Source organism: Methylobacterium sp. P5_C11 (assembly GCF_054049775.1).
In genome coordinates, this window is the sequence record NZ_JBFULS010000012.1 from 56512 (window position 1) to 110876 (window position 54365).

Here is a 54365-nt window from a genome sequence, read left to right on the forward strand (position 1 = left end):
CGGGCCACGTCCCGGGACCGCGACGAGCGGAAAGCCCTGGCCTCCGAGAAGCGCGAGCATTTCGCCGCCGCGCTCCTCGCAGTCCGGTCCGGTCGGTCGGCGCTGATCGACCTGCACCGGGAGAACCGGATCCACAGCTCGGTCCTGCGGCACTTGGAGGCGGAGATCGACTTGGAGGAACTTCACCTCAAGCGCCTGGCCGGCACCGCGCCGGCCCACGCGTGATCCGGGGCGCCGACCTCAGTGGGCCGCGCAGCCATCCGCCGGCTGGCCGTAGCCGCTGTAGACGACCCGCACCTTGCGCAGGCAGGTCGCCGCAGCCTTGGGCGCGGCCGTCACGGGGGTGACGTCCACCGGCTCGACCCGCAGGGTCGCGGCGACGGGCTGGTCCTCCGGCGTGGCCAGCGCGCGGCTGGCGCTCATCACGAAGGGCGTGGCGGCCAGGGACGAGATGGCGAGCGCGGCGAAGACGGCGATGTTCTTGCGGCCGAAGGTGCTAACGGTGCGAGCATTGCGCATGAGTGGTCGTCCGACGTATTCGTTCGGCAGCGCTGAGGTGCCGAGATCCCCTGTTGCGCTGATAACTTGGCCGTCAGCTCGGCGGTTCCGGGTTATTGCCCAAAAACCGCCACGCTTGGGTGTCCCGCCGCACGCGGAAGCCGGCGCTCAAAGAATCTTGCGGTACTGCACGAAGCCCGATTTCTCGGCGATCCGGTCGTAGAGCTGCATCGCGTCCGTATTGGTCTCGTGCGTCAGCCAGTGGACGCGGGCGCAGCCGGCGGCCGTCGCGGCGTCGCAGACATGCGCGATCAATTGCCGCCCGATCCCGAGGCCCCGGGTCCCGTCCGCCACGAACAGATCCTGCAGGTAGCAGTAATCTCCGATCGTCCAGGCCGAGCGGTGGCGGATGTGGTGGACGAGGCCGACGGCTTCGGCCCCGCGCCAGGCCAGGGCACCGTCGACCGGCTCGGCCGGGTCGTTGAGGCGCTGCCACGTCGTGTCCGTGACGGCCTCCGACAGGTCGACCTTGTAGAAGGCCTGATAGCCCTGCCAGAGCGGCCGCCACGCCTCCCGGTCGCCGGGTCCGATCGGGCGAATCGCGATGCCGGCGGTGCCGCTGTCCATGATGTCCTCCGGTTCTCCGAGGCGATCCGACCATCATCCGGTCCGCCCGCGCAACCCGGGCCGGCCGGGACGCTTGGCCCTTCGCCCGAGACCCCACTTCTTGCACCCCCGGCCGCCCGCACCTAAACCGGCCCGCCGGCGGCCCGATCCGCCGCGCGAGCCCGAGCCACCGAGACCGATGTCCCAGACAAAATCCTTCCAGGGTCTGATCCTGACGCTTCAGGAATTCTGGGCGGCGCAGGGCTGCGTGATCCTCCAGCCCTACGACATGGAGGTCGGCGCCGGCACGTTCCATCCGGCCACGACCCTGCGTGCGCTCGGCCCGAAGCCGTGGAAGGCGGCCTATGTCCAGCCCTCGCGCCGGCCCAAGGACGGCCGCTACGGCGAGAACCCCAACCGGCTCCAGCACTATTACCAGTTCCAGGTGATCCTGAAGCCGAACCCGCCGAACCTGCAGGAGCTCTACCTCGCCTCGCTCGCCGCCATCGGCGTCGACCTGAAGCTCCACGACATCCGCTTCGTCGAGGACGATTGGGAGAGCCCGACGCTCGGCGCCTGGGGCCTCGGCTGGGAGTGCTGGTGCGACGGGATGGAGGTCTCGCAGTTCACCTATTTCCAGCAGGTCGCGGGCTTCGAATGCGCCCCGGTGGCCGGCGAGCTGACCTACGGGCTGGAGCGGCTCGCCATGTACGTCCAGGGCGTCGAGAACGTCTACGACCTCGACTTCAACGGCGCCGAGGGCGCCGACCGGATCACCTACGGCGACGTCTTCCTGCAGGCCGAGCAGGAATATTCCCGCCACAACTTCGAGGCGGCCGATACCGCCATGCTGTTCCGCCAGTTCACCGACGCGGAGGCCGCCTGCCGGTCCTACCTCGCGGCGGGCGCGCCCACCGCCGAGGGCGAGCGCCACCGGATGGCGCAGCCGGCCTACGACCAGTGCATCAAGGCGAGCCACGTCTTCAACCTGCTCGACGCGCGCGGCGTGATCTCGGTGACGGAGCGCCAGAGCTACATCCTGCGGGTGCGGGACTTGGCCAAGGCCTGCGGGGCGGCCTGGCTGAAGACCGCGGCCGGGGGCGCGTGAGCTCCGGGCTTCGGTGGTTCGTCACCTTTGCGGCACAGCCGTAGGTTTCCGAGCGGCAGCCGTCCTTGCGAATGGAGTCACGCGATCCAGGGGGGGCTCCGCGTCTCGGGACGTTGCGTTCTGTCCCTCGGTCGCGTCGCGGCGCCCGCGATGACGGCATGTTGGATTGCGGAGCCCCTTGAGGCTTCGCGCGTTGCAACACCCGCCAATCGGCGCGCTCCGGCGCGTCCGCAGACGCGGGAATTTCCTGATGAAGAAGACGCTCCTCGCCCTTAGCCTCCTCGGTTTCGGCCTCGCCCCCGCGCTGGCGGCCGATCCCGGCCCGGAGGCCGTGGTCAAGAAGCTCTATGCCGAGCCGCACCCGAATCACTCCACCGTCTACACGAAGCGCCTGCAGGGCCTGTTCGACGCCGACGCCAAGCAGGCCAACGGCGCCGCCGGCAACCTCGACTTCGACTTCCGCCTCAATGGCGAGCCCCTGAAGCCCGACACTGTCAAGAACCTGACCTTCAAGGAGGCCACCGAGGGCAAGGACCAAGCGAAGGTCACGGTGGAGCGCAAGGGCGGGGACGGTTCCAAGTCCATCGTGTACGACCTCGTGCGCGAGGATGGCGGGTGGAAGGTGTCCGACGCCCACGCGATCGGCGACCGGAAATGGCAGCTCTCGACCATCCTCAAGGGCGAGGCGCACTGAGCGGGCCAAGCGGCCCGGCCTTCCGACCCTCGACAGGGGTGCGGCGCGGCGATATGGCCGCCCCATGCCCGACCTCCTGCTCGAACTCCGCTCGGAAGAGATCCCCGCCCGCATGCAGCGGCGCGCGGCGGAGGATCTCAAGAAGCTCGTGACCGACGCCCTGGTGGCGCGCGGTTTCCTGTACGAGGGCGCCAAGGCGTTCTCGACGCCGCGCCGGCTGGCGCTGCACGTCGCCGGCCTGCCCCCCCGGGGCGAGGCAGTCCGGGAGGAACGCAGAGGCCCGCGGGTCGGCGCCCCCGAGGCGGCGGTCCAGGGCTTCCTCAAGGGTGCGGGGCTGACGAGCCTGGACCAGGCCAGCACCGTCACCGATCCCAAGAAGGGCGAGTTCTACCTCGCGGTGATCGAGCGGCCCGGCCGCGAGACGCTGGACGTGCTGGCCGAACTCCTGCCCGAGATCATCCGGACCTTCCCCTGGCCGAAATCGATGCGCTGGGGCGCGGCTTCGGCCGAGCCGGGCGCCTTGCGCTGGGTGCGCCCGCTGCAGTCGATCGTCGCGACGTTCGGGCCGGAGACCGAGACCCCGGAGGTCGTGCCGTTCGCGGTCGGCGGGATCGCTGCCGGCACGGTGACCTACGGCCACCGCTTCCTCGCCCCGGAGGCGATCGAGGTCCGCCGGTTCGACGACTATATCCAGGCCCTGGAGCGCGCGAAGGTCATCCTCGACCCCGAGCGGCGCAAGGACGTGATCCTGCACGACGCCCGCGACCTCGCCTTCGCCCGCGGCCTCGACCTCGTGGAGGACGAGGGGCTGCTGGACGAGGTGCCGGGTCTCGTGGAATGGCCGGTGGTGCTGATGGGCTCGTTCGACGAGGCCTTCCTCGACATCCCCGCCGAGGCGATCCGCGCCACCATCCGGGCGAACCAGAAGTGCTTCGTGCTGCGCAAGGGCGGCTCGGAGGCTCTGGCCCCGGCCTTCATCCTGGTCTCGAACCTCGTCGCCAGCGACGGCGGCCAGGCGATCACCGCCGGCAACGAGCGAGTGGTCCGGGCGCGCCTGTCGGACGCGAAGTTCTTCTGGGAGACCGACAAGGCGATCCGCCTGCAGGACCGGCTGCCGAAGCTCGACAGCATCGTCTTCCACGAGAAGCTGGGGACGCAGGGTGAGCGGATCGCGCGCATCGCGGCGCTGGCAAAGGACCTCGCGCCGCGCGTGGGGGCCGATCCGGCACGCGCCGAGCGCGCGGCGCGCCTCGCCAAGGCCGATCTCGTCACCGAGATGGTCGGCGAGTTCCCGGAACTCCAGGGGCTGATGGGACGCAAATACGCGGCGCTCCAGGGCGAGCATGACAGCGTCTGCGCGGCCATCGAGGAGCACTACAAGCCTGTCGGTCCTTCCGATCGGGTGCCCGGCGACCCGGTCTCCATCGCGGTGGCGCTCGCCGACAAGCTCGATACGCTGGTGGGGTTTTGGGCAATCGACGAGAAGCCCACGGGGAGCAAGGATCCGTATGCGCWGCGGCGGGCAGCGCTGGGGGTGATCCGGTTAATCTTAGAAAATCGCATTCGAATCGGTGTGCTTGAAACACTGCATATATCGGGCGAGATGTATCTTGATCGTCGCGCCTTCTCTGACCTCAGAAGGGTCGAAAAGCAGGCGCAAGATTTTGAAATTCAAGGCTTTGGCGCTGCGGACGCGGAACGTAATTTGCGCGCTCTGGAGAAGCAAAACGAAATTGGCGCTGATAGGGCAGGAGATTTCATCGCCAAATTGGTCGCAATGGAAATCGATCTCCTCGCCTTCTTCGCCGACCGCCTCAAAGTCTACCTCCGCGACCAGGGCGCCCGCCACGACCTGATCGACGCCGTCTTCGCCCTGCCCGGCCAGGACGACCTGCTGATGGTGGTCCGCCGGGTCGAAGCCCTCGGGCAATTCCTAGACACCGAGAACGGGAAGAACCTGTTGGCCGGCTACAAGCGGGCGGCCAACATCCTGCGCATCGAGGAGAAGAAGGACGGCCGCGCTTACGATGCCGAGCCCGATGCCGCCCTCGCCGCCGCGGGCGAGCCGGCCGAGCGGGCGCTGGCCGAGGCCCTGACGAAGGCGCGGGAGACCGCCTCGGCGGCCGTGGCGCGTGAGGATTTCGCCGGGGCCATGCAGGCGCTCTCCACGCTCCGCGCGCCGGTGGACGCGTTCTTCCAGGACGTGACCGTCAACGCTCCCGATCCAAAACTCCGCGAGAACCGCCTGCTGCTGCTCAACGCGCTCCGCGCTGCGACGCGCGAGGTGGCGGAGTTCGCGAGGATCGAGGGGTGAGCCGCACGACCCCCTCGCTCCCACCCGCGCCCTCATCCTGAGGCGCCGGAGCGTAGCGGAGGCCTAGAAGGAGGGCATCAGGGATCGGTACGGCTTCTGGAGGGCTCCTTCGAGGCTCGCTGCGCTCGCACCTCAGGATCAGGTGGTTTGATGGGAGAGCGAGCCCACCGCCCTCACCCGTGATCGTGCCCGGCGTGATCCTCCGGCTCCGGCAGGGTCAGGCCGAAATGGCTCACCAGATCGGCCACCTGCCCCGGGCTGAGCTGYCGCGGGTTGAGGTTGCGGAGCAGCAAATACAGCTTGGCGGTCTCCTCCAGCTCCTCGGTGGCGAAGACCGCGCCCTCCAGGCTGTCCCCGGCCACCACCGGGCCGTGATTGGCGAGCAGCACCGAGCTGTACTTCCCCGCCAAGCCCCGGATCGCCTCCGCCACCGCCGGGTCGCCCGGCCGGTAATACGGCACCAGCGCCGTGCCGCCGGTGCGCATCAGGTAGTAGGGCGTCAGCGGCGGCAGCACCTGCCGCGGGTCGATCTCCGGCAGCATCGAGACCGCCACCGCGTGGGTCGAGTGCAGGTGGACGATGGCCTTGGCGCTCCCCCGGCTCTCGTAGAGCGCCGTATGCAGCGGGATCTCCTTGGTCGGCTTGTCGCCCGAGACGAGCCGGCCGGCCTCGTCGAGCCGCGAGATCCGCGCCGGGTCGAGGAAGCCGAGCGACGCGTTGGTCGGCGTCACCAGCCAGCCGCCGTCGGGCAGGCGCAGCGAGATGTTGCCCGACGAGCCCGGCGTCAGGCCGCGCTCGAACAGGGAGCGGCCATAGCGGCAGATCTCCTCGCGCAGCCGGCTCTCGTCGCTCATGCGGTCGCTCCCTCGATCAGCTCGAACCCGAGATCGATTCTTTTGGGACTCTCACCCGTCAGGCAGGCGGCCGCCCGACGGCCGATCTCCAGGCGCGGCGTGCGCACCGTCGACAGGGGCTGGGGCATCGCCGCCGCGAAGTCGAGCCCGTTGAAGCCGAACAGGGCGATCCGCCCCGGAACGGGAAGCCCCGCCGACAGGCAGGCGAAGTAGCCGCCGAGCGCCATGTCGTCGTTGGAGAAGTAGACGGCATCGAGATCCGGGTGGCGCGCCAGCAGCGCCTCCAGCCCGGCCCGGCCCGAGGCCGGCGAGGACGGGCCGGGCCGGATCTCCCGGCCCTGGAGCCCCAGTCCGGCCTCGCCCAGGGCTTCCTCGAACCCGGCCAGCCGCTTGCCCGCCCGCAGGTCGACCGCGAGATCGTGCCCGAGATAGGCGATCCGGCGGTAGCCCCGCGCGACGAGGTGCCGGGCGCTCGCCGCCCCCACGGCCCGGTTGGAGAAGCCGACCACGGTGTCGATCCCGTCGCCATCCATGTCGATCATCTCGACGACGCGCACGCCCGCGGCCTTGGCCAGGGCCGCCGTTCCAGGCGTGTGCTCCAGCCCGGTGAGCAGCAGCGCCGCTGGCCGCCACGAGAGCAGCGCGGCGGCCAGCGCCTCCTCCCGGTCTGGGTCGTAGTCGCTGACGCCGATCACGCAGGGGATGCCCTCGGCATCCAGGGCCGCGGTCAGCCCGCGCAGCAGGTCGGGGAAGACCACGTTGGCGAGCGAGGGGATGACGACGCCCACGAGCCGCGCGCTCGCCCCCTGCCCGGCGAGGCTGCCGGCGAGGCGATTCGGCACGTAGCCGAGCCGGGCCACCGCCTCGGCCACCCGCTCGCCGGCGCGCTTCGAATAGGAGCCGTGGTTACGCAGGACCCGCGAGACCGTGCTCTCGCCCACCCCGGCCGCGCGGGCGACGTCGGTGAGCGTCACGAGCCGCCCCGGCGGCTGAATGTCGTCCATGGCCCCGCTTCTCCCGCCCGGCGCGGCGCCTTCATGCGATGACCGCACGGCGATCCAGACGAGTCCGGATGGCCGCGGGTCCCCTCTCCCGTGCGGGAGAGGGACAGGGTGAGGGATGGACAGCTTCCGGATCAGGCTCGACGTGAACGCGCGGCGATGGCGTGCTCAGTCCTGCTCCTTCTCGACCCTCACCCCAACCCTCTCTCGCACGGGAGAGGGGGCCCGTCGCGCCTGTCATCGTCGTCGCGCTGACCCGACATAGCCGCCTGCATTATGTCGCACAACCTGATTGGCAGCGCTGCCAATTTACGCTATCGCTCCGCGCAGCGCCGCCTTTCGAGCGACGAAGAGCACTATTTGTCCGGACGCGGGATCGTGCGGACCAGGGAGAACGCGATGCCGGTCCAAGCCGCCCCGCTGGGGGGCGCCACCGCCCCCACGGACGAGAAGTCCTTCGCCGACCGCACCTACGGGAAGGTGTTCTGGCGCCTCGTGCCGTTCCTGATGCTCTGCTACGTGGTGGCGTATCTCGACCGGGTGAATGTCGGCTTCGCCAAGCTCCAGATGTCCCAGGAGCTGAAGTTCTCCGAGACGGTCTACGGGCTGGGCGCCGGGATCTTCTTCCTCGGCTACTTCCTGTTCGAGGTGCCCTCGAACGTGATCCTCCACCGGGTCGGCGCCCGGGTCTGGATCGCCCGGATCATGATTACCTGGGGATTGATCTCCGGCGCGTTCCTGTTCGTGAACTCCGAGTGGAGCTTCTACGGGATGCGCTTCCTGCTCGGCCTCGCCGAGGCCGGCTTCTATCCGGGCGTGATCCTCTACACGACCTCCTGGTTCCCGGCCCATCGCCGCGCCAAGGTGATCGCGGTGTTCATGGCGGCGATCCCGATCTCGGGCATCTTCGGCAATCCGCTCTCCGGCTGGATCATGGACGCGCTCAACGGCACCCACGGCCTGTCCGGCTGGCAGTGGATGTTCCTGATCGAGGCGGTGCCCGCGGTGCTGATCGGTGTCGCCGTGTTCCTCTACCTCGACAACCGCCCCGCTGAAGCGAAATGGCTGACCGACGCCGAGAAGCAGCTCCTGGAGCGCGACATCGCCGCCGACAACCACGGCAAGGAATCGAGCCCGCACTCGATCGCCACCGTGTTCCGCAACGGCCGCGTGTGGTTCATGAGCCTGATCTACTTCGCCTTCGTCACCGGCCAGTACGGCCTGACCTTCTGGATGCCGACGATCGTCAAGGCGTCGGGGGTGCAGGGCAACCTCAACATCGGCCTGATCAGCGCGATCCCGTTCCTGTGCGCGGCCGTCGTGATGGTCCTGTGCGGCCTGAGCGCGGACCGGATGCGCGAGCGGCGCTGGCACCTGATCGTCCCGGCCCTGCTCGGCGCCGTCGGCTTCGTGGTCTCGGCGAGCGCGGGCTCGACCATGGTCGCGGTGGCGGCGCTCTCGGTGGCGGCGGCCGGCGTGCTGACCTGCTCGCCCCTGTTCTGGTCCCTGCCCACCGCCTTCCTGAGCGGCGCGGGCGCGGCGGCCGGCATCGCGCTGATCAACTCGGTGGGGAACCTGGCCGGCTTCGTCAGCCCCTACGTGATCGGGGCGCTGCGCGATGCCACCGGCAGCACCGCCGCCGGCATGTACGCCCTGGCCGCGATGCTGGTGGTCGGCGCGGTCTGTGTGTTCGTCACGCCGGCCCGGATGGTCAACCGCTGACCTGCGATCCGGGCGCGACCTGCCCCCTCTCCCGTGCGGGAGAGGGGACCCGCGCCTCACGCGGTGACGAAGAGCCGCCCTCCCCCCTCACGTAGGATCCGCCCCCGATGACCAACGCAACACACCGCGCCGCGGTGATCGGCCTGGGCTCCATGGGCTCCGGCATGGCCGGCTCGCTCCTCCGGGCGGGTTTTTCCGTGGCTGCCTGCGACGTGAACCCGGATGCGGTGGCGCGCTTCGCGGCCGCCGGCGGCCGGGGCGCGGCCAACCCCGCCGAGGCGGCGCGCGACGCCGACGTGGTGGTGAGCGTGGTGGTCAACGCCGCCCAGACCGAGGCGGTGCTGTTCGGCGAGAACGGCGCGGCCGCCGCGATGCCCGAGGGCGCGGTGTTCGTCTCCTCCGCCACGATGGACCCCGCCGTCGCCCGGGCTCTCGCCGCCCGGCTGGAGGCCACCGGCCGCCACTATCTCGACGCTCCGATGAGCGGCGGCGCCGCCCGCGCGGCCGATGGTGGCCTGACCTTCCTGGCCTCGGGCTCGGCGGCGGCCTTCGCCAAGGCGCGCCCGGCCCTCGATGCCATGGCGGGCACGCTCTACGAACTCGGCGATGCGGCCGGCCAGGGCGCGGCCTTCAAGATGATCAACCAGCTGCTCGCGGGCGTCCACATCGCCGCCGCCTGCGAGGCGATGGCCTTCGCCGCCAAGCAGGGTCTCGATCTTCGGCGCGTCTACGAGGTGATCACCAAGTCCGCCGGCAATTCGTGGATGTTCGAGAACCGGGTGCCCCACATCCTCGACGCGGATTACAGCCCGAAGAGCGCAGTCGACATCTTCGTCAAGGATCTCGGCATCGTGCAGGACATGGCCCGGGCGGAGAAGTATCCGGTCCCGGTGGCGGCGGCGGCCCTGCAGATGTTCCTGATGGCGTCGGGCGCCGGCATGGGTCGGGACGACGACGCCTCCGTGGCGCGGCTCTACGCGCAGGTCTCGGGGGCGAAGCTGCCGGGGACGAAGTGATCAGCGCCGATCCCGCCCTCCGCCTCAACCTGAGGTGACCGCGCAGCGGACCTCGACGGAGGGCTCCAGGGATCGCAGGGCTGGCTGGAGGGCTCCTTCGAAGCCTCCGCTCCGCTCCGGCACCTCAGGATGAGGGCACGGGTTAGATGATGGTCCGCTGAGCGGATCGTCGCGTTTCAAGGATCGGGCAGGGAGTCCCAAAAGAATGCCGCGCTTTGCCGCCAACCTGAGCCTGATGTTCAACGAGGTGCCGTTCCTCGACCGGTTCGAGGCCGCGGCCCGGGCCGGCTTCGACGCGGTCGAGTTCCTGTTCCCCTACGAGCACCCGCCGGAGGCCATCGGCGCGCGGCTCCGGGACAACGGCCTGACGCAGGCGCTGTTCAACCTGCCGCCGGGCGATTTTGCGACGGGCGAGCGCGGCATCGCAGCGTTCCCCGAGCGGTTCGACGAGTTGAAGGCGGGGGTCGATACGGCCTTGCGCTACGCCGAGGCGACCGGCGTCGGCCGGCTCCACCTCATGGCGGGCCTCGCACGCTGGGACGATCCCAAGGCGGTCGAAGCCTACCGCCGGGCCGTGACCTGGACGGCCGAGCGCTTGGCGCCGGCCGGCCTCGATCTCGTCCTGGAGCCGATCAACGGCCGGAACATGCCGGGCTACTTCCTCAACGATTTCGGCCGGGCCGCGGACCTGATCCGCGACCTCGCGCTGCCGAACCTCAAGCTGCAGTTCGACCTCTACCATTGCCAGATCCTGCACGGCGACGTGACCATGCGGCTGCGCGCCCTGATGCCGATCATCGGCCACGTCCAGACCGCGAGCGTGCCCGAGCGGCATGAGCCCGGAACCGGCGAGATGAACGACGCCTTCCTGTTCGACGAGCTGGACCGGCTCGGCTACCGCGGCTTCGTCGGCTGCGAGTACATCCCGGCCGCCGACACCGTCGCGGGCCTCGGCTGGCTCGCCGCCTACAAGGAGAGTGCCCGATGAGCCTCGCGCTGGGCTGCGTCGCCGACGACTATACGGGGGCCTCGGACCTCGCCAACACGCTGACCAAGGCGGGCCTGCGCACGATCCAGACCATCGGCGTGCCAGATGAGGGCCGCGCCCTGCCGGAGGCGGATGCGGTGGTGGTGGCGCTCAAGAGCCGCTCGATCCCGGCCGACGAGGCCGTGGCCCGCTCCCGCGAGGCGGAGGCCTGGCTGCGAGCCCGGGGCGCCGCCCACGTGATGTTCAAGGTCTGCTCGACCTTCGATTCGACGGATGCGGGCAATATCGGCCCGGTGATGGACGCCCTCCGGGCCGACGCGGGCGAGACCGTCGCCCTGGTCACGCCGGCGTTCCCGGAGACGGGGCGGAGCGTCTACCAGGGCAACCTGTTCGTGGGCGCCGTGCCGCTGAACGAGAGCCCGCTCAAGGATCACCCGCTCAACCCCATGCGCGACGCCAACCTCGTGCGCGTGCTCGGGCGCCAGAGCGGCAGTCCGGTCGGCCTGATCGACACCGCCACGGTCGCCCGGGGCGCGGAGGCCGTGGCCGCCCGTCTCGACGCCCTCGCCGCCGAGGGCAAGGGCGCGGCCATCGCGGACGCGATCTTCGACAGCGACCTCGAAGTGCTCGGGCGGGCGATCATCGACCGTAAATTCTCGGTCGGCGCTTCCGGGCTTGGGCTCGGGCTCGCCCGAGCGCTGGTCGCCACCGGACGCGGCGCCCGCGACGCCGCGGGTGCCGCCGTGGGCGAGCCGGTCGGCGGAACCTCGGCCTGCCTCGCCGGCAGCTGCTCCCAGGCGACCCTCCAGCAGGTCGCCGCCGCGGAGGCGATCATGCCGGTGCTGCGCATCGATCCGGCGCGGCTGCTCGCGGGCGCCGACGTGGTGGCCGAGGCCCTGGCCTTCGCGGAGGAGCGCCTCGCCGCCGGCCCGGTGCTGATCGCCTCCTCGGCGCCCCCCGACGCCGTGCGCGCCCTCCAGGCCGCGCACGGGGTCGACGCGGCCGGCCACGCCATCGAGGCGGCGCTGGCGGCGATCGCTGAGGGCCTTGTCGCCCGCGGGGTGCGGCGCCTGGTGGTGGCCGGGGGCGAGACCTCGGGCGCGGTGGTCGACCGGCTGGGCCTCACCGCCTTCCTGCTCGGGCCGGAAATCGCGGCGGGCGTGCCCGTCCTGCGAACCGCCGGACGTCCGGAGCCGATGCTGCTCGCCTTGAAATCCGGCAATTTCGGCGGCCCCGACTTCTTCGGCCGCGCCCTCGACATGATGGCCTGAGGCCGCATACTCCGACGAGAGGTTTCCCATGCACGCCCTGATTCTCGGCGCCGCCGGCATGATCGGCCGCCGCCTCGTGGACGCCCTGGTGAAGGACGGACAGGTGGGCGGCCAGACGCTCAGCGCCCTGACCCTGCTCGACGTGGTGCCGCCCGCGGCGCCAGCGGGCTTCTCCGGGCCGGTCCGGGCCGAGGCGTCGGACCTCACGGCCCCCGGCGCCGCCGAGGCCGCCATCGCCGAGCGGCCGGGGGTGATCTTCCACCTCGCCGCGGTGGTCTCCGGCGAGGCCGAAGCGAACCTCGAACTCGGATACCGGGTCAACCTCGACGGCACGCGCCTGCTCCTCGACGCGATCCGGCATGCCAGCGCGGTGGACGGCTACCGGCCGAAGCTGGTCTTCACCTCCTCGCTCGCCGTGTTCGGGCCCCCCTTCCCGAAGGTCATCCCGGACGACCACATCCTGCGCCCGGCCTCCTCGTACGGGGTCCAGAAGGCCATGGGCGAGCTGATGCTTGCCGACTACGCGCGGCGCGGCTTCCTCGACGGGATCGGCCTGCGGCTGCCGACCATCTGCGTGCGGCCGGGCAAGCCCAACAAGGCGGCGTCGGGCTTCTTCTCGGGCATCATCCGCGAGCCGCTGGCCGGCCAGGATGCGATCCTGCCGGTGCCCGACACGGTCCGGCACTGGTTCGCCAGCCCCGCCGCGGCGGTGGGCTTCCTCGTCCACGCGGCCGGGCTCGACCTCGCGGCGATCGGGCCCCGGATCAGCCTGACCATGCCGGGCGTCTCGGCGACCGTCGCCGAGGAGATCGAGGCCCTGCGCCGCGCGGCGGGCGACAAGGCCGTGGCGCTGATCCGGCGCGTCCCCGACGCCACCATCGCGCGGATCGTCGGCTCCTGGCCGGAGGCGTTCGAGCCGGAGGCGGCCCTCGCTCTGGGCTTCCGGGCGGATGCATCCTTCGACGCCATCGTGGCGCAGCACGTGGCCGAGTTCCACGGCGGCTGAGGCCCCGCTCGCCGTCATCGCGAGCGCAGCGAAGTGACCCAGGGCGGCGCGCCATTAAAGGACGCGGCGCTACTGGATTGCTTCGCTTCGCTCGCAGAGACGGCGGTGCCGAGATCTGCGACCCGGCATCACATGCGAACGGGCGGTCAGCCGAGCGCCGAGCGGATGTCGGTCTGCGGAAAGTCGTCGCCGACGTAGAGCAGCGGCAAGCCGTGCACCTGCGCGCAGGCATAGGCGAAGCAGTCGCCGAGGTTCAAGCGTGCGGGGTGGCGGCCCTTTCCGTAGCGGGCGTGGGCCGCGAGAGCCTGAGCGCTCACGGCCTCGGCGATGGGCACGATGCGCAGACCGGCGACGCGGATGAACGCATCGACTTCCGCCTCGGCCTCGGCCACGGACAATGCCTTCTTGCGTGCCACGGCGACCACCGTCTCGAAGATGGCGAGGCCCGAGGTGAGCGGTGTCACCGCGCCGTCGAGGCAGTCCAGCAGGACGGGGCGCTCCGGCTCCGCGGTCAGGATCGCCACGAGGGCCGAGGCGTCGACGAACATCACTCGTCGTTCAGGCTGTCGTAGAACGCCTTGTCAGCCTCGAGGCCCGTGCGCGGTACGGCATCCATCCTGTCGAGGAGGGGCTTCAGCCGTTCCGCGAGCGGCACGCGCCGCTTCAGTTCGTTCTCGAGCGCGATCCGCACCGCCTCGGTCTTGCTCACGCCGGCCCGCGATGCCAGCTTCTCGGCCAGCTGATTCACCTCTTCGCTGCGGATGTTGAGCGGCACGATCGCCTCCGTGTAGACATGCGAGGCTAGTGTCTACACATCCGCGCCGCAAGCCCGGTGCAGACACCCGATCAAGGATGCCGATGACCCGCCTCGACGAGGCCCGCGCCGCGCTGAAAAAAACCTTCGGCTACGAGGATTTCCGACCCGGCCAGGACGAGGTGATCGGCGCGGTGCTGGACGGCGCCGACGTGTTCGCCGTGATGCCCACGGGCTCGGGCAAGTCGATGACCTACCAGCTGCCGGCCCTGGTCGATCCGGGGCTGACCGTCGTGGTCTCGCCGCTCATCGCGCTGATGCACGATCAGGTGCAGCAGATGAAGAGCGTCGGCATCCAGGCCGCGACCCTCAATTCGACGGTGGGCGAGGCGGAATCCCGTGAGACTTGGCGCACCCTGCGCTCGGGCGACCTGCGGCTGCTGTTCGTCTCCCCCGAGCGCCTGCTCATGGACGGCTGCATCGAGGCCCTGCGCGGGGCCGGCGTCCGGCGGCTCGCGGTGGACGAGGCGCACTGCGTCTCGCAATGGGGCCACGATTTCCGGCCCGAATACCGGGAGATCGCCCGCGCCCGGACGGCGCTCGGCAACGTCCAGACCCTGGCGCTCACCGCCACCGCCGATGCCGCCACCCGGGCCGAGATCGCCGAGCGGCTGTTCCCGCAGGACCGGCCGCCGAAGATCTTCGTCCATTCCTTCGACCGGCCGAACATCCGCCTGACCTTCCAGCCGAAGGACAACCCGGCCCGGCAGATCGAGCGCTTCCTGAAGCACCGGAGGGCGGAGAGCGGGATCATCTACTGCTCCTCGCGCAAGCGCACCGAGCAGCTCGCCGAGACCCTCAAGAAGGACGGGTTCGACGCCCTGCCCTACCATGCCGGCCTCGACCAAGCGACGCGGATGCGCAACCAGGACCGGTTCCTGCAGGAGGACGGCGTGGTGATGACCGCCACCATCGCCTTCGGCATGGGCATCAACAAGCCGGACGTGCGCTTCGTCTGCCACGCCGACATGCCCAACAACGTCGAGGGCTACTACCAGGAGATCGGCCGGGCCGGGCGCGACGGGCTGCCCGCCGACACGCTGACCCTCTACGGCCTCGACGACATGGCGCTCCGCCGCCGCCAGATCGACGAGAAGGAGATCTCCGACGAGCGCCGCCGGGTCGAGCGGCGCAAGCTCGAGGCGATGATCACCCTGTGCGAGGGCGCCACCTGCCGGCGCCAGTCGCTGCTCGCCTATTTCGGCGAGGCGAGCGGCGCCTGCGGCCGCTGCGACCTGTGCCGCGGCGGCGTCACCCTGGTGGACGGGACCGTCTCGGCGCAGAAGATCCTCTCGGCGATCGTGCGCACCGGCCAGCGCTTCGGCGCGGCCTATATCTGCGACGTGGTCCACGGGAAGGAGAGCGAGCAGATCCGCCGCAACGGCCACGCGAGCCTCAAGACCTTCGGGGTCGGGGCCGACAAGCCGGTGGCGGCGTGGCGCGCGATCCTGCGCCAGCTCTTCGCGGCCGGGGCCATCGCCGAGAACGCCGACGGCTTCGGCGGCCTCTCCATGACCGAGAAGGGCGAGGCGATCCTGTTCGGCCGGGAGCCGGTCCAGCTCCGCCCGGATCCGGAGCCGAAGGCCGAATCGCGGGATCGCCGCCGCGCAGCCCCGCGCGAGGACGGCGAGATCGCCCTGTCGGAGGTCGACGAGGCGCTGTTCCAGCATCTGCGCGGCCTGCGCGCCACCCTGGCGCGTGCCGAAGGGATCGCGGCCTTCATGGTCTTTCCCGACCGCACGCTGATCGAGATGGCCCGCCAGAAGCCCGTCGACCTCTGGGCTCTGCGCACCGTCCACGGGGTCGGCGAGCGCAAGCGCGAGGCCTACGGCGACAAGTTCGTGGCGGCGATCGCCGATTTCCTGGCCCATCCGCCGGCGGCGTGACCGGCCTCCATACACGGTCGGGACAGCCGGCGTATTGCAACGCGGTGGCGGAACGCACTAATCCGTCGCAGCCGCCGCACGCCGCCCGGTCCGGGTCGCGTATCATGTCGAGGGTCCTGCGGGGCTCCCGGACCGCCTTCGTCGAGACCGCCGCATGTTCCGCAACGACGTTCCGATCACCCCCGAACTCGTGGCCCAGCACGGCCTGACGCCGGATGAGTACGACCGCTTCCGCGGCTTGATCGGGCGCGACCCGACGCTGACCGAACTCGGCATCGTCTCGGCGATGTGGAACGAGCACTGCTCGTACAAGTCCTCGCGCAAGCATCTGCGCGGGCTGCCGACCTCGGGGCCGCACGTGATCCAGGGGCCGGGCGAGAACGCGGGCGTCATCGACATCGGCGACGGTCTCGCCTGCGTCTTCAAGATGGAGAGCCACAACCACCCGAGCTACATCGAGCCCTACCAGGGCGCGGCGACCGGTGTCGGTGGCATCCTGCGGGACGTCTTCACCATGGGCGCGCGGCCGATCGCGGCGCTCAACGCCCTGCGCTTCGGCTCCCCCGACCATCCGCGCACGCGCAGCCTCGTCTCCGGCGTGGTCGCGGGCGTGGGCGGCTACGGCAACTCCTTCGGCGTGCCGACGGTCGGCGGCCTCACCGGCTTCCACCGGCGCTACGACGGCAACATCCTGGTCAACGCCATGGCGGTGGGCCTCGCCCGCACCGACGGCATCTTCTACGCGGCCGCCGCCGGCGTCGGGAACCCGATCGTCTATCTGGGCTCCAAGACCGGCCGCGATGGCATCCATGGCGCCACCATGGCGTCGGCGGAGTTCGACGAGGCGTCCGAGTCGAAGCGCCCGACCGTGCAGGTCGGCGACCCCTTCGCCGAGAAGCTGCTGCTGGAGGCGTGCCTGGAACTGATGGCCTCGGGGGCCGTCATCGCCATCCAGGACATGGGGGCGGCCGGCCTTACCTGCTCGGCGGTGGAGATGGGCGCCAAGGGCGACCTCGGCGTCGAACTCGACATCGACAAGGTCCCGGCCCGGGAAGAGGGCATGACCCCCTACGAGATGATGCTCTCCGAGAGCCAGGAGCGCATGCTCATGGTGCTCAAGCCCGGCATGGAGGCGGAGGCGGAAGCCATCTTCGTGAAGTGGGGTCTCGACTTCGCGGTGATCGGGCGGACCACCGACACGCTGCGCTTCGTGATCAAGTGGCACGGCGAGACCGTGGCCGACCTTCCGATCAAGGAACTCGGCGACGAGGCGCCGCTCTATGACCGGCCGCACCTGGCCAATACCCACCTGCCGGTGATCGCGGCCTCGGAGGTCCCGGCCCCCGCCTCGCTTACCGATGCGCTCAAGCGCCTGGTGGGCTCCCCGGACCTCTCGTCCAAGCGCTGGGTCTTCGAGCAGTACGACCACTTCATCCTGGGCAACACCGTGCAGAAGCCCGGCGGCGACGCCGCCATCGTCCGGGTCGAGGACGGGCCGAAGGGCCTCGCTCTGACCTGCGATGTCACCCCGCGCTACTGCGAGGCCGACCCGGTCGAGGGCGGCCGGCAGGCGGTGGCCGAGGCGTGGCGCAACATCACGGCCGTCGGCGCCAAGCCGCTCGCCATCACCGACAACCTGAACTTCGGCAATCCCGAGAAGCCCGAGGTGATGGGCCAGCTCGTCGGCTGCCTGCAGGGCATCGGCGAGGCCTGCCGGGCGCTGGACTTCCCGGTCGTGTCCGGCAACGTCTCGCTCTACAACGAGACCAATGGCGTCGGCATCCTGCCGACCCCGACCATCGGCGGCGTCGGCGTGCTCGACGACGTGGCCCGCCACGCCACGATCGCCCTCAAGCGCGAGGGCGACGTGCTGGTGCTGATCGGCTCCGGCGAGGGCTGGCTCGGCCAGTCCGCCTACCTGTCGGTGATCGAGGGCCGCGAGGAGGGCGCGCCGCCGCCCGTCGACCTCGCCCTGGAGCGCCGCAACGGCGATTTCGTCCGCACCCTGATCCAGTCCGGGACCGTCGACACGGTCCACGACCTCTCGGATGGCGGCCTCGCGGTGGCGCTCGCCGAGATGGCCATGGCCGGCGGGCTCGGCGCAGCCCTGCCCGAGGTGCCCGTGGCTCTTGCCCCCCACGCCTACCTGTTCGGCGAGGACCAGGGCCGCTACCTGCTGGCGGTCGATCCGGAAGCGGCGAGCGACCTGCTCTACAGCGCCTCGGCGCAGGGCATCGACGCGGCGGTGGTCGGTGTCACCGGCTCCGACCGTTTGACCCTGCCGGGCGGCGAGACCATACCGCTCGCCGAGCTGAGCGCGGCGCACGAGGTCTGGCTGCCCGCCTACATGGCGAGCCAGCCGGCCGCGCCGGCGTCCTGACCCCTACTGCCCAGGAGTGACCCGATGCCGATGGATGCGGGCGAGATCGAGCGCATGATCCGCGAGGCCCTGCCGGACGCGCAGGTGGAGATCCGCGACCTCGCCGGCGACGGCGACCATTACGCGGCCACCGTCCTGTCGGCGGCCTTCAAAGGGAAGACCCGGGTGGCGCAGCACCAGATGGTCTACGGCGCCCTCCAGGGCCGGATGGGCGGCGTGCTCCATGCCCTTGCGCTGACCACGGGCGTCCCGCAGGATTGAGCCCTCTCGCGGGCGTTCTCCCGATGGACCGACCGAGTCTCTACGACGACGACATCGTGACCTGGGCCGAGGAGCAGGCGGCGGCCCTGCGCGCGCTCGCCGCCCGCAGCGATCTCTCGAACGCCGTCGATTGGGAGAACGTGATCGAGGAGATCGAGACCTTGGGCCGGTCTGAGATCCGCGGCGTCGAGAGCCTCCTGCTGCAACTCCTCGTGCACGCGCTCAAGTACATGTCCGCGCCTGCGGCGCAATCCACCCGGTCATGGCGCGCCGAGGTGGTGGCGTTCCAGAGCGCGGCGCGACGGAACTACACGCCGGCGATGCGGCAGCGGATCGACTGGCAGGCACTCTGGCGCGACGCGCAGGCGAATGCCGACGTGCAGCTGAGGGTCCACGGCGACACGCTCGTCGGCGGATTGCCGCAGACGTTGCCCTTCGTGCCGGAAGAGCTGCTGGCTCCGGACTTCGACATGGACGTCGCGCTGGAACGCTTGGCTGCAGTGTTGAAATCCCCCACCGACCATCACTAGATCACGGACCAGGAACAAGGATCGACCCGATGACCGACGCCAACACGACCATCCAGAACGAGATCGCCTCCCAGGACGTAGTGGTGTTCATGAAGGGCACGCCGCAGATGCCGCAATGCGGCTTCTCGGGTCAGGTGGTGCAGATCCTCAACTACCTCGGCGTGCCGTTCAAGGGCGTGAACGTCCTGGCCGACCAGGGCATCCGCGAGGGCATCAAGGCCTTCTCCAACTGGCCGACGATCCCGCAGATCTACGTGAAGGGCGAGTTCGTCGGCGGCTGCGACATCACCCGCGAGATGTTCCAGTCCGGCGAGCTGCAGACCTTCCTGGCCGAGAAGGGCGTGCCGGTGAAGACCGCTGCCGCCTGATTCTTTTGGGACTTGCCTAGACACGTCAGGGCGCCCGCGGGCGCCCTTTTTCGTGTCCGTCTTTGCGAGCGCAGCGAAGCAACTCAGGGCAGCGCGATTTCGACGGGCGTAGCCCCGCTGGATCGCTTCGCTCCGCTCGCAAGGCCGCTGGCCGGATCAGCGCGGCTCCCGCGCGACGAACAGCGCGACGCAGCCGACGACCGTGATCTCCACCGACCGGAAGCGCCGGTCCAGCGCCGCGCGCAGCTCCGGCAGGGTGTCGGCCGCGTTCGAGAACACCCCCTTGCGATTGTAGACGCGCATCAGCGCCCGCGCCGCACCCGTGGTGGGGACGCCGCCCGACAGGATCGTGGCGCCGAACACCACGCCGCCGTCGGACAGGCACGGCCGCACCGTGTCGAAGGCCTTGGCCTTCGCGGCGATGTCCCCGGGCAGGCAGTGCAGCAGGTATGTCATCCCGATCGAGTCGAACGGCGCGAGGCCGGTGGCCGGGGCGCCGAGCACGTCGACGCGGTAGGTCTCGGGCCGGTAGCGCGCGATTCGGCGCGCCGCGAAGGCGAGGCTGTCGGCGTTGAGGTCCATCAGGCCGATGCGCGGCGCCGGCGCGGGAAAGCGGCACCGGTCGAGATACCAGCCGGTCCCGACGCCGACATCGAGATGCGCCGGGCCCGCGTGGCGGTCGTAGAGGTCCAGGATCCGCGCCGTCGGGCAGCGCCAGATCAGCGGATTCGATAGGCGCAGCACGACGAGATCGTAGAGCTGCAGCGTCCGCGGATTGTAGATCGCCTGCCCGGCTCGGGTGTCGGTCGCCATGGCTCTTCGTCAGGTCCCCTGTGGGCGGCGCGCATTCGCATTCGTCGCCGCGATCGCCTATATCAGACCCTTTCCCATCGTATGGATCGTTTGAACGCCATGGCGACGCCGTCGCTCGACAGCGCCCGCGCGGCCGATGCCGCGATCGAGAAGGCGCCCGATTTCCTTCCCGAGGCGTTGCCCGGCCGCCGCCCGTCGCTGGTCGGCCTGACCCGCGACGCCCTCAAGGCGCAGCTCGTCGGCATGGGGGTGCCCGAGCGCGAGAGCCGGATGCGTTCCGGCCAGATCTGGCACTGGGTCAATTTCCGCGGGGTGGCCGACTTCGCCGAGATGACCAATGTCGGCAAGGCCCTGAAGGCGCAGCTCGCCGAGCACTTCACCCTGGAGCGGCCCGAGGTGGCGAGCCGGCAGGTGTCCCGCGACGGCACCCGCAAGTGGCTGCTGCGTATGGCCCCGACCAACCGGCAGGAGCACAATCGCGGCGCCGAGATCGAGTGCGTCTACATCCCCGGTCCCGATCGCGGCACGCTGTGCGTGTCGAGCCAGGTCGGCTGCACCCTCACCTGCTCGTTCTGCCACACCGGCACGCAGCGCCTCGTGCGCAACCTATCAGGCCCTGAGATCGTGCAGCAGCTCGTCACCGCCCGGGACGAACTCGGCGACTGGCCCGGCCAGATGCCGAGCCGGGACGCGGGCGGGGCCGGAGAGGTCGGCCGGCTCGTGACCAACATCGTGTTCATGGGCATGGGCGAGCCCCTCTACAATCTCGACGCGGTGGTCGACGCAGTCGGCGTCATGTCGGACCAGGAGGGTCTCGGCCTGTCCCGTCGCCGGATCACGGTCTCGACCTCGGGGGTCGTGCCGCAGATTTCCCGACTCGGCGAGCAGGCCAACGCCATGCTGGCGATCTCGCTCCACGCCGTGCGCGACGACCTGCGCAACGAGCTGGTGCCGCTCAACCGGAAATACCCGATCGCCGAGCTGCTTGCCGCCTGCCGATCCTATCCAGGCCTGAGCAACGCCCGCCGGATCACCTTCGAATACGTGATGCTGAAGGGCGTCAACGATTCGGACGCCGATGCCCGGGAATTGGTGCGCCTGCTCAAGGGCATTCCGGCCAAGATCAACCTGATCCCGTTCAATCCCTGGCCGGGCAGCCGCTACGAATGCTCCGACTGGGACCGGATCGAGCGCTTCTCCGAGATCGTTTTCAACGCCGGCTACGCTTCGCCTGTGCGCACGCCCCGCGGCCGGGATATCCTGGCGGCCTGCGGCCAGCTCAAGAGCGAGACCGAGAAGCTGCGCGCCCGCGCCCGGATGATGCAGGAAGAGGGCATCGGCGTGGAGGGATTCTACGCCGGCCTCGACGATTGAGCGACGGTCCAACGGAAGGCGTCCAACTCTCACCCCTCATCCTGAGGTGCGGGGAAGCCGCCTCGAATGAGCCCTCCAGAGAGACTTGCGGTTGCTGGAGGCCTCTTTCGAGGCCTTCGCTGCGCTCCGGCACCTCAGGATGAGGGGTGAGAGTTGGAGTTCTGTAAGATCTGGGTGGCGTGTCGCCGTCTTTGCGAGCGCAGCGACGCAATCCAGCAGCGCCACGACGGCCGGTGTCCCGCTGCCCTGGGCCGCTTCGCCGCGCGCGATGACGGCGAGCTGACGTCGACCGACGCCCCCGAACGGCGCCCTACTTCGCCGCCTCGACCGTCACGCTGCCCGAGGCGGTCCGTCCGAACCGCGCCGGCCGGTACATGTCCTCCACGGTGGCGCCGGGATGCACGTAGGTTCCGGGCGCGACCGCCCGGACCGTGTAGGCCACGGTGAAGAAGGCCGACTGGCTCGGCTCCCGCTCGTAGGCCGCCACGAACCGGTCGTCGCGGAACTCGGTGTGGACCGGCTGCACGTCGGACTTGGCGAAGGCGAGCCCCTGGAGCGCGTCGGCGTCTAGCAGCTTCGGGTTGTCGATCTCCAAACCCGCCGGCAGGGGATCGACCAGCAGGAGCCGCGCGGCCTCCGCCTTGGCCTCGGTGACCTTGAGCACCACCACCAGCCGGTCGTTCTGGCGCAGGCCGCTCGCGGGGTCGACGACGCTGCCGTCGAGGCGCCGGAAGCTCCGTTCGATCGTGTAGCCCTGCTGCGCCGCCGGCTCCGGCGCCAGGGGGCTGCCGTTGACGGTCACGGCCACCTGCACCGGCGCGCGACCGGTATTGACCAGCTGCACGCCCTGCTCGGCTAGGGCCGCCTCCCGGTAGACCCGGGCGAGCATCCCGGTCTGCGGCGCGCCGTCCAGGGTGAACGACAGGGCGCCCGCCTCGTTGGACAGGCTCTCGGCGGCGAGCACCAACCAGGCATTCTCCTGCGTGCTCGTCGCCCGCTCGGACTGCTGCTCCTCGCCGAGGGCCGCCGCGACCGGACCGAGGGCGCTCTGCGTCAGCCCGCTCTCAGCCGCCAGGGTGATCAACCCGGCCCCGTCGCGCAGGCGGGAGCCGTAATCGGCCCGGTACAGGCCCTTGTCGCGGTCGGTGCGGAGCACGGTGAGCGCCGACTCCATCGCCTTGGCGGCCCGGCCGCGGTCACCCAGCAGCGCCAGGGCGGCGGCGAGCTGCGCGCGCCCGAAGGCGGAGGAGAAGTCGCCGATCTTGGTGTCGGCGAGGTAGCGCAGGTCGCCCATCACAGGCCGGCCGTTCCGGGCGAGCACGTAGGCCGCGTAGGCAAGGTCGGCGCCGCCGTTGCGCACCTCGGTGGCGTTGGCCACCGCGTTGCGCAGGTAGTCGAGGGCTTGGGCGAAGGCCTTCTGCGGCACCGCGAAGTTGCGCTCCCGGGCGCGGGTGAGGAAGTCGGTCACGTAGGCGTCGAGCCACAGGTCGCTCGACCCCTGCGCCGACCACAGGCCGAAATCGCCGCTCGAATCCTGGCGGGCGAGCAGCCGCTCGATCGATTCGCGCACCCTGTCGTCGGCGCCCGCATCGAGGGCGAGCTTTTCCAGGGTCGCGAGCTTGTTGACGTAGAGCAGTGGCATCGCCCGGCTCACCACCTGCTCGGAACATCCGTAGGGGTAGCGGTCGAGCGCCCGGAGCAGGGCCGCCACGTCGACCCCCGGCAGGGGCGTGGCCGAGAGCGAGACGCTGCCGGTGCCCGGCTGCAGGTCGGCGAGGAGATCCGAGGTCAGCGTCACGTTCGCCCCAGGGGCGAGGCTGCGCACCGAGCGGCGCAGCAGCGCCCCGGTCCCCGGCGAGATCCCGAGGGCGAAGCTCTGGTTCAGGGCGGCCGGGAGGCCGGGCCCCGACAGAGCGAGGTCGAGGCGGGCCGTGCCCGGTCCGGCGGCGGTGAGCGGGATCGCGAACTGGCCCTTGGCGCCCGCCTCCAGCCGCAGCGTCTGGCGCAGCGCGCTGGCGCCGACCACGACCGGGCCGGTCGGACTCAGGTCGACCGTGTACGCGCCCGCCTGCCCCTCGACGTTGTCGAGGGCCACGAACAGGCGCGAGCGGTCGCCGGTGTCGAGGAAGCGCGGCAGCGTGGCGCTGAGCACGACCGGATCGCGGATGATCACGTCGGCCTGCGCCTGCCCCACCCGGTCGCCGTTCCAGGCGGTGACCATGACGCGGCCGGTGCCGTTGAAGGCCGGGATCGGGAAGGTGACGCTGGCCGCGCCGTCCGGTCCCACGGTGACGATTCCGGAGTAGAGCGCCAGCGGCGCCTGGGTCGGCGGGGAATCGGCGAGCTCGCCGCCGCCCGCGTCGCCGCCGGAGCGGATCGCCCCGGCCGATCCCTGCATGCCGTCGATCAGGTAGCCGTAGAGGTCGCGGACCTCCGGCCCGAGCGCCCGCTGGCCGAGGAAGTACTGGGTCGGGTCCGGCGCCGCGTAGCGGGTCAGGTTGAGGATGCCGACATCGACGAGGGCCACGGTGATCCGCGCCGGCGCGCCGGATTTCAGCCCCGTGAGCTGGACCGGCAGGGTCAGGTCTTGGCGCGGGCGCGCCCGCTCCGGTGCCTTCACGGCAACGCCGAGGCTGCGCCGCTCCCGGTCCACCGAGAACCACGCCAGTCCCAGCGCCCGGCCGGGCAGGCGCTTGGCCGCCTGATCGAGAGGCCGGTAGGCGGTGGCCACCAGGTAGGCGCCGGCACCCCATTCGGCCTTCACCGGCAGGCTCACCGTGGTGCCGCCCTCCGGTACGCTGACCTCCAGGGTCTCGTGCACGCGGTCGCTGACCACCATCAGGCTGGCCTGACCCTTGAACTTCGGGCTGAGTTTGGCCCGCAGGGTGTCGCCGGCCGCGTAGGCGGCCTTATCGAGGGTCAGATCGAGGAGGTCGGGCGCCTCCGCGGTCTCGGAGCCGCCCCAGCCCACCTCGAAGCCGAGACTCGCGGTCGCCTCGGGCGCGCCCGGGGTCGAGACCTCCAGCCGGTAGCGGCCGAGTCCCACCGGCGCCTCGATCCGGCTCGGGCCGGCGACCTTGAGGTCGACGGTGCCGCTGGCGACGCGCCGGGCAGTCTTGACCGCTTCGAAGGACCAGCGCCCGTCCGCCCGGTACCATTGGTAGGCGGAATCGATCCGCGACAGCGTCCAGGTCACCCCCGGTCGGCCCAGGAGCACGCCGTCCGGCTGGGTGAAGACCACGTCGAAGGCCGCATTCCCGCCGTCCTTGAGCTCCGCGAAGCCCTTGCGCAGAGCGAGGACCGGGCCGGCCGGGAGGATCGGCAGGGTCAGGCTGCGCGACAGAGCCCGGCCGCCGGGCTCGCCGACCGCCAGGGTGATCTTCGCCTCCAGCGCGCGGGGGGCGGCGACCTGCGGCACCGGCACCGTCACGACGGCGTTGCCCTGCGGGTTCGTGGTCGCGTGATCCTGAAGTTCCTGCGTGACCGGCTCCACGGCCTCGTCGTCGAGGCCGATGGCATAGCCCTCCAGGCCCTTGATGCCGCTCGACGCGGCGGCCTGCACCACGACGCTGCCCGACACGTCGAGGTCAGACCCCGGGGCGCCGTAGAGGTAGCGGGCGGCGACGTCGACCCGCGCGGCCTCGCCCCGGTTCAGGGCCGGCTGCCGGGCCTTGAGGGTCACCTCCAGCCGCTCGGGGACGTAATCCTCCACGAGGAAGCTGGTCTCGCCGAGCGCGGGCGCCTTCGGGTCGGTGTAGGCGGAGACCCGCCACGTGCCGTGCATCGCCCCCGACAGGAGCGGCAGCGGCAGCGCCCGGCCGCCGAGCCCCTGGTCGGGCACCGAGACCCGCCGGTACTCGACGCCGTCCGGACGCTTGACCACCAAGGTCAGCGGCAGGTCCGGCACGGCGGCGCCGCGGGGATCGCGCAGGAGAGCGGTGAGCTGGACGGTCTCGCCCGTGCGGTAGACCCCCCGCTCCGGGAACAGGTAGGCGTCGAGGCCGCCGGTCTCGGGCCTTCCCTTCACGCCGCGGTCGGTGAGGTCGAAGGCGCCGAGGTTGAGGTCGAGGAAGCCGTAATCGCCACCCGCCTGGGCGACCACGAGGCTCGGCGCCGTGCCGCCCTCCCCGCGGGCGAGCCCCGGATCGAAGGCGGCGTGACCTTGCGAATCCGTGGTGCGGGTGCCCAGCACCTCGTTGTTGCGGGCGATCAGCCGGATCTCGGCGCCCGCCATCACCTGCGCGGAGGCGAGCGAGCGCAGGACCACGGTGACCCCGTCCCGGCCCTTGGTGGCGGTGAGCCCCAGATCCGAGACCACGAACCACTGGGTCGCCTGGGTGTCGTACTCCTCTTCGGAGGCGGCCACGCCCGAGGGGCGGGCCAGCATGACGTAGAGGCCGGGCTCCAGCTTGCCCACCGCCTGCAGGACCGGGAAGGCGGTCACCGCCTCCTGGTTCAGCTCGGCCTTGGCGGTGTCGAGGGTGCCCTTCCAGACGCGCTGCCCCTTCTCGGAGGCGATCGTCCGGGCGGTGGCCCCGCTGAGCTGGCCGAGAAAGTCCTCGGAGCGCAGGGTCGGCAGCAGGCCGCGGTCGCCGATGCGCAGCACCTCGACGTCGAGCCTCAGTGCGTTCACCGAGACGAGGGGCACGCCGGCCTGACCGGTGCGCGGCAGGACGTAGTTGCGGCCGGTGAAGCGCACCTGCGGGGCGCGGTCGCGGACGTAGATCTCGTAATCGGCGGCCTTGAGCAGGCTCTCGCCCACCGCGGAGGGCAGGCCCTGGCGCACCACGATGGCGTAGCGGCCGCCGTGCTTGAGGCCGTCGACGCAGACCTGGGAGCCCTCCCCGGTCACCGCGGCCGCGCTGCTGCCCGACACGGCGACGAAGGGCGCGTAGTCGGTCTTGGGCTTGATCGCGTCCGAGAAGGTGAAGCAGGCCCGCGGGGCGGCCGCGTCGGAATCGACCTTGTAGTCGAGGATGCGGAAGCCGTGCTGCGCCCGCAGGGTCTCGTAGGTCTCGCGGACCGGGCCGGTCTCGGCCAGGGCGAGGCTCGCCGCGTAGGCGTCCAGCGCCGGGCGCCAGGATTCCTGCTCCGCCTCCGCGGCGCCGAGAGCCGCCAGTGACGCCGCGGCGTCGGCGGCCGTGCCGGCGCGCTCGTAGGCGCGATAGGCGGCGGCCGTCGCCCGCCCGCGCAGGCGCGCCCGGCCCTGGTAATCGTTGTCCTCGAGCGTGCCCAGGGCTACCGAAGTTGCGCGGGCATACGACTGCCAGTTGCGCCCGTCGGCCGGGTCGGCCGCCACCGCGGCGGCAAGGGATGCGAGGGCCTCGTCGGGCTTGTCGGCGGCGAGCAGGGCCAGCCCGGCGGCCCGGGACTGGCCGGCCGGCCGCAGCGGACCGGCGGCTTCCGCCTTGAGCGCGGTCTCCAGGCGGACCGCGGCGCTGGCGAGGTCCGGCCGGACGAAGCTTTTGGCGAACGGCACGGACACCGTCGTCACCGGACGCGGTGCGGTGCGGGCGGCCGGCGGGGTCTGGGCGAGAGCCGGTCCCGCGGCCCATCCGAGGAGCGCCAGGGCACCCGCGAGCCGTCCGAGCCGCGTCATCAGCCTGCTCCCCACCTGCCGCGTCCCCGATGATTCGCGTCGGGGCCAGTCGCGCGGGAGCCTAGCACCGGCGGCCTGCGTCGCAACGCTGCGGACCGCTTCGGCTTATTCGGAGCCGCTCTCGCGGCACTTCCCGCGCTGGATCCCGGATCAGGTTCCGCTCCGCTCCACCTGTCCGGGAAAGGGCGGCGCAGGATGGATCGCGACGCCTTTTCCCGGGCGCATGCAGCGCTAGCGGAATGCGACCCGGGACCCAGCGCGGGACTTGCCGCAAAGCGGCTCCGTTCAAAACGCCTTCAGCACCTGCTCGGCATGCTCGACGGCCACCGGCCCGGCGAAGCAGTGGGAGACCAGCGCGCGGTAATCCTGCCAGGGCTGCGAGCCGGTGAAGTCCTTCGTGTGGGCCTCCAGCGTGTCCCAGTGGATCAGCAGCCGGTAGCGCTGCGGGTGCTCGATCGAGCGACGCACCTCGAAGTGTCGGCAGCCCTTGGCCTGCTTGAAGATCGCCGAGGCCTCGGTGATGCCCGCCTCGAATTCGGCTTCCAGGCCGGGCTTGATCTCGATCTGCGCGATCTCGAGGATCATGGTCTGACGTCCCTCTCTCAGGTGCGAAGAGGGCGGCCGAGCTTGGCCGCCAGGATGCGCTGCGGGCTCAAGGATGGGTCGGCCTGGGCGGCGACCGGCAGATAGGCGGTCTGCTCCAGCATGTAGCGGCCGCCCATCGCCCCGTGCATCACGAGGTCCGAGAAGGTCACCCAGGTCTCGCCCGGGTGGAATTCCACGTCGGCCTGGGGCGCCGACGCCTGATAGGTCTCGTCCTGCTTGAGGGCGTCGTGCAGGTTCAGCATCAGGTGGTCGTATTCCGAGCGCCTGGCCTTTGTGATGCGCAGCGCGGCGAGCAGGCGGGCCGAGAGCGGCGAATAGCCCGGCAGCCGCGGCAGGAACCTGTCCGCCATCGATCCGAAATCCTCGCCGACGCGCCAGCGGCGCGGCTCGCCCGCCGGGTTGATGTTGCGGAATACCCGCAGGATCCGCCTCTCGCCGATCGGGTTCGACGGGAAGGCGTCGACGTGCAGCCGGGTGTCGTCGCGCCGCCAGCTGAGCTTGCGCCGGTCGACGTCGAAGGGACGGTAGGAGGTGCCGGCGAGGCTCACCCGGTCGAGATACTGGGGCAGGTAGGCGCCGATCAGCTCCCGGGCGAAGGCCCGGTAGCGGATCAGGAGCTGGCGCAGGGCCTCCTGCTCCTCCGGGGTGCCGGCCGCGCCGCGCAACACCGCGGCCTCGCCGCGGATGTTGACGTTCTTGGCCTTGCCGTCCGCGAAGGGCCGCTCGGTGAACCGGCGCTCGAAATCGCTGAACGGGAAGGGCAGGTCCGGGAAGAGCAGGACCGCCCCCGCCTCCAGCTCCCGGGCCAGGGCGCCGGGCGTTTCGCCGGGGGCGATTCTGCGGATCGGGCTGATCATCGAGCGCGGGCTGGGCCTGCCGGAACGGGTGAGCCCCCTGTAAACGAGCCGCTGCGGGGAGGCCAGGGGCGGTGGCCGGCCGGGATTTCCGGTGGATGACACCTGTCGTCCACCGACACCGGAGCGGGTGCCTGTCCCAGGCGCTTGCGCAACTGTGGCGTTCCCGGCACGTTCTCCCGCGAGATACCGGCCCGAGAGCCCGGCGGAGGATGGCGCCGATGGCGACCCTGAAAGAGTTCGAGGAAGCCCTGCGCGAGCATGGCATGAACATGGCGCTGGCGCTCCTCGAGCGCCTGCGGGAGCGCGACCGCGCGACCCGCACGGTCAAGCCGGCCCGCCGGCTGACGGGGCAGAAGATGACCCCGGAACTCGCCCGGGCGATCCTGGACCTCCACGCCACGACCGGCATGACCCAGCAGGAGATCGCCTTCAAGGTCGGGGTCAACCAGGGCCGCGTGAACGAGGTGATCAAGCGCGGCAAGTGGCTGACCGACGATCCGAGCGCCCCGGAGGCGGTCGCCCGCGACAAGGCGGTGGCCCGGATGCGCGGCGATCCGAAGCCCAGGAAGCCGGCGGCCGCGCGTGCCGCCCCGGCCCGGACCAAGGAGCGCAAGGCCGCGCCGCCGAAGGCGCGCAACCAGGGTCAGCTGGCGCTGGGGGATCTTTAAGGGGCTGCCGCGCCTTCGTCATTGCGAGCGGAGCGAAGCAACCCAGCATCGCCACGCTCAGCGTGGTCGCGCTGCCCTGGATTGCTTCGCTCCGCTCGCAAAGACGGTGCGGACCCTCGCCTCCGATCGCCCGCACTCTTACTCCGCTGGCGCGAAGTGCCCCCGGTAGCGGGCTCCGATCGCCTCGACCGGCAGCGTGACGAACACGTCCGTCGTGCCGAACTGACGGTCGATCACCGCACCGTCGCCGAAGGTGGCGCCGAGGCGCAGGTAGCCCTTGACCAGGGGCGGCAGCGCCTGAAGGGCGGCCTTGGCATCCACCGCCTCGCGCGGCATCCGGTCCATCCTCACCGCGCGCTCCGGCAGCGCCTGCGCGCGCCAAGCCTCAGGCGCGCGGGCATGGTGGTGCAGGAAGGCGAGCGGCAGCGCCAGCCGGTCCGGATCGGTGCCCTCCAGGCTCGCGCAGCCGATCAGCGCGTCGATCCGGTGATGCAGGACATAGGCGTAGATCCCCTGCCACAGCAGCTCGACGGTGCGCTTGCTCCGGTAGGGCTTGAGAACGCAGGAGCGGCCGAGTTCCAGGATCCGCCGGTGTCCCTGTGCGGCGAGCAGCGGCGCGAGGTCGTACTCGCTCTCGGAATAGAAGCCGGTATGCCGCTCGGCCACTTCGCCGCGCAGCAGCCGGTAGGTGCCGACGACCTTCGGGCGCGGTTCGACGAAGGGCTTCTTCCGCTTCGCGGCGGCGTGGTCGAGGACGAGGAGGTGGTCGCAGACGGCGTCGTAGCCGTCGACGTCGCGGCGGGACAGGGCGGCGAGCGCGGAGGGGGCCGCCGACATCTCCTCGTAGAAGACCTTGTAGCGCAGCCGCTGGGCGCGCCGGATCTCGGATTTCCGCGTCGCCAGCCGCACCTCCAGGCTGCCGATGCGGCCGAGGCTGCGGCCCTCGAACGGCTCGGGCAGGCGGATCGGACGCTCGGCCGAGAGGAGGTCGGCGATTCCGTTCGCGCCGTCGACGACCGGAAGCGGGATCGGCCGGCGGCGCAGCTTGGCGATCGGCGCGCCGACGCCCCACTGCACGCCCCTGTGCCAGCCGGCTCCGAGCGCGCTGTAGGCTCCGCGGGCGAGATTGGCGACCATGGTCGGGTTCACTCCGGGTGCGCGTCCCTGCACCGTCGAATCCGACAGAGAGCATGTCGGCCACACGCCATTATGACACCCGACGCAAGAAAGCGCCCCGGCCGGGGGCCGGGGCGCTCCAAGGACCTGATTGGGACCTGACAGTTCCGCGCGAGAAGGGATCAGGCGGCCTGCTGGACCGCGTCCTTGCGGACGTCACCCTCGATCACCGGGGCGCTCGGGCGCGCCGCCGTGGCGATCTGGATGCGGCGGGGCTTCTTCGCCTCCGGGACCTCGCGCACGAGGTCGATGTGGAGGAGGCCGTTCTCGAGCGCCGCGCCCGTCACCTGGACGTGGTCGGCGAGCTGGAACCGGCGCTCGAAGGCGCGGGCCGCGATGCCCTGGTGCAGGAATTCCGCCTTGCCCTCGGCCGAGCGCTCGCCCTTCAGGGTGAGGGCGTTCTCCCGCACCTCGATCGACAGGTCGGACTCGGTGAAGCCGGCGACCGCGACGGTGATGCGGTAGGCGTTCTCGCCGGTCCGCTCGATGTTGTAGGGCGGATAGGTCGGAGCCGCCTCGGCGCTCGCGAACTGATCGAGAGCGGAGAACAGGCGGTCGAAGCCGACGGTGGAACGGTAGAGGGGAGCGAGATCGAACTGACGCATGACATATCCTCGTCTGAGCAACATGCAATTCCGGTCCGCCCGATGGGCCGGACCCGCCTTTCGTGCCGCCTGACGGCCGGCACAGACGAGATATCGGAGGGGGAAAATCGGGCTTCAAGACCCGGGGCGATGGCAGGAAACGCAATTTTTTTCGCTACGGTCGGCGGGTGCATGCCGGCGATGCACGGACGCGCAGAGGTGAGGCTTGTGAGACGCTTCGACGGTGACACCGGGCGCGAGCCGCCGCTCCTGACCCTGCGCAGCACGCCCGACAACCCGGTCCCGCCGGGCGGCACGCTGATCGCGGTCGGCACGCGCGACGACTGCACCCTGCGGGCGGCCTACTGGCAGACGACGGCGCGCACCTGCCGGGGCACCGTCTGCCTGCTCCAGGGCCGGGCCGAGTTCATCGAGAAGTACTACGAGACGATCCACGAGCTGCGGGGGCGGGGCTTCGCGGTCGTCGCCTTCGACTGGCGCGGCCAGGGCGAATCGGATCGGCGGGTGGACGATCCGCACAAGGGCCACGTCGCCCGGTTCGACGAGTATCGGCTCGACCTCAGGGCCGTGGCCGAGACCGTGCTGGTGCCGCTGATGCCCGAGCCGCATGTCGGCCTCGCGCATTCCATGGGGGGATGCGTCGCCCTCCTCGGTGCCCTCGACGGCTGGCTGCCGTTCCGGCGGCTGGTGGCCCTGGCGCCGATGCTGTCGATCCGGATGGTCCGCTGGCCGGCCGGCGCCGCGCTGCTGTCCCAGGGCCTGCACCGTCTGGGCCTCGGGAGCCGGTACATCCCGCTCGGCAAGCCGGTCTCGATCGCCACCAATCCCTACGCCGGCAACCGCCTCGCGCGCGATCCCGTCCGCTACGCCCGCAACGCCGCGGCGGCGCGGCAGGTGGGGGCCGGAGCGGTCGGCGACCCGACGATCGCGTGGCTCGCCGAGGCGTTCCGGGCGATGGCGCGCCTGCGCGACCCGCGGACGGCGCCACGCATCACGCTGCCGACCCTGATCGTCGCGGCGGGCGCCGACCCGGTCTGCGGCACGCCGGACACCGAGCGGTTCGCGGCGCGGCTGAAGGCCGGCCACATCCTGGTCCTGCCGGATTCCCGGCACGAGATCCTGACCGAGCGGGACGCGATCCGGCAGGATTTCTGGGCGGCCTTCGAGGCCTTCGTGCCGGGCTCGCCCCTCCCAACCCACGCGGAGGTCGAGGCGCACGCCGTCGTGGTGCCGGTCGCCTGAGGCGTCAGCCCCCGAGATCCGGGTCGATGTCCCGCGGGCGCACGAACCGGTCCAGGCGGCCTCGGCCCGGCGCGATCTCCGCCCAGAGGTCGCCGTCGAAATCGATCACCGCGTAGGCGGCCGTCGGAAATTCCAGGGCCAGCCGGTCCCGGGCCGCCCGCGGCCCGGACCCCGCGAGGTCCGCCGCGAGGTCGCCGAGGCCCGGATTGTGGCCGACCACGATCAGGGTGGCCGCCGCATCGGGCGCCTGCCGGATCACCGCGAGGATCCGGCGCGCCGGCGCCTCGTAGATCTCGGACTGCCAGCGTGTCTCGGGGTGGCCGAGGGCGGCCTCCATCGCCGCCCAGGTCTCGCGCGTCCGCGCGGCGGTCGAGACCAGGGCGAGATCCGGGCACAGGCCCTCCCGTGCGAGGTGGGCGCCCACCGTCGGGGCGGCGCGTCGTCCGCGGTCGTTGAGTGGGCGCTCGTGGTCGGCCACGCCCGGCGGGCGGTCCGACTTGGCGTGCCGGAGCAGGATCAGCCTGCGCATGAGGAACCTCTGGGACGAACCTGTAGGCGTTGCCGGACCCCGACCCGGGCCTGCCGGACGCGGGGCCGTGGTCTTTCCCCCGGGTTAGCCGAAGGCGCCGCGGGCAGGAACCGCGACGTTCCCCGCTCCGTTCCTGCCCCGCCTTCAGCCGCCATCGCGCGCCAGCCGGGCAAGGCCGTCCGGGGTCGGTGCGGCCGGCCGCCAGCCCAGCGCCGCGAGCCCGTYGGCGCGGGCGACGAGCCCTTCGGCGACCCGGGCGAACTGCGCGTCCCGGCCGGTCATCCGGCAGGTCAGTCTGACGAGCCCGGCCGGAACCGGCACGAGGCCGGGGCCACGGCCGAGGCCCCGGCGCAGGGACGCGATCATCTCGGGCAGGCTGAGCGGATCCGGATCGGCGGCGATGAGCGCGCGGTTCAGGGGGACGGGGGCCGCCAGCACCGCCTCGACGGCGCCCGACAGGCTTTCCAGGGAGATCAGCGAGCGCCGCGCCGCGAGGCCGCCCAGCGGCAGCGGATAGGGGCTGCGCGCCAGGCGCAGGAGGGCGGCCATGTTGCCCTTCACCCCCGCCCCGTAGACGAGCACCGGGCGCAGGGCGACCCAATCCAGCCCGGTTTCGGCGAGCGCCCGCTCGGCCTCCAGCTTGGAGCGGCCGTAGGCGTCGGTGGGGTTGGCAGGATCCTCCTCGCCGACCACGCCCGGCGCGCTCGCCCCGACCTGGGCGCGGATCGAGGACAGGAACACGAAGCGGCGCACCTTCGCGCGCGCCGCGGCCTCCGCGAGCCTGCGCGTCGCCTCGGTGTTGAGCGTCCGGTAATCGTCCTCCGGGGCACCCGACGGCGTCGGGCCGAGATTGGCATGGGCGAGGCCGGCCGAATGCACCACCGCGTCCACGCCGCTGAGGGCCGCCGCCATGTTGATCGGGCGGGTCAGGTCGCCGACCACCGCGCTCGCGGCACCCTCCGGCACGGTGGTCGGCCGGCGCAGCAGCACGCGGACCCGGTAGCCGCGCGCGGTGAGGTCGGCGAGCAGATGGCGGCCGATGAAGCCGGTCGCCCCGGTGAGCGCGATGAGTCCGGTCACGGTTGTGCGGCACCTTCGGCTGGGGCCGGCGCCGGGGCGCGGGCGAAGCGGCGGAGCAGGGCGGCGACCAGGGCGAGCCCGGCTGCCAGGGCGGCGAGCGTGACCAGCCAGGACGGCCAAAGCAAGGTCGCGGCGGCGAGCATGGTCAGCGCGAGGTTGACCGCGAACACCCGTCCCACAACGGCCGGGACCCTAAGCCCGTTGACGGTCGCCCTCTGGTAATAGTGTCCGCGATGGGCCTCCCAGATCCGCTCGCCCCGGGCCGCCCGGGCGGTGAGCGTCAGGCTGGCATCGGCGAGATACACCAGCGGCAGCAGCAGGGCGGCGGCGAGGCCGCCCGCCAGGGCCAGCTGGCACAGCAGCCAGGCGGTGACGAGCCCGATCGGCAGCGACCCGACATCCCCGAGGAAGAGCTTCGCGACGGGTCGGTTGAACGGCGCGAAGCCGAGCATTGCGCCCAGGAGGCTGGCCGCCACCAGGGTCGGCAGCGGCGGCAGGTGTCCGACGAGGCCGGCCAGGAGGAGCGCGCCGGCGACCGGGACGATCTCGGCCACGGTCATCCAGTCGAGACCGTCCATGAAGTTCGTCAGGTTCACGAACCACAGCCCCGCCAGCAGGGCGAAGGCGCGCTCGAGCCCGAGGGGGAGGCCGGGCAGCAGCCGTCCGTCCAGGTGCCAGACCAGCAGCCCCACCGCCACCGCCTGCGCGGCGAGGCGCAGCGCGGCCGGGAGCGGCCTGACGTCGTCGATGGCGCCCAGGATCGCCAGGGCCAGGGTGCATCCGGCGAGCCAGATCCAGTCCGGCCGGCCGCCGATCTCGGGTGCCGCGATCAGCAGGCCCGAGATCGTCACGAGGGCCGTGACCACCGCGATCCCGCCGCCTTGAGGGGTCGGGACGGTGTGGCTGGAGCGGGCGTTGGGCCGCGCCAGGGCGTAGCGCTGCAGCAGTGGACGCAGGCGCAGGATCAGCCCGGCCGACAGGGCGGCAGCGAGCGGAACGGCGAGGAGGAGGAGCGTCGGCAGGGCGGAGGGTAAATCGGACGGCATGGCGCCGTCCTAACCGATCCGCGATGCGACCGTGAGGACCTTACGCCGCCCGCACGGTGGCAAGGAAGCGCCCGACCTCGGCGGTCAGATGCTCGGACTGGCGCGACATCTCGGAGGCGGCTCCGAGAACCTGGGCCGCCGCCGCGCCGGTCTCCTCGGCCGACTGGGCGAGGCTCGCGATGGTGCCGGTCACCGCGCCGGTGCCGGCGGCCGCCTCGGCGACGTTGCGGACGATCTCCTGTGTCGCTGCGCCCTGCTGCTCCACGGCCGCCGCGATGCTCGTCGCCACGCCGTCGATCTCGCGGATGCGCCGGCCGATCCCGTCGATCGCCGATGCGGCCTGCCCGGTGGAGGACTGGATCCGGCCGATCTGGCCGGTGATCTCCTCAGTGGCCCGGGCGGTCTGCTCGGCGAGCGCCTTGACCTCGGAGGCGACCACCGCGAAGCCGCGCCCCGCGGTGCCGGCCCGGGCCGCCTCGATGGTGGCGTTGAGCGCCAGCAGGTTGGTCTGCGCGGCGATGCCGGAGATCAGCGCCACCACGTCGCCGACCTTCGCCGCCGCTTTGCTCAGGTCCTGCACCAGCGCCACCGTATCGGTCGCCTCCGCGACGGCGATGCGGGCGAGTTCGGCCGAGCCGCTGACCTGCCGGCTGATCTCCTGCACGGAGGAGCCCAGCTCCTCGGCAGCGGCCGCCACGGTGTTGACGTTGGCCGCCGCCTCTCCGGCGGCCGCCGCGACCGTGCCCGACTGCCCGGCCGCATCCGTCGCGCTGCCGGTCAGGGACCGGGCGGTGGCCTCCAGCTCGGTGGCCGCCGCCGAGACGCCGCCGACGATGCCGCCCACCGCCTGCTCGAAGGCGTCCGCCAGGGCATGGGTCGCGACCCGGCGCTGGGTCTCGGCGTCCGCACGGGCCAGGGCGGTCTCCGCCTCGAGGGCGCGGCTCCGGATCAGATTATCGCGGAACACCACGACCGATCCGGCCAGCGCACCGATCTCGTCCCGGCGGCTCCGGCCCGGGATCTCGGTCTCGGTATCGCCCGCGGCGAGGCGCTGCGTCGCCGCGGAAATCGCCCGCAGCGGTCGGCTGACGCCGCGCAGCACCATCACCAGGGCGACCAGGGCGACGACCAGGGCGAGGCCGGCGAGCGCCAGCATGTTCCGGTTGGCGGCCGCGTAGGTCTCCTCGATCAGCGTGCCGCTCGCCTGGGAGCCGGCGGCGTTCAGGTCGACCAGCCGGTCCCACTCGCTCAGGACGGCGTTGATGCCGGCCGACATCGTCGTGTTGTAGATCCGCTGACCGCCGCCGACGTCGCCGGACGTGGCCTTGTCCAGAGCCTGCGTCTGCAGGGCGGTGTAGGTATCGAGGTTCCGGCGAAGGGCCGCGTAGGACTCGCGCTCGGCCGGTGTGAGCGGCTCGGCCTCGTAGCGGGCGAACTGCGCGGCGAGCTGCGCGCCGCGCTTGGCGATCATGGCCGCGACCTCTGCGCGCAGCTCCGGCGTGTCGGCGGTGATCAGGCGTCCGCCATTGACCCGCTGGCGCATGATGAGGACGCCGATCCGCCCGAGCGCATCGGTGGTGGGTACGCGCACGTCGCGCAGCTCCGCCGCGGTGGCGTTGACGCTGCGCAGCTCGGACAGCGAGAGGCCGCTCGTGGCGGCGATGACCAGGACAAGGGCGGCGAGGCATCCCCCGAGCTTGGCCGCGATCGAGATACCGGTGCGCATGTCACTTCGCCCTCGGTCCTGGAGGAGGACCGAGGGTGTTATGACCGTGCAACGGTTAAACTTGTTTGAGAAGCGTTAGCGGTCGCTTCAACCTCAGCGTCAGAGCCCTCAGTAGACCTGGGCCTCCGCGCGGGGGCTTTCCGCCGGACCGTCCCGGCGCTCCAGGCTCTTCTCCACGACCTTGGCCAGCCCGACCATGATCTGGTCGATGGCGTAGTCCTTCGGGGTGTAGACGGCGCGCACGCCCATATTCTTGAGGACCAGCTCGTCCTCGGGCGAGATGATGCCGCCGACCACCACCGGGACGTGATCGAGCCCCGCCTCCCGCATCTTGGCCCGGACCTCGCGCACCAGGGGCACGTGGGATCCCGACAGGATCGACAGGCCGACCACGTGGGCGCCGGTCTCCTTCGCCTTGGCGACGATCTCGGCGGGCGTCTGGCGGATCCCGTCGTAGGTCACGTCGAACCCGACGTCGCGGGCGCGCAGCGCGATCTGCTCGGCGCCGTTCGAGTGGCCGTCGAGGCCGGGCTTGCCGACCACGAGCTTGGGCGTCTCGCCGAGGCGCTCGCCGAGATCGGCGATCAGGAGCTTGGCATCCTCGGCCGCGCCGCTGGAGACCGTTTCGAGGGTGACGCCGGTGGGCGCCCGGTACTCGCCGAAGACCTCCCGCAGGCGCGCGCCCCACTCGCCAGTGGTGACGCCGGCCCTGGCGGCCTCGATCGAGGGCGGCATGATGTTGGCGCCGGAGCGCGCCGCCTGCTCCAGGGCGTCGAGGGCTTGGCCCACGGCGTCTGCGTCGCGGTGGCTGCGCCATTCGCGGATGCGACCCTGCGCCTCCATCTCCACCGTCTCGGAGACGGAGAAGATCGCCCCCTCCCCGGCGGTGAGCGGCGACGGCTCGCCCTGCTGCCACTTGTTGACGCCGACCACGATCTGCTCGCCGGCCTCGATGGCGGAGATCCGCCGCGCATTCGATTCGACCAGCGCGCGCTTGAGCGCGCCGGTCTCGACGGCCGCCACCGCGCCGCCGATGCCGCCGATCCGCTCCAGCTCGGCGCGGGTCTGGGCCTTCAGCGCCTCGACCTTGGCCTCGATCACGTGGCTGCCGTCGAAGATGTCGTCGTATTCCAGCAAGTCGGTCTCGAAGGCGAGGATCTGCTGCATGCGCATGGACCATTGCTGGTCCCAGGGCCGCGGCAGGCCCAGCGCCTCGTTCCAGGCCGGCAGCTGCACGGCGCGCGCCCGGGCGCGCTTCGAGAGCGTCACCGCCAGCATCTCGATCAGGATGCGGTGGACGTTGTTTTCAGGTTGCTGCTCGGTGAGCCCCAAAGAGTTCACCTGCACGCCATACCGAAAAATGCGCTTCTTCGGGTCGTCGATCCCGTAGCGCTCCTGGGCGATCTCGTCCCAGAGTTCCGAGAACGCCCGCATCTTGCAGATCTCGGTGACGAACCGCAGCCCCGCGTTCACGAAGAACGAGATCCGCCCGAAGACGTCGGAGAAGCTCTCGGCGTCGAACTCGGGATCGTCGCGCACGGTGTCGAGCACCGCGATGGCGATGGCCAGCGCGTAGGAGAGCTCCTGGACCGGCGTCGCCCCCGCCTCCTGCAGATGGTAGGAGCAGACGTTCATCGGGTTCCACTTCGGCACGTTCTTCGTGGTGAAGAGGATCACGTCCTTGGTGAGCCGGAGGGACGGCGCGGGCGGAAACACGTAGGTGCCGCGCGACAGGTACTCCTTGATGATGTCGTTCTGGGTCGTGCCCTGGAGGGCGGCGATCGGCGCGCCCTGCTCCTCGGCCACCGCGAGGTAGAGCGCCAGCAGCCACGGGGCCGTGGCGTTGATCGTCATGGAGGTGTTCATCTGGGCGAGCGGGATGTCCTGGAACAGGGTCCGCATGTCGCCGAGATGCGCGATCGAGACGCCGACCTTGCCGACCTCGCCCCGGGAGAGTTCGTGGTCGGGGTCGTAGCCGGTCTGGGTCGGGAGGTCGAAGGCCACCGACAGGCCGGTCTGACCCTTGGCGAGGTTGCCCCGATAGAGCTTGTTCGACTCCGCCGCGGTCGAGTGACCCGCATAGGTGCGGATGATCCACGGCTTATCGCGGCTCGACTTGTCGCTCTTGGTCTCCGCGACGCTCGCGCCCATTCCTCGCCTCCGTGTGATCTTTAATGCCCGCGCGCGGGGCGCAGCCTTGCGGCCACCGTAGCGAAGGCGTGGGCACCCGTCATCCGGGACGGAAGTGCAAGGCGCCCGCGCGGGCCTCGGCGGCTCATGAAAAAACTTGCCCGCCGGGACAGCAGGATTTGAAGGCGCCGGCGCGCGCCGAGGCCGCCCAGCCCTGTGCGACCCGCGCGCCGCGATGCGGTCCAGACCGGCACCGCCGTCCTGGTATAAAGTCCACCTGATCTGTCGTTCGCAGGAGCCGCCTCTGCACTGATGCGAGAGAGCATGTCAGGCCAATGACTTAGGTCTGAATGTGTCCGCGGGTGATCGGGACCAGCTCAGGTCCGGGGCGTCGGCGTCGTGCAAGGTCACGGGACCGACACGGCCAAGGCGGTCTCCGAATAATACTTGGTCTCCCGGAAAGCCGATTTTGAATACGTGGCCGCCCGCCCTGTGCCGGCGCTTTTTTCATGTCGGAAACCACCGGGTTTCGACTTTCGGCCCACTTGGACGCCTCCGGCATCGCCGCTATAGCGCGATGGAGAACCGCGGCCGTGAGAACCACGCGGGACGAGAGGAGAGCGAGATGGCGGCGAGCGCTGCGATCAGTCCGACGGGCGGGGAGGTCAAGGACCTCTACGAGATGGGTGAAATCCCCCCGCTGGGTCATGTGCCGGCCAAGATGTATGCCTGGGCGATCCGGCGCGAGCGCCACGGACCCCCGGAACAGTCCCACCAGCTCGAAGTGCTGCCGGTCTGGGAGATCGGCGACGACGAGGTGCTGGTCTACGTCATGGCGGCGGGCGTGAACTACAACGGCGTCTGGGCCGGCCTCGGCGAGCCGATCTCCCCCTTCGACGTGCACAAGGGCGAGTACCACATCGCCGGCTCGGACGCGTCCGGCATCGTCTGGAAGGTCGGCGCCAAGGTGAAGCGCTGGAAGGTCGGCGACGAGGTCATCGTCCACTGCAACCAGGACGACGGCGACGACGAGGAGTGCAACGGCGGCGACCCGATGTTCTCGCCGACCCAGCGGATCTGGGGCTACGAGACCGGGGACGGCTCCTTCGCGCAGTTCTGCCGGGTGCAGTCGCGCCAGCTGATGCACCGGCCCAAGCATCTCACCTGGGAAGAGGCGGCCTGCTACACGCTGACGCTGGCCACCGCCTACCGCATGCTGTTCGGCCACGCGCCGCACACGGTCCGGCCGGGCCAGAACGTGCTGATCTGGGGCGCCTCCGGGGGCTTGGGCGTGTTCGGCGTGCAGCTCTGCGCGGCCTCCGGCGCCAACGCGATCGCGGTGATCTCGGACGAGTCGAAGCGCGACTACGTGATGAGCCTCGGCGCCAAGGGCGTCATCAACCGCAAGGACTTCGACTGCTGGGGCCAGCTCCCGAAGGTGAACTCGCCCGAATTCCATGCCTGGACCAAGGAGGCGCGGAAATTCGGCAAGGCGATCTGGGAGATCACCGGCAAGCAGGATGTCGACATCGTGTTCGAGCATCCGGGCGAGGCGACCTTCCCGGTCTCGGCGCTGGTGGCGAAGCGCGGCGGCATGGTGGTGTTCTGCGCCGGCACGACCGGCTTCAACATCACCTTCGACGCCCGCTACGTCTGGATGCGGCAGAAGCGGATCCAGGGCTCGCACTTCGCCCACCTCAAGCAGGCCTCGGCGGCGAACCAGTTCGTCCTCGACCAGCGGATCGACCCGTGCATGAGCGAGGTCTTCCCCTGGGACAAGATCCCCCAGGCCCACACCAAGATGTGGAAGAACCAGCACCCGCCGGGCAACATGGCCTGCCTCGTCAACTCCCCGCGCGCCGGCCTGCGCACGGTCGAGGACGTGATCGAGGCCGGGCCGCTGAAGCGCTAGGGCGACCTCATCGGGCCGGCCCGCCGCTCTCGCGCGGGGCCGGCCCGATGGGCTAAGCTCCGATCGTCCCGCGCCGACTCGGCGATCGGTTCGGTGCGCCGGGACGCGCGCGGATGACGGGCCTGCGAGATCCTGACCGGACCCGGCCCCGATCCGAATCGGGGGCACGGATTTGAACGGCGACGACGAGGCTTACGTCTACGACGAGGCGACAGGCGAATGGCTGCCGCCGGGGACCGCGATCACGCCCCCGGAGAAAGCGGCGGTCCGCGACGCGGCCGACAATGTGCTCGCCGACGGCGATTCGGTCACGCTGATCAAGGACCTGAAGGTCAAGGGCGCGAACCAGACCCTGAAGCAGGGCACGGTCATCCGGTCGATCCGGCTCACGGACGATCCGGAGGAGATCGATTGCCGCCACGACACCATCAAGGGTCTCGTCCTGCGCACCGAGTTCGTGCGCAAGCGCTGACGCTTCTGGAGCGGCAGGCCGAACCCCCGGCCCCGAGCGGCGAAGCGGGACCCTTGACCCGGGAGCCGGCGCGAAGCCCCTCCTCCGGCGGCGGATCCGCCCCCTCCCGCCCTTGACAGAGGGCGCCGGCCTGCCGCTCTCCGTGCGGATGCCGGACGACACGGACGAGATCGCCATCGTGGGCGGGGGCCCCGCCGGACTCGCGGCGGCGGAGGTGTTGGCCCAGGCCGGCCATTCGGTCACGGTCTACGAGCACATGCCGTCAGTCGCCCGCAAGCTGCTGATCGCCGGGCGTGGCGGCCTCAACATCACCCACAGCGAGAAGCAGGCGGACTTCCTCGCCCGCTACCACCCGCACGGTGTCCTCGACGCCGCCATCTCGGCCTTCCCTCCCGAGGCGCTGCGGGATTGGTGCGCGGACCTCGGCGAGCCGACCTTCGTCGGGTCGAGCGGGCGCGTCTTTCCCCAGAGCTTCAAGGCCTCGCCGCTGCTGCGGGCGTGGCTGGCGCGGCTCGACCGCCTCGGGGTCCGGATCCGCACCCGCCACCGGCTCACGGCAATCGCCGGGGGGCCATCCGCACCCGAGACCCTGGGCGGGGGATCGTCCGCCGGAGGCAGGGATTTCGACCCCGAAGCGGGACGTCCGCACCTGAGGATGCAGGTCGAGACCCCGGACGGCCCCCGCGCCATACGGCCGCGTGCCGCGCTCCTGGCGCTGGGCGGGGCGAGCTGGCCGCGGCTCGGGTCGGACGGGCGCTGGGTGCCGCTCCTCGAAGGGCTCGGCGTGGCGGTGACGCCCTTGCAGGCCGCCAATGCCGGCTTCGCGGTGGCGTGGTCCGACCGGTTCCGGGAGCGCTTTTCCGGCGCCCCGCTGAAGCGGATCGCCCTCGCCTGCGACGGCACCACGGTGCGGGGCGAGGCCGTGGTCACGAAATCCGGCCTTGAGGGCGGGGCGGTCTACGCCCTGTCACGCTCCCTGCGCGCGGCGATCGCCGTCCGGGGCACCGCCCGGCTCGTCGTGGATCTGCGGCCCGACCTGACCCGGGACGCCCTCGCCAGCCGCCTGTCCGGTGCCCGGCCCGGGGATTCGACCGCGACCCGCCTGCGCAAGGCCGCGGGCCTCGCCCCCGTGGCGGCGGGCCTCCTGCGCGAGGCGGGCGGTGGCGCCCTCCCGGCCGATCCGGGGGAACTCGCCGGGCTGATCAAGGCCGCACCGCTGTTCCTCACGGCCTCGGCGCCGATCGAGCGGGCGATCTCGACGGCGGGCGGCGTCCGGCTCGACGCTTTGGACGGGCGGTCGATGCTGCGCGCCCGTCCCGGCCTGTTCCTGGCCGGCGAGATGCTCGACTGGGAGGCTCCGACCGGCGGCTACCTGCTCCAGGGCGCCTTCGCGGGCGGCCGGGCGGCCGCCGCCGGAATGCTCGACTGGCTGTGCGAGACCGGCGGCTGAGGCGGACGCCTCACGGCCGCGTGCAGAACCCGACGATACCGGTTGCCTCCGCCGGGCAGCTGGCGCCCTCCCCGTCATAGACCGGCGCACCGGCCTTGAGGCAATGGGCGGTGACCAGCGTTTCCCCGGCCTCGCAGGTCACGGCGCAACCGCCCGCGCAGTCGGTCTTGCGCACGGGCCGCAGGGCGGAGGCCGCGCCCTCGCCCCTCGGACCCGGGCCGCCCTGCGGGCCGGCCTGACCTCTGGGACCCGGCGGACCCTGGAGGCCCGGAATCCCCGCCTCGCCTTTCGGTCCGGGTGCTCCCTGGGGACCGGCCGGACCCTGAGGGCCTGTCTCCCCCTTCGGACCCGGCTCCCCTTTCGGACCCGTATCGCCCTTCGGCCCCGTATCGCCGTTGGCCCCCATCGCGCCCGGCTCGCCCTTGGGACCCGGCTCGCCCTTGGGACCCGTCTCCCCGGGCGACCCCGCCACGCCCTGAGGCCCGGGCGCGCCCGGTGGTCCCTCGGGGGCGCAATTCGCCACCACCGCCTCGCGCTCGTCCGGATCGGATTTCAGCGTCGCCACACAGGTCGAAGGCCGGTAGGGCACCCGGAAGGTGAACCGCCCGCGTCGGTCGGCCTGGACCGAGATGTCGTCGTCCAGCACCACGATCGCGCCCGGCTTGCGCACCGAGCCAGAGATCCGCAGGTCGCCGGCCTCGATGCGGGCGTCGTAGACCATGATCGGCTGGCTCGGCATCTGCGGCCGCCGGGGCCGGACCGGGCGCGGTCGCGCCGCGGCGGACGGATCCGGCGCCGCGGCCCCCGGATCCGCCGGCTGCTGGGCGAGCGCCGCCCCGGACAGGGCGAGCAGGATCGTCAGGGCGAGGGCTGGGCGCATGCGCGGTCCGGTTCGACCGCGTCACGCACGCGGCGTCGGACTTTGGTCTCGCCCTGCAAGTGAGGTCAACCGCGTTCGTGAAGCTCCAGGTGGAGGCTGAGTCCACAGCCATCCACAGGCCAAGCCGCTGGGCGGACGCAGGATTCCAGGACCCTGCGGAAACCGTTTGTAGATGTTCATGTTATGTTCCTATCGTCCGGCATGACCGGAGCCGACGGAGATGGGGCTGGACCCTGCGGACGAGACCGAGCGGGACCCCGCGCCTGGCGGTCCCCGGGCACGGCTGGCGGCCCTGCGCGCGCGCCTCGCGCCGTCGGCCGGAGGCCGGGACCTGCGCCCGGTCCTGCCGCTGGGCCTGCCCGCCCTCGACGCCCACCTGCCTGGGGGCGGCCTCACCCTGGGGCCGCCCCACGAGATTGCGCCGGCCGAACCCGCGGACGGGATCGCGGCCCTCGGCTTCGTCCTGGCGCTCTGCGCCCGCCACCTTGCCGCGATGCCGGGGGCGGCGCTGGTCGCCGCCGCCCCCGGCCAGCCCCTGCCCCATGGTCACGGGCTCGCGGGGCTGGGCCTCGACCCGGCCCGGTTGCTGCTGCTGGAGGCCGGGGGCGACGCGGAGGTGTTCCGCGCGCTGGAAGCGGCGCTGCACGCCCGCAGCCTCACGGCGCTCGTCGGCCTCCTGCGGGAGGGCCTGCCGCTGAAGCCGGGGCGGCGCCTGCAACTCGCCGCGGAGGGATCCGCCCCGCCCCTCCTTCTGATCCTGCGGCCGGCCTCGGCCGGGCTGCCCAACGGGGCCGCCACCCGCTGGCGGATCGCCGCGGCGCCCGGAGCCCGGGACCGGTTCGGCGCCCTCGACAGGCCGCGCTGGCGGGCGCGGCTCGAACGCTGCCGCAACGGACGCGGCGGCGAGTGGCTTCTGGAGTGGGACCATGCCGCGCATCGTCTGCATCTGCCTGAGCCATTGGCCGGTGACGCGGCTGCGGCGGGCCGGCCTCGCGCCTGAGGCGGGACCTCTGGCGGTGGCGGCCGAGGGGCCTGGGGGCCTGCGGCTCGTGGCCCTCGATCCGCAGGCCCGCGCCCTCGGCCTGACGCCCGGCGAACTCCTCGGCCGCGTCCGGGCGCGGATCGGCGTGCCGCTCCAGGTCTATCCGGCCGATCCGGCCGCCGACCGGGAGGCCCTGCTGCGCCTCTGCCGCTGGGCGTCGGGCTACGCGCCGCTGGTGGCGCCGTTCGGGCCGGCGGAGGCGGCGGACGGGCTCTACATCGACGTCGCCGGGGCAAGCCACCTGCGCGGCGGCGAGGCGAACCTCGTCGCGGATCTGGCCGCCCGGCTCGCCCGGAGCAACATCCCGGCGCGGATCGCGCTGGCCGACACGCCCGGCGCCGCCTTCGCGCTGGCCAGCCAGGGAGGGGGCGAGGGGTGCGTCGTCCCACCGGGCGGCTCTGCGGAGGCCCTGCGGGGGCTGCCCGTGGAAGCCCTGCGGCTCGATCCCGGCACGGTCTCGGGCCTGAGGCGGCTCGGCCTGCGCCGGATCGGCGAACTCGACGCCCTGCCCCGCGGCCCCCTCGCCCGTCGATTCGGCGAGGCCCTGCTGCTGCGCCTCGACCAGGCCCTGGCCCGCAGGCCCGAGCCCCTGGCGCCCCTGTCGGACCCGACGGCGTATGCGGCGGCCCGCGGCTTCCTCGACCCGATCGGCCGGCAATCGGACATCGTCCGGACCGTCCGGGACCTGATGGCGGAGATCGCCCCCCGCCTGGAGCGGGACGGGCTCGGCGCCTGCGCCCTGCGCCTCGCCCTCCACCGGATCGACGGTGCGGTGCGCGAACTCGATCTCGGCCTGTCGCGTCCGGAGCGTCACCCTGAGCAAGTCGCGGCCCTGGTCTCCCTGCGCCTCGACCGGCTGGGATCCGCCCTGGACGCCGGTTTCGGCTTCGAGACGGTGGCCCTCGCCGTCACGGTGACGGGCGCCATGCCGGCCCGCCAGACGGATCTCGGTGCGGACGCCAAGGGCGACGGCATCGGCTTCCTGGCCGACGTCCTGGCGCAGCGCCTCGGGCGGGCGCTGCTGCGCCTGGAGCCCCGGGCGAGTCACCTGCCGGAGCGGTCCGATCGGGGCCGTGCTTGGGTTGCGGAGGAAGGGCGGGGATCGGTGGAGGGCCACGGCCGAGCATCGGCGCGCCTCCCTCCTTCCTCTGCGGGGGAAGGCAGGGCGCGTGTCGCCGCGGGAGAGACCCTCCTGTCGAGCCCTGAGCAGGCCGGAACCCAGAGTGCCGCCCCCCTCTGGCCCGACCACCTCCCGCCCCGCCCCCTGGTCCTGTTCCCCCGGGGCGAGGCTGCCGTCGACGTGCTCTCCACAGTGCCGGAGGGGCCGCCCCGGCGCTTTCGCTGGCGCGCTCAGGTCCACAGGGTCGCCCATGCCGAAGGGCCGGAACGGATCGCCGCCGAATGGTGGCGCGCTCCGGGTCACGACCGCGACTACTACCGCATCGAGTGCGAGGCCGGTCACCGGCTCTGGCTCTACCGGGACGGGCCGCACGCGCCCGACCGACCGGCCGCGTGGTACGTCCACGGGCTGTTCGCGTGAGCAGTCCTCACGTCCCGTACGCCGAACTCGCCGTCACCACGAACTTCTCCTTCCTGCACGGCGCCGCGCATCCGCAGGAATTCGTCGTGCAGGCGGCGGCCTACGGTCTCGCGGCCATCGGCATCGCCGACCGCAACACCGTGGCCGGCGTGGTGCGGGCGCATGCGGCGGCGCAGGCGCTCGAAGCGGAGGGCACCGCGATCCGGATCCTGCCCGGGGTGCGCCTCGTCACCGAGGAGGGGTTCGAGGCCGTCACCTACCCGATGGACCGGGCGGCCTGGGGCCGCCTCTGCCGGCTGCTCACCCTGGGCAACCGGCGCGTCCGCAAGGGTGAGTGCCGCTTCTCCTTCCCCGAGATGCTGGAGGCCGCCGAGGGGCAGATCTTCATCGCCATGCCCCCGGCCCGACGCCTGCCAGAGGGGTTTCGGGCGCGGCTGGAGGCGCTCGCCGCGGCGGCCCCGGCCCGGACCTTCCTCGGGGCGAGCCACACGCGCCGCGGCGACGAGAGGCGGCGCCTCGGCCTGCTCGCCGAGCTGGGGGCGGTCGCCCGCGCCCCGATGGTCGCGGTCTCGGACGCGCTCTACCACCATCCCGAGCGGCGCCCGCTCCAGGACGTGGTCACCTGCATCCGCGCAGGCTGCCGGATCGGGGAGGCCGGCTACCGCCTGGAGGCCAATGCCGAGCGTCACCTGAAGCCCCCCGCCGAGATGGTGCGGCTGTTCGCCGACCACCCGGAGGCGGTGGCCCGCACCGTCGAGATCGCCGAGGCCTGCGACTTCCGCCTGTCCCAGCTGCGCTATGAGTATCCGGACGAGCCGGTGCCCCCTGGGCGCACGCCGCAGGAATACCTGGAGGACAAGACCTGGGAGCGGGCGCGCTGGCGCTATGCCGGCGAGGTCCCGGACGCCGTCGAGGCGACCCTTCGCGAGGAGCTCCGGCTCATCGCCAAGATGGACTACGCCCGCTACTTCCTGACCCTGTTCGACGTGGTCGAGTTCGCCCGCGGCAAGGGCATCCTGTGCCAGGGCCGGGGCTCGGCGGCCAATTCCGCCGTGTGCTTCTGCCTGGGCATCACCGCGGTGGACCCGTCCAAGCACCGGCTGCTCTTCGCCCGCTTCATCTCGGAGAACCGGGGCGAGCCCCCCGACATCGACGTCGATTTCGAGCACGCGCGCCGCGAGGAGGTAATCCAGCACCTCTACGCCCGCTACGGCCGGGAGCGGGCCGCCCTCTGCGCCACGGTGATCCACTACCGGCCGCGCATGGCGATCCGGGAGGTCGGCAAGGTCCTAGGCCTGACCGAGGACGTGACCGCGGCGATCGCCGACACGGTCTGGGGCTCCTGGGGCACCGGCATGCCGGACAAGCACGTGCGCGAGGCCGGCCTCGACCCCGCCAACCCGGCGATCCGGCAGGCGCTGGACCTCGCCCACCAGCTGATCGGCTTCCCCCGCCACCTGTCGCAGCATGTCGGCGGCTTCATCCTGACCAAGGGGCGCCTCGACGAGACCGTGCCGGTGGGCAACGGCGCTATGGCGGAGCGCACCTTCATCGAGTGGGACAAGGACGACATCGACGCGATCGGCCTGATGAAGGTCGACGTGCTGGCGCTCGGCATGCTGACCTGCCTCAAGCGCGGCCTCGAGTTTCTGGAGAAGGACCACGGCACCTTCTACGAGACGCTGGCCGACCTGCCGCAGGACGATTCCGAGACCTACGCGATGCTGGCCAAGGCCGATTCCGTCGGCGTCTTCCAGGTCGAGAGCCGGGCGCAGATGTCGATGCTGCCGCGCCTGAAGCCGAAGGAGTTCTACGACCTCGTGGTGCAGGTCGCGATCGTGCGCCCCGGCCCGATCCAGGGCGACATGGTCCATCCCTACCTGCGGCGGCGCTCGGGGGAAGAGCCGGTGGAATACCCGGCCCCGCACCCGGACCACGGGCCGGCGGACGAGCTGAAGGAGGTCCTGAAAAAAACCTACGGGGTGCCGCTGTTCCAGGAGCACGCCATGCAGATCGCCATCACGGCGGCGGGCTTCACCCCGGCGGAAGCCGACGGCCTGCGCCGGGCGATGGCGACCTTCCGCCATGTCGGCTCCATCGGCGGGTTCACGGAGAAGTTCGTGGGCGGCATGACCCGCCGGGGCTACCCGCAGGATTTCGCCGAGCGCTGCTTCGCGCAGATCCGGGGCTTCTCCACCTACGGCTTCCCGGAGAGCCACGCGGCGAGCTTCGCGCTCCTCGTCTACGCCTCGGCCTGGATGAAGTGCCGGCACCCCGACGTCTTCCTGGCCGCGATCCTCAACGCCCAGCCCATGGGCTTCTACCAGCCCGCCCAGCTCGTGCGCGACGCCCGCGCCCACGGGGTGGAGGTGCGGGGCGTCTGCGTCAACGCCAGCGACTGGGACTGCACCCTGGAGCCGGCCGGGGATCCGGCGCTGCACGCCGTGCGGATCGGCCTGCGCGTGGTGCGCGGCCTGCCCGAGGCCGCCATGCGCCGGCTCGTGCGCCTGCGCGCCAACGGCTACGCCAGCATCGAGGGCCTGCAGGCGTCCCTCGCCCTGCCCCGCAACGCTCTGGAACGGCTGGCCGAGGCGGACGCGTTCCGCTCGCTGGGCCTCGACCGGCGCGCCGCCCTCTGGATGGTCCGCACACTGGAGGGAACCTCGGCGCGCAAGGCCGCCAAGGGGAATAGCTTGGCCGACCCCGGTGAGCGCCGCGCCCATCTCCTCGACGCGCCCCTGCCGCTCTTCGCCTGGCACGCCGATGACGGCCTGTTCCGGCACGAGCCGGCCGTGGACCTGCCGATCCTGGCCCCGTCCGAGGCGGTGGCCGAGGATTACGCCGCCACCGGCCTGTCGCTGCAGGGGCACCCGGTCGCGTTCTTCCGGGGGCGGCTCGCCCGGATCGGCGCGATCCCGGCCCGGGCGCATCTCGATCCCGCCCTGCCCCAGGGGGCGCGGGTCACGGTGGCGGGGCTCGTGCTGATCCGCCAGCGGCCGGGCACCGCCAAGGGCGTGGTCTTCCTGACCCTGGAGGACGAGACCGGTATCGCCAACGTGATCGTCTGGAAGACCGTGTTCGAGGCCAACCGCCGGACCGCCATGCAGGCCCGGTTCCTCGCCGTGCGCGGCCGGATCCAGCGGGCCGGCGGGGTGGTCCACCTCGTGGCGGAGGGATTTCGCGATCTCACCGCCTCCCTGCGCGACCTGCGCGAGGCCGGGCTGAAGCTGCCCCCCGAGAACACGGATTTCGGCGTGCCCCCGGACCGGCGGGTCTACCGCAGCCGGGATTTCCACTGACGGCCGCCCCTCGACAGGACCCGCGCCGCGGGTAGAGTGCCCACATGTCGAGCTTCGCCGTTCCGCGCCTTCTCCTCACCGCCTGCGCGGCCCTGCCGCTGGTCTTGCCGCTGGCCCTGCCGCTCCTGGCGGGGGACGCCCGGGCCGACAGCTGCGACGACCTCACCCGCCAGATCGCCGGCGCGATCGGCGGCAAGGTCGGCAAGCGCGCCGGCCCCAGCATCGACATCCGCATGGCCGGCCCGATCAAGTTCGACGTGACCTGCCGGGCCGAGCCGATCGTGCAGGCGACCTCCGCCGAGCCGACCCCCTCGGCGACCTTCTTCCGCGACCTGTCGGTGGCCTCCGAGATCCTCGTCGGCCAACCGGCCGCGACCGTCGAGCCGATCATCGCCAACGCCTACCGGACCTCGCTGTCGGAACGGCGCAAGTCGTTCATCCAGCAGAACGGCTGGTCGGCCTCCTGCTATACCGACCCGGGCAGCACCACGATGCGGACCCTGTGCTCGGTGGGGCGCATCCCGCCGGGATGATTCGGGCTTGCCCCGGCAGGATGCGGGCGGCGCGGTTGATCAGTACTCGATCACGCCGTCGAGGGCGTAGTGCTTCACGGTCTTCCGGTTGGCGATCAGCTCGTCCACCGTCGGCTCGCCCTTGAGGGCGCGGGCGATGGCGAGCTTCGTGGCCTCGTAGTTGGTCCGGTAGAGATCCTTCTGGTCGAGGTTGTCGTCCTCGGCGCAGCGCTGATCGAGCCAGATCATGATGATCATGCACAGCTCGTCGAGTCCGTCCTTGGGCAGGATGCCCTCGATGATGCAGTCCACGATCGCGTCGCCGGTGGCGGCCTGGACCACGCCGCCGAGGAGCTCGGCATACTCGGCCGTGTGAATCGTGACCTTGGTGGTCATCATCGTGGCGGGGCGCACGAGCTGGTTGAGGTCGCGGACCACGAACATCCGCGTGTGGCCCTGGACCTGCCCCATCATCGACGCGAAAGCCTGGCCGACCGGACCGCGCACCGAGCCGATCAGCACCTCCGGCATGGCGTCGGTGTACTGGCCCTCGGCCGCCAGCACCGTGGCCTCTCCCGTGCGGAACCAGATCTCTTGCATGTTCGAACTCCACCTGATCGGAGCCCGCGGGAGACATCATCGCGACGCCCGCGTCAATCGATTCAGAGCAGGCCGACTCCGTCGACAACGCCGGCCCTCGCGAAGGCGATGGTGACCCCCGACACGGTGTCGGCCACCCCCGCGTCTGTGCCCTCCACCCGCTGTCCCGCCGGCAGGGCTCTGTTGGCGGGCAGGATCGGAAGCAGTGCGTCCACCGCCGCCATGGCGATACTGAGAGCGAGGAAGTCTGGCCCGCGCTGCACGGCTCCCGTCCATGCGGCGACAGCCCGCACGAAGGCACCCGCGAGAGTAACGGTCTCTAGACCGGCGCCCTCTCTCGGCCGCCGTGATGAGGCTGCCGACATCCCTATCGACCAGCATCACCACGGGTCCGGGACCTGCGGCCTTGAGGTCCGCGGACAGGCAAGGCAGGGAAGCGCTGGGCTCGGCTCTCGGGAACCGTCCTGAGCAGGGGCCGTTCCGGCGGACGCCTGTGGCGTCTTCACGGGGCAGGCGGGAGGAGTGTGGGATGGCGGAGAGCACGGATCGGGGCTCCGGCTGGAGCCTTCAGGCGAGCGCCGTACCCGACGGGGTGCGCCTGGAACTCGCCCTCGCCGACCTCGGCGGCGCGCCGGTGACCGCCGCCATCGTACTCGACCGCGCGGAGGCCCGCGCCTTCGCCCGCGCCCTGCTGGCCGCCGCCGGAGATGCGGCGGAACGGACCTTCCCGAAGCCGGGCGCCTGACGGCCCGACTAGGATGTTTGGTCCCGGGATTTGATGGTGCGGGTTGTGGGTGAACCGAGAGGGCACGTCCATCCAGGCTTTGCAGATCGCTTCATGGTACGTGAGGCCGCGTAGCGTCTTAAGGCGGCGGGCGAAGTTGTTGGCAGCCACGAAGTCAGCGAGATGCTGCCGCAGCTGATCGTGACTGTCGTAGTAGAAGCGTTTGACAGTGGCGTCCTAGATCGTGCGGTTCATCCGCTCAACTTGACCATTCGTCCAGGGATGACGCGGTTTCGTGAGACGGTGCTCGATGTCGAGGTCGGCGCAGGCGCCCTCGAAGGAGTGGCAGCGGAATAGCACCCCCTCGGCGCGCATCCCTCTGATCTCCTCCGGCATCCGGGTGTTGCCGGACGGCTCGGTAAAATGCGTGCCGTTATCGGTGAGCACGGTGTGGATCTTGTAGGGAACGGCGGCAGCAACGGCTCGCAGGAAGTTGCCGGCGACCCGGCGCGTGACCTTCTCGTGCAACTCGGCAAAGGCGAACTTGGAGGTCCGGTCGTTGGAGGTCCGGTCGATGGCCACGAGCAGGTAGAGCCGGCCCTCTTCAGTGTGCACCTCGGCGATATCGATGTGGAGGTAGTTGAGCGGGTAACGCTTGAACTCTGCCCGTCGCGGCTTGTCGCCTCCACCTCGGGGAACCGCGAGAGGCCGTGGCGCTGGAGGCAGCGGTGCAGGCTTGCGCGTGTGAGGCGGGATCGTCGGCTGTAGGGCATAGAGGCAGTCGTCGAGCGGCAGCAGGGTGTGTCGGCGGAAGGCGACGATCACCGCCTCGGTCTCGGCCGACAACACCGTGGATCGGGGTGCCGCCGGCCCCGTCTTCCGGTCCGCCAAGGAGGACCGCTTCTTCCACTTCGCGACGGTCTTCGAGTTGACGCCGTAACGGGCCGCCAGCGCCATCAAGCTCGCTTGAGTCCGCTGTGTCGCTCGACGGACTGCCGCTGTCGTCGCGGCGCTCCCGTGTTGAACCTGGCTCGTAGCGCGTCATTCCACTCGCGGGAGAAGACTGCACCATCAACCCTGGGATCAAACATGAGCGTGTCGGCGACGCCCGAGAGGTAGGCACTGCACCAGCCCGAGGCCTCCCCCTGATCGGCACGGCAAGCCCGGTAAAGGTCTCTGGTCCTTCTCTCCCGGATGGCGACCGAGCCCGTCAGTGGCCCGCCCGACGGGGCGCCTCGCTCGTTCGGCACGCAAGAGGATGTCGCGCACTCGGCAGCGTCGGCTACGGGTGTGGCCGCCGACAGGAAGGCGAGCATCACTACCATCCCGAGAGGACGGTTCGGGTTTCCAGCGAGCATGAGTGCGCTCCCGTCCGTTAGCCCTTGGTGACCTTCACCTGGTCGAGCGCCGCGCGCAGGCCCTTGGCGAGCTCGCCCACGTCGTCGTTGGCCCAGAAGTGCATGAAGAACAGCCGCGGCTCGTCGTCGAGCATGTGATTGTGCAGGGCCGTCACCTCGATGCCGTTGGCCTGCAGCGCCTTGATCACCGGGTTCACCTCATCGGCGGTGAGCACGAAGTCGCCCGAGATGGCGGCCTTGCCGCCGCCGGTGGGCTGGAAGTTGATGGCGATCGCCGAGCCCATCGCCACCGGCACGACCATGCCGTGATCCTTCGGCGTCTCGGAGCGCGGCACGCTGATGGCATAGACGCCGCCATTAACCTTGCCCTTGTGGCCGAGCGCCTGGTCGATAGCGGCGGTGTCGAGATCGAGCGTCTGGTCCGATGCGGTCGCCTTCGCCGAGACCGGACCCTCGCCGGCCGAGGCCGACCCGGTTGTCCCGATGGGTGGGGTGCCGCCGGCAGTCTCGCCGCCGAAGGGCGTCCGGCTCGCCCCGAGCGCCCCCGCCAGGACCGTGGCGAGCTTCCCGGGCTCGCCGTGCCCGGAGAGGTGCATGTAGAGGGTGCTCGGAGAGGCCCGAAGCAGGTGGTTGTGGACGGCGGTGATCTCGACTCCGTTCTCGACGAGGCGCTTCATGACCGGGCTTACCTCGTCCTCGGTCAGGACGAGGTCCCCCATGACCATGACCTCGTTGTTGTGGCGCACGAAGGCCAGCCATGAGCCCAGGGCGAAGGATGGCTTTAGGGTTACGCCGTCGAGGGTGACATTCAGGTCCGTCCGGGGCAGGCCGACGCGGTAGACACCACCCGGCATCGCCGTGCCGGGCTTCCCGAGGCCGGTCGCGATGGCCTCCTGCCAGGGCTCAACGGCTGACGCACGGGTCACGAGAGCGCCCAAGACGGCGATGGATGCAAGCAAGCGACGCATGGTCGTCTCCTCGGTTGTTGTCGGGCTTCGTCTTCCTCAGGACCGGCGGGCCGGCACCTGCAGCACGCCCTCGTCCGGCAACGTGCCGTCGCCGCGCCGGAACTCGACGCGTTTGCCGGCCGTCCAGACCTGGACGCACGGGTCGGCCTCCAGGCAGAGCCCGTCCCCATCGATCCGCCGTCTCGCGATGTGGGCTCGCCCGAGCGACACGACGTGCAGGCGACCTCCCGGTTCGAAGCGGTAGGCCCAGTGCACCCCGTCGGTGACTTCCTTGCCGACGAGGTGCGCCCGGATCTCGGAGGCGCTCAGGTGCCGGAATGCCGCACCCGCGGGCGATGGGCTCGCCGTCATCGCCAGGAGAGCGGTCATCGCGGTGAGGCGCCAGCCGGCCATCACACCAGCCCCGCCAGATGCAGGACGACGCCGGCCGCGGCGCAGGTCGCGAGCGTCTGGATCATGCCGACCTTGAACCGGAACACCGCCAGGGCCGCCGCTGCTGCGAGCGCGAGCGCCCAGGGATTCACGCTGGCGAGCACCGGTACGTCGAAGCTGACCGGTCCGGCCGTGAACGGTCGCGTCACTGCGAAGATGGTGTGCAGTGCGAACCAGACCGCGAGGTTCAGGATCACGCCGACCACCGCCGCGGTGATGGCCGAGAGCGCGCCGGCGAGTGCGCGGTTGCAGCGCAGGCGTTCGACGTAGGGGGCGCCGACGAAGATCCAGAGGAAGCAGGGCGCGAAGGTCACCCAGGTGGTCAGCAGGCCGCCGAGCGTACCGGCCAGCAGTGGCGGCAGCGAGCCCGGGGCGCGGTAGGCCGCCAGGAAGCCCACGAGCTGGGTG

Annotated in this window: 48 protein-coding genes and 1 pseudogene (1 of these 49 running past the window's edge); 25 read left to right on the forward strand and 24 right to left on the reverse strand. The window is 71.4% G+C overall.

Features of this window, described 5'->3' with window-relative positions; all coding sequences use genetic code 11:
* Positions 1–225, forward strand: the 3' end of a protein-coding gene (locus ACXJKQ_RS09175) for a Na+/H+ antiporter (RefSeq protein ID WP_457105451.1). Its footprint begins 1380 nt before the window's first position; only the last 225 of its 1605 coding nucleotides appear in the window; the start codon falls outside the window, past its left edge; its stop codon occupies positions 223–225.
* Positions 226–240: 15 nt separating this feature from the next.
* On the opposite strand, the gene ACXJKQ_RS09180 is transcribed toward ACXJKQ_RS09175, so the two are convergent.
* Complete coding sequence (locus tag ACXJKQ_RS09180; protein WP_457105452.1) at positions 241–519, reverse strand: hypothetical protein; 279 nt, start codon at positions 517–519, stop codon at positions 241–243.
* Between the two features lie 147 nt (positions 520–666).
* Positions 667–1125 (reverse strand): N-acetyltransferase family protein, encoded by a 459-nt coding sequence (locus tag ACXJKQ_RS09185; protein ID WP_457105453.1) that lies wholly within the window; start codon positions 1123–1125, stop codon positions 667–669.
* A gap of 178 nt (positions 1126–1303) precedes the next feature.
* On the opposite strand from ACXJKQ_RS09185, the gene ACXJKQ_RS09190 reads away from it, so the two are divergent.
* The 3 genes from ACXJKQ_RS09190 (at position 1304) to glyS (ending at position 5220) form a co-directional block, all read left to right on the forward strand.
* Entirely contained in the window at positions 1304–2212 is a 909-nt protein-coding gene (locus ACXJKQ_RS09190; RefSeq protein WP_457105454.1) for a glycine--tRNA ligase subunit alpha, read from the forward strand.
* A gap of 250 nt (positions 2213–2462) precedes the next feature.
* Positions 2463–2906 carry a hypothetical protein gene (locus ACXJKQ_RS09195; RefSeq protein ID WP_457105455.1) on the forward strand — a complete coding sequence of 148 codons (444 nt, stop codon included), beginning with the start codon at positions 2463–2465 and terminating at the stop codon, positions 2904–2906.
* 64 nt (positions 2907–2970) lie between these two features.
* Entirely contained in the window at positions 2971–5220 is a 2250-nt protein-coding gene (gene glyS, locus ACXJKQ_RS09200; RefSeq protein ID WP_457105456.1) for a glycine--tRNA ligase subunit beta, read from the forward strand.
* 173 nt (positions 5221–5393) lie between these two features.
* Here glyS and otnC read toward each other — a convergent pair whose 3' ends face one another.
* Together otnC and ACXJKQ_RS09210 are read right to left on the reverse strand one after the other, a co-directional pair.
* Positions 5394–6074 (reverse strand): 3-oxo-tetronate 4-phosphate decarboxylase, encoded by a 681-nt coding sequence (gene otnC, locus ACXJKQ_RS09205; protein WP_457105457.1) that lies wholly within the window; start codon positions 6072–6074, stop codon positions 5394–5396.
* Positions 6071–7078 carry a LacI family DNA-binding transcriptional regulator gene (locus tag ACXJKQ_RS09210; protein ID WP_457105458.1) on the reverse strand — a complete coding sequence of 336 codons (1008 nt, stop codon included), beginning with the start codon at positions 7076–7078 and terminating at the stop codon, positions 6071–6073. Before ACXJKQ_RS09210 ends, otnC begins: the two co-directional genes overlap by 4 nt.
* 396 nt (positions 7079–7474) lie before the next feature.
* On the opposite strand from ACXJKQ_RS09210, the gene ACXJKQ_RS09215 reads away from it, so the two are divergent.
* From ACXJKQ_RS09215 to denD, 5 genes are all read left to right on the forward strand, one after another.
* Positions 7475–8797 carry an MFS transporter gene (locus ACXJKQ_RS09215; protein ID WP_457105459.1) on the forward strand — a complete coding sequence of 441 codons (1323 nt, stop codon included), beginning with the start codon at positions 7475–7477 and terminating at the stop codon, positions 8795–8797.
* Positions 8798–8904: 107 nt separating this feature from the next.
* Positions 8905–9813 carry an L-threonate dehydrogenase gene (gene ltnD / locus ACXJKQ_RS09220; RefSeq protein ID WP_457105460.1) on the forward strand — a complete coding sequence of 303 codons (909 nt, stop codon included), beginning with the start codon at positions 8905–8907 and terminating at the stop codon, positions 9811–9813.
* 205 nt (positions 9814–10018) lie between these two features.
* Complete coding sequence (otnI, locus tag ACXJKQ_RS09225; protein WP_457105461.1) at positions 10019–10801, forward strand: 2-oxo-tetronate isomerase; 783 nt, start codon at positions 10019–10021, stop codon at positions 10799–10801.
* Complete coding sequence (gene otnK, locus ACXJKQ_RS09230; RefSeq protein WP_457105462.1) at positions 10798–12072, forward strand: 3-oxo-tetronate kinase; 1275 nt, start codon at positions 10798–10800, stop codon at positions 12070–12072. Before otnI ends, otnK begins: the two co-directional genes overlap by 4 nt.
* Before the next feature lie 28 nt (positions 12073–12100).
* A complete protein-coding gene (gene denD / locus ACXJKQ_RS09235; protein ID WP_457105463.1) occupies positions 12101–13078 on the forward strand; it encodes a D-erythronate dehydrogenase in 978 nt (325 codons plus the stop codon).
* Between the two features lie 146 nt (positions 13079–13224).
* Here denD and ACXJKQ_RS09240 read toward each other — a convergent pair whose 3' ends face one another.
* Together ACXJKQ_RS09240 and ACXJKQ_RS09245 are read right to left on the reverse strand one after the other, a co-directional pair.
* Positions 13225–13626 carry a type II toxin-antitoxin system VapC family toxin gene (locus ACXJKQ_RS09240; RefSeq protein WP_457105464.1) on the reverse strand — a complete coding sequence of 134 codons (402 nt, stop codon included), beginning with the start codon at positions 13624–13626 and terminating at the stop codon, positions 13225–13227.
* Positions 13626–13853, reverse strand: a complete 228-nt coding sequence (locus ACXJKQ_RS09245; protein ID WP_457105465.1) for a type II toxin-antitoxin system VapB family antitoxin — start codon at positions 13851–13853, stop codon at positions 13626–13628. Before ACXJKQ_RS09245 ends, ACXJKQ_RS09240 begins: the two co-directional genes overlap by 1 nt.
* Positions 13854–13936: 83 nt before the next feature.
* Here ACXJKQ_RS09245 and recQ point away from each other — a divergent pair, with 83 nt between their 5' ends.
* The 5 genes from recQ (at position 13937) to grxD (ending at position 19317) form a co-directional block, all read left to right on the forward strand.
* The gene (recQ, locus tag ACXJKQ_RS09250; RefSeq protein ID WP_457105466.1) at positions 13937–15778 is read left to right on the forward strand and encodes a DNA helicase RecQ; all 1842 of its coding nucleotides are present in this window, start codon (positions 13937–13939) and stop codon (positions 15776–15778) included.
* A 154-nt stretch (positions 15779–15932) separates the two neighbouring features.
* Positions 15933–18158 carry a phosphoribosylformylglycinamidine synthase subunit PurL gene (gene purL / locus ACXJKQ_RS09255; RefSeq protein WP_457105467.1) on the forward strand — a complete coding sequence of 742 codons (2226 nt, stop codon included), beginning with the start codon at positions 15933–15935 and terminating at the stop codon, positions 18156–18158.
* Between the two features lie 24 nt (positions 18159–18182).
* Positions 18183–18419 (forward strand): BolA family protein, encoded by a 237-nt coding sequence (locus ACXJKQ_RS09260; protein WP_007568343.1) that lies wholly within the window; start codon positions 18183–18185, stop codon positions 18417–18419.
* A gap of 23 nt (positions 18420–18442) precedes the next feature.
* On the forward strand, positions 18443–18949 hold the full coding sequence (locus tag ACXJKQ_RS09265) for a DUF29 domain-containing protein (RefSeq protein WP_457105468.1): 507 nt from the start codon (positions 18443–18445) through the stop codon (positions 18947–18949).
* Between the two features lie 29 nt (positions 18950–18978).
* Entirely contained in the window at positions 18979–19317 is a 339-nt protein-coding gene (gene grxD / locus ACXJKQ_RS09270) for a Grx4 family monothiol glutaredoxin (RefSeq protein ID WP_043347809.1), read from the forward strand.
* A gap of 156 nt (positions 19318–19473) precedes the next feature.
* Here grxD and ACXJKQ_RS09275 read toward each other — a convergent pair whose 3' ends face one another.
* Positions 19474–20130, reverse strand: coding sequence for a class I SAM-dependent methyltransferase (locus tag ACXJKQ_RS09275; RefSeq protein WP_457105469.1), 657 nt, complete (start codon positions 20128–20130; stop codon positions 19474–19476).
* Positions 20131–20229: 99 nt separating this feature from the next.
* On the opposite strand from ACXJKQ_RS09275, the gene rlmN reads away from it, so the two are divergent.
* Positions 20230–21504: a 23S rRNA (adenine(2503)-C(2))-methyltransferase RlmN gene (gene rlmN, locus ACXJKQ_RS09280; RefSeq protein WP_457105470.1), complete on the forward strand. Its 1275-nt coding sequence runs from the start codon at positions 20230–20232 to the stop codon at positions 21502–21504.
* A gap of 310 nt (positions 21505–21814) precedes the next feature.
* On the opposite strand, the gene ACXJKQ_RS09285 is transcribed toward rlmN, so the two are convergent.
* From ACXJKQ_RS09285 to ACXJKQ_RS09295, 3 genes are all read right to left on the reverse strand, one after another.
* Positions 21815–27103, reverse strand: a complete 5289-nt coding sequence (locus tag ACXJKQ_RS09285) for an alpha-2-macroglobulin family protein (protein ID WP_457105471.1) — start codon at positions 27101–27103, stop codon at positions 21815–21817.
* Between the two features lie 285 nt (positions 27104–27388).
* Positions 27389–27688: an antibiotic biosynthesis monooxygenase family protein gene (locus ACXJKQ_RS09290; RefSeq protein ID WP_457105472.1), complete on the reverse strand. Its 300-nt coding sequence runs from the start codon at positions 27686–27688 to the stop codon at positions 27389–27391.
* 17 nt (positions 27689–27705) lie between these two features.
* Positions 27706–28566: a Kdo hydroxylase family protein gene (locus ACXJKQ_RS09295; RefSeq protein ID WP_457105473.1), complete on the reverse strand. Its 861-nt coding sequence runs from the start codon at positions 28564–28566 to the stop codon at positions 27706–27708.
* Positions 28567–28784: 218 nt separating this feature from the next.
* On the opposite strand from ACXJKQ_RS09295, the gene ACXJKQ_RS09300 reads away from it, so the two are divergent.
* Positions 28785–29234, forward strand: a complete 450-nt coding sequence (locus ACXJKQ_RS09300) for an RNA polymerase subunit sigma-70 (RefSeq protein WP_457105474.1) — start codon at positions 28785–28787, stop codon at positions 29232–29234.
* Between the two features lie 138 nt (positions 29235–29372).
* Here the strand turns inward: ACXJKQ_RS09300 and olsB are convergent, their stop codons facing one another.
* Both olsB and ACXJKQ_RS09310 read right to left on the reverse strand, forming a co-directional pair.
* Positions 29373–30371, reverse strand: a complete 999-nt coding sequence (gene olsB, locus ACXJKQ_RS09305; RefSeq protein WP_457105493.1) for a l-ornithine N(alpha)-acyltransferase — start codon at positions 30369–30371, stop codon at positions 29373–29375.
* A 161-nt stretch (positions 30372–30532) separates the two neighbouring features.
* Positions 30533–31015: an Hsp20 family protein gene (locus ACXJKQ_RS09310; protein WP_457105475.1), complete on the reverse strand. Its 483-nt coding sequence runs from the start codon at positions 31013–31015 to the stop codon at positions 30533–30535.
* Positions 31016–31222: 207 nt separating this feature from the next.
* Between ACXJKQ_RS09310 and ACXJKQ_RS09315 the strand changes: the two genes are divergently transcribed.
* Positions 31223–32257, forward strand: a complete 1035-nt coding sequence (locus tag ACXJKQ_RS09315; protein WP_457105476.1) for an alpha/beta fold hydrolase — start codon at positions 31223–31225, stop codon at positions 32255–32257.
* Positions 32258–32261: 4 nt separating this feature from the next.
* Here ACXJKQ_RS09315 and ACXJKQ_RS09320 read toward each other — a convergent pair whose 3' ends face one another.
* From ACXJKQ_RS09320 to ACXJKQ_RS09340, 5 genes are all read right to left on the reverse strand, one after another.
* On the reverse strand, positions 32262–32786 hold the full coding sequence (locus ACXJKQ_RS09320; RefSeq protein ID WP_457105477.1) for a SixA phosphatase family protein: 525 nt from the start codon (positions 32784–32786) through the stop codon (positions 32262–32264).
* 144 nt (positions 32787–32930) lie between these two features.
* A complete protein-coding gene (locus ACXJKQ_RS09325) occupies positions 32931–33866 on the reverse strand; it encodes an NAD-dependent epimerase/dehydratase family protein (RefSeq protein ID WP_457105478.1) in 936 nt (311 codons plus the stop codon).
* On the reverse strand, positions 33863–34912 hold the full coding sequence (locus tag ACXJKQ_RS09330; protein WP_457105479.1) for an MraY family glycosyltransferase: 1050 nt from the start codon (positions 34910–34912) through the stop codon (positions 33863–33865). Before ACXJKQ_RS09330 ends, ACXJKQ_RS09325 begins: the two co-directional genes overlap by 4 nt.
* Positions 34913–34952: 40 nt before the next feature.
* Positions 34953–36638, reverse strand: a complete 1686-nt coding sequence (locus ACXJKQ_RS09335; protein WP_457105480.1) for a methyl-accepting chemotaxis protein — start codon at positions 36636–36638, stop codon at positions 34953–34955.
* Positions 36639–36746: 108 nt separating this feature from the next.
* The gene (locus ACXJKQ_RS09340) at positions 36747–38789 is read right to left on the reverse strand and encodes a protein meaA (protein WP_457105481.1); all 2043 of its coding nucleotides are present in this window, start codon (positions 38787–38789) and stop codon (positions 36747–36749) included.
* A gap of 604 nt (positions 38790–39393) precedes the next feature.
* On the opposite strand from ACXJKQ_RS09340, the gene ccrA reads away from it, so the two are divergent.
* The 3 genes from ccrA to ACXJKQ_RS09355 all read left to right on the forward strand — a co-directional run bounded on the left by ccrA (position 39394) and on the right by ACXJKQ_RS09355 (position 42602).
* On the forward strand, positions 39394–40680 hold the full coding sequence (ccrA, locus tag ACXJKQ_RS09345) for a crotonyl-CoA carboxylase/reductase (RefSeq protein WP_457105482.1): 1287 nt from the start codon (positions 39394–39396) through the stop codon (positions 40678–40680).
* A gap of 172 nt (positions 40681–40852) precedes the next feature.
* Positions 40853–41152 (forward strand): alkylphosphonate utilization protein, encoded by a 300-nt coding sequence (locus tag ACXJKQ_RS09350; protein ID WP_457105483.1) that lies wholly within the window; start codon positions 40853–40855, stop codon positions 41150–41152.
* Positions 41153–41300: 148 nt separating this feature from the next.
* Positions 41301–42602 carry a TIGR03862 family flavoprotein gene (locus ACXJKQ_RS09355; protein WP_457105494.1) on the forward strand — a complete coding sequence of 434 codons (1302 nt, stop codon included), beginning with the start codon at positions 41301–41303 and terminating at the stop codon, positions 42600–42602.
* A 10-nt stretch (positions 42603–42612) separates the two neighbouring features.
* Here the strand turns inward: ACXJKQ_RS09355 and ACXJKQ_RS09360 are convergent, their stop codons facing one another.
* Positions 42613–43482, reverse strand: a complete 870-nt coding sequence (locus ACXJKQ_RS09360) for a collagen-like protein (RefSeq protein WP_457105484.1) — start codon at positions 43480–43482, stop codon at positions 42613–42615.
* A 220-nt stretch (positions 43483–43702) separates the two neighbouring features.
* Here ACXJKQ_RS09360 and ACXJKQ_RS09365 point away from each other — a divergent pair, with 220 nt between their 5' ends.
* The 4 genes from ACXJKQ_RS09365 to ACXJKQ_RS09380 are packed head-to-tail and all read left to right on the forward strand — an operon-like array spanning position 43703 to position 49896.
* Positions 43703–44482 carry an ImuA family protein gene (locus ACXJKQ_RS09365; RefSeq protein ID WP_457105485.1) on the forward strand — a complete coding sequence of 260 codons (780 nt, stop codon included), beginning with the start codon at positions 43703–43705 and terminating at the stop codon, positions 44480–44482.
* Positions 44409–46064, forward strand: coding sequence for a Y-family DNA polymerase (locus tag ACXJKQ_RS09370; RefSeq protein WP_457105486.1), 1656 nt, complete (start codon positions 44409–44411; stop codon positions 46062–46064). The genes ACXJKQ_RS09365 and ACXJKQ_RS09370 overlap by 74 nt, the downstream gene beginning before the upstream one ends.
* Entirely contained in the window at positions 46061–49363 is a 3303-nt protein-coding gene (locus ACXJKQ_RS09375; RefSeq protein WP_457105487.1) for an error-prone DNA polymerase, read from the forward strand. Before ACXJKQ_RS09370 ends, ACXJKQ_RS09375 begins: the two co-directional genes overlap by 4 nt.
* Before the next feature lie 44 nt (positions 49364–49407).
* A complete protein-coding gene (locus ACXJKQ_RS09380; RefSeq protein WP_457105488.1) occupies positions 49408–49896 on the forward strand; it encodes a hypothetical protein in 489 nt (162 codons plus the stop codon).
* Between the two features lie 39 nt (positions 49897–49935).
* Here the strand turns inward: ACXJKQ_RS09380 and fae are convergent, their stop codons facing one another.
* Positions 49936–50475 (reverse strand): formaldehyde-activating enzyme, encoded by a 540-nt coding sequence (fae, locus tag ACXJKQ_RS09385; protein WP_020092273.1) that lies wholly within the window; start codon positions 50473–50475, stop codon positions 49936–49938.
* A 62-nt stretch (positions 50476–50537) separates the two neighbouring features.
* The gene (locus ACXJKQ_RS09390) at positions 50538–50738 is read right to left on the reverse strand and encodes a hypothetical protein (RefSeq protein ID WP_457105489.1); all 201 of its coding nucleotides are present in this window, start codon (positions 50736–50738) and stop codon (positions 50538–50540) included.
* A gap of 266 nt (positions 50739–51004) precedes the next feature.
* Here ACXJKQ_RS09390 and ACXJKQ_RS09395 point away from each other — a divergent pair, with 266 nt between their 5' ends.
* The gene (locus tag ACXJKQ_RS09395; RefSeq protein ID WP_012318997.1) at positions 51005–51220 is read left to right on the forward strand and encodes a hypothetical protein; all 216 of its coding nucleotides are present in this window, start codon (positions 51005–51007) and stop codon (positions 51218–51220) included.
* 15 nt (positions 51221–51235) lie between these two features.
* Here ACXJKQ_RS09395 and ACXJKQ_RS09400 read toward each other — a convergent pair.
* The 4 genes and pseudogenes from ACXJKQ_RS09400 to ACXJKQ_RS09415 all read right to left on the reverse strand — a co-directional run.
* Positions 51236–52228: pseudogene (locus ACXJKQ_RS09400) on the reverse strand (IS481 family transposase); the annotation flags it as partial.
* A 346-nt stretch (positions 52229–52574) separates the two neighbouring features.
* Positions 52575–53525 (reverse strand): DUF1259 domain-containing protein, encoded by a 951-nt coding sequence (locus tag ACXJKQ_RS09405; protein WP_457105490.1) that lies wholly within the window; start codon positions 53523–53525, stop codon positions 52575–52577.
* Positions 53526–53561: 36 nt separating this feature from the next.
* Complete coding sequence (locus tag ACXJKQ_RS09410; protein WP_457105491.1) at positions 53562–53918, reverse strand: hypothetical protein; 357 nt, start codon at positions 53916–53918, stop codon at positions 53562–53564.
* Positions 53918–54365 (reverse strand): chromate transporter (locus ACXJKQ_RS09415; RefSeq protein WP_457105492.1); only part of this gene is annotated, 448 nt, incomplete at its 5' end. The genes ACXJKQ_RS09410 and ACXJKQ_RS09415, both read right to left, overlap by 1 nt.

Coding starts and splice junctions, on each gene's coding strand:
- ACXJKQ_RS09180 (WP_457105452.1), bottom strand. CDS start 519: ATGCGCAATGCTCGCACCGTTAGCACCTTCGGCCGCAAGAACATCGCC.
- ACXJKQ_RS09185 (WP_457105453.1), bottom strand. CDS start 1,125: ATGGACAGCGGCACCGCCGGCATCGCGATTCGCCCGATCGGACCCGGC.
- ACXJKQ_RS09190 (WP_457105454.1), top strand. CDS start 1,304: ATGTCCCAGACAAAATCCTTCCAGGGTCTGATCCTGACGCTTCAGGAA.
- ACXJKQ_RS09195 (WP_457105455.1), top strand. CDS start 2,463: ATGAAGAAGACGCTCCTCGCCCTTAGCCTCCTCGGTTTCGGCCTCGCC.
- ACXJKQ_RS09210 (WP_457105458.1), bottom strand. CDS start 7,078: ATGGACGACATTCAGCCGCCGGGGCGGCTCGTGACGCTCACCGACGTC.
- ACXJKQ_RS09215 (WP_457105459.1), top strand. CDS start 7,475: ATGCCGGTCCAAGCCGCCCCGCTGGGGGGCGCCACCGCCCCCACGGAC.
- ltnD (WP_457105460.1), top strand. CDS start 8,905: ATGACCAACGCAACACACCGCGCCGCGGTGATCGGCCTGGGCTCCATG.
- otnI (WP_457105461.1), top strand. CDS start 10,019: ATGCCGCGCTTTGCCGCCAACCTGAGCCTGATGTTCAACGAGGTGCCG.
- otnK (WP_457105462.1), top strand. CDS start 10,798: ATGAGCCTCGCGCTGGGCTGCGTCGCCGACGACTATACGGGGGCCTCG.
- denD (WP_457105463.1), top strand. CDS start 12,101: ATGCACGCCCTGATTCTCGGCGCCGCCGGCATGATCGGCCGCCGCCTC.
- ACXJKQ_RS09240 (WP_457105464.1), bottom strand. CDS start 13,626: ATGTTCGTCGACGCCTCGGCCCTCGTGGCGATCCTGACCGCGGAGCCG.
- recQ (WP_457105466.1), top strand. CDS start 13,937: ATGACCCGCCTCGACGAGGCCCGCGCCGCGCTGAAAAAAACCTTCGGC.
- purL (WP_457105467.1), top strand. CDS start 15,933: ATGTTCCGCAACGACGTTCCGATCACCCCCGAACTCGTGGCCCAGCAC.
- ACXJKQ_RS09260 (WP_007568343.1), top strand. CDS start 18,183: ATGCCGATGGATGCGGGCGAGATCGAGCGCATGATCCGCGAGGCCCTG.
- ACXJKQ_RS09265 (WP_457105468.1), top strand. CDS start 18,443: ATGGACCGACCGAGTCTCTACGACGACGACATCGTGACCTGGGCCGAG.
- grxD (WP_043347809.1), top strand. CDS start 18,979: ATGACCGACGCCAACACGACCATCCAGAACGAGATCGCCTCCCAGGAC.
- ACXJKQ_RS09275 (WP_457105469.1), bottom strand. CDS start 20,130: ATGGCGACCGACACCCGAGCCGGGCAGGCGATCTACAATCCGCGGACG.
- rlmN (WP_457105470.1), top strand. CDS start 20,230: ATGGCGACGCCGTCGCTCGACAGCGCCCGCGCGGCCGATGCCGCGATC.
- ACXJKQ_RS09285 (WP_457105471.1), bottom strand. CDS start 27,103: ATGACGCGGCTCGGACGGCTCGCGGGTGCCCTGGCGCTCCTCGGATGG.
- ACXJKQ_RS09290 (WP_457105472.1), bottom strand. CDS start 27,688: ATGATCCTCGAGATCGCGCAGATCGAGATCAAGCCCGGCCTGGAAGCC.
- ACXJKQ_RS09295 (WP_457105473.1), bottom strand. CDS start 28,566: ATGATCAGCCCGATCCGCAGAATCGCCCCCGGCGAAACGCCCGGCGCC.
- ACXJKQ_RS09300 (WP_457105474.1), top strand. CDS start 28,785: ATGGCGACCCTGAAAGAGTTCGAGGAAGCCCTGCGCGAGCATGGCATG.
- olsB (WP_457105493.1), bottom strand. CDS start 30,371: ATGGTCGCCAATCTCGCCCGCGGAGCCTACAGCGCGCTCGGAGCCGGC.
- ACXJKQ_RS09310 (WP_457105475.1), bottom strand. CDS start 31,015: ATGCGTCAGTTCGATCTCGCTCCCCTCTACCGTTCCACCGTCGGCTTC.
- ACXJKQ_RS09320 (WP_457105477.1), bottom strand. CDS start 32,786: ATGCGCAGGCTGATCCTGCTCCGGCACGCCAAGTCGGACCGCCCGCCG.
- ACXJKQ_RS09330 (WP_457105479.1), bottom strand. CDS start 34,912: ATGCCGTCCGATTTACCCTCCGCCCTGCCGACGCTCCTCCTCCTCGCC.
- ACXJKQ_RS09335 (WP_457105480.1), bottom strand. CDS start 36,638: ATGCGCACCGGTATCTCGATCGCGGCCAAGCTCGGGGGATGCCTCGCC.
- ACXJKQ_RS09340 (WP_457105481.1), bottom strand. CDS start 38,789: ATGGGCGCGAGCGTCGCGGAGACCAAGAGCGACAAGTCGAGCCGCGAT.
- ccrA (WP_457105482.1), top strand. CDS start 39,394: ATGGCGGCGAGCGCTGCGATCAGTCCGACGGGCGGGGAGGTCAAGGAC.
- ACXJKQ_RS09355 (WP_457105494.1), top strand. CDS start 41,301: ATGCCGGACGACACGGACGAGATCGCCATCGTGGGCGGGGGCCCCGCC.
- ACXJKQ_RS09360 (WP_457105484.1), bottom strand. CDS start 43,482: ATGCGCCCAGCCCTCGCCCTGACGATCCTGCTCGCCCTGTCCGGGGCG.
- ACXJKQ_RS09365 (WP_457105485.1), top strand. CDS start 43,703: ATGGGGCTGGACCCTGCGGACGAGACCGAGCGGGACCCCGCGCCTGGC.
- ACXJKQ_RS09370 (WP_457105486.1), top strand. CDS start 44,409: ATGCCGCGCATCGTCTGCATCTGCCTGAGCCATTGGCCGGTGACGCGG.
- ACXJKQ_RS09380 (WP_457105488.1), top strand. CDS start 49,408: ATGTCGAGCTTCGCCGTTCCGCGCCTTCTCCTCACCGCCTGCGCGGCC.
- fae (WP_020092273.1), bottom strand. CDS start 50,475: ATGCAAGAGATCTGGTTCCGCACGGGAGAGGCCACGGTGCTGGCGGCC.
- ACXJKQ_RS09395 (WP_012318997.1), top strand. CDS start 51,005: ATGGCGGAGAGCACGGATCGGGGCTCCGGCTGGAGCCTTCAGGCGAGC.
- ACXJKQ_RS09405 (WP_457105490.1), bottom strand. CDS start 53,525: ATGCGTCGCTTGCTTGCATCCATCGCCGTCTTGGGCGCTCTCGTGACC.
- ACXJKQ_RS09410 (WP_457105491.1), bottom strand. CDS start 53,918: ATGGCCGGCTGGCGCCTCACCGCGATGACCGCTCTCCTGGCGATGACG.